56 protein-coding genes (1 of these 56 cut by a window edge) are annotated in these 55,654 nt (G+C 70.7%); 41 read left to right on the top strand and 15 right to left on the bottom strand.

Annotated features, from left to right (window positions below; all coding sequences use genetic code 11):
• Both ABFX55_RS08620 and ABFX55_RS08615 read left to right on the top strand, forming a co-directional pair.
• Positions 1-355 carry the 3' portion of a hypothetical protein gene (locus tag ABFX55_RS08620; protein WP_346119352.1) on the top strand. The gene continues 368 nt to the left of window position 1, outside the view, so 355 of the gene's 723 nt are visible here — the last part of the coding sequence; its start codon lies beyond the left edge, outside the window; its stop codon occupies positions 353-355.
• Between the two features lie 34 nt (positions 356-389).
• Positions 390-1,361 (top strand): helix-turn-helix transcriptional regulator, encoded by a 972-nt coding sequence (locus ABFX55_RS08615; RefSeq protein ID WP_346119350.1) that lies wholly within the window; start codon positions 390-392, stop codon positions 1,359-1,361.
• Here ABFX55_RS08615 and ABFX55_RS08610 read toward each other — a convergent pair.
• Complete coding sequence (locus ABFX55_RS08610) at positions 1,358-2,260, bottom strand: SDR family oxidoreductase (RefSeq protein WP_346119348.1); 903 nt, start codon at positions 2,258-2,260, stop codon at positions 1,358-1,360. The genes ABFX55_RS08615 and ABFX55_RS08610 overlap by 4 nt on opposite strands.
• A 77-nt stretch (positions 2,261-2,337) precedes the next feature.
• Between ABFX55_RS08610 and ABFX55_RS08605 the strand changes: the two genes are divergently transcribed.
• The 8 genes from ABFX55_RS08605 to ABFX55_RS08570 all read left to right on the top strand — a co-directional run bounded on the left by ABFX55_RS08605 (position 2,338) and on the right by ABFX55_RS08570 (position 9,117).
• A complete protein-coding gene (locus ABFX55_RS08605) occupies positions 2,338-2,886 on the top strand; it encodes a VOC family protein (RefSeq protein WP_346119346.1) in 549 nt (182 codons plus the stop codon).
• A complete protein-coding gene (locus tag ABFX55_RS08600) occupies positions 2,886-3,536 on the top strand; it encodes a carboxymuconolactone decarboxylase family protein (protein WP_346119344.1) in 651 nt (216 codons plus the stop codon). The genes ABFX55_RS08605 and ABFX55_RS08600 overlap by 1 nt, the downstream gene beginning before the upstream one ends.
• 51 nt (positions 3,537-3,587) lie before the next feature.
• Positions 3,588-3,782 carry a DUF3311 domain-containing protein gene (locus ABFX55_RS08595; RefSeq protein WP_346119342.1) on the top strand — a complete coding sequence of 65 codons (195 nt, stop codon included), beginning with the start codon at positions 3,588-3,590 and terminating at the stop codon, positions 3,780-3,782.
• Entirely contained in the window at positions 3,779-5,395 is a 1,617-nt protein-coding gene (gene mctP, locus ABFX55_RS08590) for a monocarboxylate uptake permease MctP (RefSeq protein WP_346119340.1), read from the top strand. Before ABFX55_RS08595 ends, mctP (ABFX55_RS08590) begins: the two co-directional genes overlap by 4 nt.
• A gap of 97 nt (positions 5,396-5,492) precedes the next feature.
• Complete coding sequence (locus tag ABFX55_RS08585; RefSeq protein WP_183661454.1) at positions 5,493-5,702, top strand: DUF3311 domain-containing protein; 210 nt, start codon at positions 5,493-5,495, stop codon at positions 5,700-5,702.
• On the top strand, positions 5,699-7,315 hold the full coding sequence (mctP, locus tag ABFX55_RS08580) for a monocarboxylate uptake permease MctP (RefSeq protein WP_346119338.1): 1,617 nt from the start codon (positions 5,699-5,701) through the stop codon (positions 7,313-7,315). Before ABFX55_RS08585 ends, mctP (ABFX55_RS08580) begins: the two co-directional genes overlap by 4 nt.
• A 76-nt stretch (positions 7,316-7,391) precedes the next feature.
• The gene (locus ABFX55_RS08575) at positions 7,392-7,682 is read left to right on the top strand and encodes a CATRA system-associated protein (RefSeq protein WP_346119336.1); all 291 of its coding nucleotides are present in this window, start codon (positions 7,392-7,394) and stop codon (positions 7,680-7,682) included.
• A complete protein-coding gene (locus ABFX55_RS08570) occupies positions 7,675-9,117 on the top strand; it encodes a CATRA conflict system CASPASE/TPR repeat-associated protein (RefSeq protein ID WP_346119334.1) in 1,443 nt (480 codons plus the stop codon). Before ABFX55_RS08575 ends, ABFX55_RS08570 begins: the two co-directional genes overlap by 8 nt.
• 24 nt (positions 9,118-9,141) lie before the next feature.
• Here the strand turns inward: ABFX55_RS08570 and ABFX55_RS08565 are convergent, their stop codons facing one another.
• Together ABFX55_RS08565 and ABFX55_RS08560 are read right to left on the bottom strand one after the other, a co-directional pair.
• Complete coding sequence (locus tag ABFX55_RS08565) at positions 9,142-12,690, bottom strand: CHAT domain-containing protein (protein ID WP_346119332.1); 3,549 nt, start codon at positions 12,688-12,690, stop codon at positions 9,142-9,144.
• A gap of 251 nt (positions 12,691-12,941) precedes the next feature.
• Positions 12,942-13,277 (bottom strand): DUF6285 domain-containing protein, encoded by a 336-nt coding sequence (locus ABFX55_RS08560; RefSeq protein WP_346119330.1) that lies wholly within the window; start codon positions 13,275-13,277, stop codon positions 12,942-12,944.
• Positions 13,278-13,326: 49 nt separating this feature from the next.
• On the opposite strand from ABFX55_RS08560, the gene ABFX55_RS08555 reads away from it, so the two are divergent.
• Positions 13,327-14,511, top strand: coding sequence for an acyl-CoA dehydrogenase family protein (locus tag ABFX55_RS08555; RefSeq protein ID WP_346119328.1), 1,185 nt, complete (start codon positions 13,327-13,329; stop codon positions 14,509-14,511).
• Complete coding sequence (locus tag ABFX55_RS08550) at positions 14,508-15,461, top strand: phosphotransferase family protein (protein ID WP_346119326.1); 954 nt, start codon at positions 14,508-14,510, stop codon at positions 15,459-15,461. Before ABFX55_RS08555 ends, ABFX55_RS08550 begins: the two co-directional genes overlap by 4 nt.
• Here ABFX55_RS08550 and ABFX55_RS08545 read toward each other — a convergent pair.
• Together ABFX55_RS08545 and ABFX55_RS08540 are read right to left on the bottom strand one after the other, a co-directional pair.
• Positions 15,444-16,028: a TetR/AcrR family transcriptional regulator gene (locus tag ABFX55_RS08545; RefSeq protein ID WP_346119324.1), complete on the bottom strand. Its 585-nt coding sequence runs from the start codon at positions 16,026-16,028 to the stop codon at positions 15,444-15,446. The two genes, ABFX55_RS08550 and ABFX55_RS08545, sit on opposite strands and share 18 nt — an antisense overlap.
• A 27-nt stretch (positions 16,029-16,055) precedes the next feature.
• Complete coding sequence (locus tag ABFX55_RS08540; RefSeq protein ID WP_346119323.1) at positions 16,056-16,523, bottom strand: hypothetical protein; 468 nt, start codon at positions 16,521-16,523, stop codon at positions 16,056-16,058.
• Between the two features lie 22 nt (positions 16,524-16,545).
• On the opposite strand from ABFX55_RS08540, the gene ABFX55_RS08535 reads away from it, so the two are divergent.
• The 7 genes from ABFX55_RS08535 (at position 16,546) to ABFX55_RS08505 (ending at position 23,657) form a co-directional block, all read left to right on the top strand.
• Positions 16,546-17,217: a class I SAM-dependent methyltransferase gene (locus ABFX55_RS08535; protein ID WP_346119321.1), complete on the top strand. Its 672-nt coding sequence runs from the start codon at positions 16,546-16,548 to the stop codon at positions 17,215-17,217.
• Positions 17,193-17,645 (top strand): PaaI family thioesterase, encoded by a 453-nt coding sequence (locus tag ABFX55_RS08530; RefSeq protein WP_346119320.1) that lies wholly within the window; start codon positions 17,193-17,195, stop codon positions 17,643-17,645. Before ABFX55_RS08535 ends, ABFX55_RS08530 begins: the two co-directional genes overlap by 25 nt.
• Positions 17,646-17,736: 91 nt before the next feature.
• Entirely contained in the window at positions 17,737-18,966 is a 1,230-nt protein-coding gene (locus ABFX55_RS08525) for a serine/threonine-protein kinase (RefSeq protein WP_346119318.1), read from the top strand.
• Between the two features lie 7 nt (positions 18,967-18,973).
• A complete protein-coding gene (locus ABFX55_RS08520; RefSeq protein ID WP_346119316.1) occupies positions 18,974-19,768 on the top strand; it encodes a hypothetical protein in 795 nt (264 codons plus the stop codon).
• 33 nt (positions 19,769-19,801) lie between these two features.
• Positions 19,802-20,917 carry a hypothetical protein gene (locus ABFX55_RS08515; RefSeq protein WP_346119315.1) on the top strand — a complete coding sequence of 372 codons (1,116 nt, stop codon included), beginning with the start codon at positions 19,802-19,804 and terminating at the stop codon, positions 20,915-20,917.
• A complete protein-coding gene (locus ABFX55_RS08510) occupies positions 20,914-22,362 on the top strand; it encodes a hypothetical protein (protein WP_346119313.1) in 1,449 nt (482 codons plus the stop codon). The genes ABFX55_RS08515 and ABFX55_RS08510 overlap by 4 nt, the downstream gene beginning before the upstream one ends.
• The gene (locus tag ABFX55_RS08505; protein WP_346119311.1) at positions 22,359-23,657 is read left to right on the top strand and encodes an AAA family ATPase; all 1,299 of its coding nucleotides are present in this window, start codon (positions 22,359-22,361) and stop codon (positions 23,655-23,657) included. Before ABFX55_RS08510 ends, ABFX55_RS08505 begins: the two co-directional genes overlap by 4 nt.
• 21 nt (positions 23,658-23,678) lie before the next feature.
• Here the strand turns inward: ABFX55_RS08505 and ABFX55_RS08500 are convergent, their stop codons facing one another.
• On the bottom strand, positions 23,679-24,611 hold the full coding sequence (locus ABFX55_RS08500; protein WP_346119309.1) for a GNAT family N-acetyltransferase: 933 nt from the start codon (positions 24,609-24,611) through the stop codon (positions 23,679-23,681).
• A gap of 204 nt (positions 24,612-24,815) precedes the next feature.
• Between ABFX55_RS08500 and ABFX55_RS08495 the strand changes: the two genes are divergently transcribed.
• The 15 genes from ABFX55_RS08495 to ABFX55_RS08425 are packed head-to-tail and all read left to right on the top strand — an operon-like array spanning position 24,816 to position 36,458.
• Complete coding sequence (locus ABFX55_RS08495; RefSeq protein ID WP_346119307.1) at positions 24,816-25,430, top strand: D-sedoheptulose-7-phosphate isomerase; 615 nt, start codon at positions 24,816-24,818, stop codon at positions 25,428-25,430.
• Positions 25,427-25,681, top strand: a complete 255-nt coding sequence (locus ABFX55_RS08490; RefSeq protein ID WP_346119305.1) for a HypC/HybG/HupF family hydrogenase formation chaperone — start codon at positions 25,427-25,429, stop codon at positions 25,679-25,681. Before ABFX55_RS08495 ends, ABFX55_RS08490 begins: the two co-directional genes overlap by 4 nt.
• Positions 25,678-26,364, top strand: a complete 687-nt coding sequence (locus ABFX55_RS08485) for a D-sedoheptulose-7-phosphate isomerase (RefSeq protein WP_346119303.1) — start codon at positions 25,678-25,680, stop codon at positions 26,362-26,364. Before ABFX55_RS08490 ends, ABFX55_RS08485 begins: the two co-directional genes overlap by 4 nt.
• 31 nt (positions 26,365-26,395) lie before the next feature.
• Positions 26,396-27,469: an NADH-quinone oxidoreductase subunit B family protein gene (locus ABFX55_RS08480; protein WP_346119301.1), complete on the top strand. Its 1,074-nt coding sequence runs from the start codon at positions 26,396-26,398 to the stop codon at positions 27,467-27,469.
• Positions 27,470-27,483: 14 nt separating this feature from the next.
• Positions 27,484-29,271 (top strand): nickel-dependent hydrogenase large subunit, encoded by a 1,788-nt coding sequence (locus ABFX55_RS08475; RefSeq protein ID WP_346119299.1) that lies wholly within the window; start codon positions 27,484-27,486, stop codon positions 29,269-29,271.
• Between the two features lie 13 nt (positions 29,272-29,284).
• A complete protein-coding gene (locus tag ABFX55_RS08470; RefSeq protein WP_346119297.1) occupies positions 29,285-29,851 on the top strand; it encodes a NifU family protein in 567 nt (188 codons plus the stop codon).
• Entirely contained in the window at positions 29,848-30,477 is a 630-nt protein-coding gene (locus tag ABFX55_RS08465) for a DUF5947 family protein (RefSeq protein ID WP_346119295.1), read from the top strand. Before ABFX55_RS08470 ends, ABFX55_RS08465 begins: the two co-directional genes overlap by 4 nt.
• Entirely contained in the window at positions 30,470-31,117 is a 648-nt protein-coding gene (locus tag ABFX55_RS08460) for a DUF6084 family protein (protein WP_346119293.1), read from the top strand. Before ABFX55_RS08465 ends, ABFX55_RS08460 begins: the two co-directional genes overlap by 8 nt.
• Positions 31,114-32,472 carry a hypothetical protein gene (locus ABFX55_RS08455; protein WP_346119291.1) on the top strand — a complete coding sequence of 453 codons (1,359 nt, stop codon included), beginning with the start codon at positions 31,114-31,116 and terminating at the stop codon, positions 32,470-32,472. The genes ABFX55_RS08460 and ABFX55_RS08455 overlap by 4 nt, the downstream gene beginning before the upstream one ends.
• Complete coding sequence (locus ABFX55_RS08450) at positions 32,469-33,086, top strand: hydrogenase maturation protease (protein ID WP_346119289.1); 618 nt, start codon at positions 32,469-32,471, stop codon at positions 33,084-33,086. The genes ABFX55_RS08455 and ABFX55_RS08450 overlap by 4 nt, the downstream gene beginning before the upstream one ends.
• Complete coding sequence (locus tag ABFX55_RS08445; RefSeq protein ID WP_346119287.1) at positions 33,079-33,471, top strand: hydrogenase maturation nickel metallochaperone HypA/HybF; 393 nt, start codon at positions 33,079-33,081, stop codon at positions 33,469-33,471. Before ABFX55_RS08450 ends, ABFX55_RS08445 begins: the two co-directional genes overlap by 8 nt.
• Complete coding sequence (locus tag ABFX55_RS08440) at positions 33,446-33,697, top strand: HypC/HybG/HupF family hydrogenase formation chaperone (RefSeq protein WP_312896062.1); 252 nt, start codon at positions 33,446-33,448, stop codon at positions 33,695-33,697. The genes ABFX55_RS08445 and ABFX55_RS08440 overlap by 26 nt, the downstream gene beginning before the upstream one ends.
• A gap of 6 nt (positions 33,698-33,703) precedes the next feature.
• Complete coding sequence (gene hypD, locus ABFX55_RS08435) at positions 33,704-34,828, top strand: hydrogenase formation protein HypD (protein WP_346119285.1); 1,125 nt, start codon at positions 33,704-33,706, stop codon at positions 34,826-34,828.
• Entirely contained in the window at positions 34,825-36,039 is a 1,215-nt protein-coding gene (gene hypE, locus ABFX55_RS08430; RefSeq protein WP_346119283.1) for a hydrogenase expression/formation protein HypE, read from the top strand. Before hypD ends, hypE begins: the two co-directional genes overlap by 4 nt.
• Before the next feature lie 23 nt (positions 36,040-36,062).
• Positions 36,063-36,458, top strand: coding sequence for a hypothetical protein (locus ABFX55_RS08425; RefSeq protein WP_346119281.1), 396 nt, complete (start codon positions 36,063-36,065; stop codon positions 36,456-36,458).
• Between the two features lie 108 nt (positions 36,459-36,566).
• Here the strand turns inward: ABFX55_RS08425 and hypF are convergent, their stop codons facing one another.
• The gene (hypF, locus tag ABFX55_RS08420; protein ID WP_346119279.1) at positions 36,567-38,840 is read right to left on the bottom strand and encodes a carbamoyltransferase HypF; all 2,274 of its coding nucleotides are present in this window, start codon (positions 38,838-38,840) and stop codon (positions 36,567-36,569) included.
• A 104-nt stretch (positions 38,841-38,944) separates the two neighbouring features.
• Between hypF and ABFX55_RS08415 the strand changes: the two genes are divergently transcribed.
• A complete protein-coding gene (locus tag ABFX55_RS08415) occupies positions 38,945-39,442 on the top strand; it encodes a GNAT family N-acetyltransferase (RefSeq protein ID WP_346119277.1) in 498 nt (165 codons plus the stop codon).
• Positions 39,443-39,451: 9 nt separating this feature from the next.
• On the opposite strand, the gene ABFX55_RS08410 is transcribed toward ABFX55_RS08415, so the two are convergent.
• Entirely contained in the window at positions 39,452-41,002 is a 1,551-nt protein-coding gene (locus ABFX55_RS08410) for an MDR family MFS transporter (protein WP_346119275.1), read from the bottom strand.
• Between the two features lie 100 nt (positions 41,003-41,102).
• Between ABFX55_RS08410 and ABFX55_RS08405 the strand changes: the two genes are divergently transcribed.
• The 4 genes from ABFX55_RS08405 to ABFX55_RS08390 are packed head-to-tail and all read left to right on the top strand — an operon-like array spanning position 41,103 to position 42,568.
• Complete coding sequence (locus ABFX55_RS08405; protein WP_346119273.1) at positions 41,103-41,660, top strand: TetR/AcrR family transcriptional regulator; 558 nt, start codon at positions 41,103-41,105, stop codon at positions 41,658-41,660.
• Positions 41,661-41,688: 28 nt separating this feature from the next.
• On the top strand, positions 41,689-41,937 hold the full coding sequence (locus tag ABFX55_RS08400; RefSeq protein ID WP_192775618.1) for a hypothetical protein: 249 nt from the start codon (positions 41,689-41,691) through the stop codon (positions 41,935-41,937).
• A gap of 17 nt (positions 41,938-41,954) precedes the next feature.
• Complete coding sequence (locus ABFX55_RS08395) at positions 41,955-42,380, top strand: ATP-binding protein (RefSeq protein ID WP_346119271.1); 426 nt, start codon at positions 41,955-41,957, stop codon at positions 42,378-42,380.
• Positions 42,377-42,568 (top strand): hypothetical protein, encoded by a 192-nt coding sequence (locus tag ABFX55_RS08390; protein WP_346119269.1) that lies wholly within the window; start codon positions 42,377-42,379, stop codon positions 42,566-42,568. Before ABFX55_RS08395 ends, ABFX55_RS08390 begins: the two co-directional genes overlap by 4 nt.
• Here the strand turns inward: ABFX55_RS08390 and ABFX55_RS08385 are convergent.
• Together ABFX55_RS08385 and ABFX55_RS08380 are read right to left on the bottom strand one after the other, a co-directional pair.
• Positions 42,559-43,497: a Ppx/GppA family phosphatase gene (locus ABFX55_RS08385; protein ID WP_346119267.1), complete on the bottom strand. Its 939-nt coding sequence runs from the start codon at positions 43,495-43,497 to the stop codon at positions 42,559-42,561. The two genes, ABFX55_RS08390 and ABFX55_RS08385, sit on opposite strands and share 10 nt — an antisense overlap.
• A gap of 9 nt (positions 43,498-43,506) precedes the next feature.
• Complete coding sequence (locus ABFX55_RS08380; protein WP_346119265.1) at positions 43,507-45,039, bottom strand: cytochrome P450 family protein; 1,533 nt, start codon at positions 45,037-45,039, stop codon at positions 43,507-43,509.
• 133 nt (positions 45,040-45,172) lie between these two features.
• Between ABFX55_RS08380 and murG the strand changes: the two genes are divergently transcribed.
• Complete coding sequence (gene murG, locus ABFX55_RS08375; protein ID WP_346119263.1) at positions 45,173-46,306, top strand: undecaprenyldiphospho-muramoylpentapeptide beta-N-acetylglucosaminyltransferase; 1,134 nt, start codon at positions 45,173-45,175, stop codon at positions 46,304-46,306.
• 10 nt (positions 46,307-46,316) lie between these two features.
• On the opposite strand, the gene ABFX55_RS08370 is transcribed toward murG, so the two are convergent.
• From ABFX55_RS08370 to ABFX55_RS08350, 5 genes are all read right to left on the bottom strand, one after another.
• Positions 46,317-47,210 carry a hypothetical protein gene (locus tag ABFX55_RS08370; protein ID WP_346119261.1) on the bottom strand — a complete coding sequence of 298 codons (894 nt, stop codon included), beginning with the start codon at positions 47,208-47,210 and terminating at the stop codon, positions 46,317-46,319.
• A gap of 259 nt (positions 47,211-47,469) precedes the next feature.
• Complete coding sequence (locus tag ABFX55_RS08365; RefSeq protein WP_346119260.1) at positions 47,470-48,126, bottom strand: response regulator; 657 nt, start codon at positions 48,124-48,126, stop codon at positions 47,470-47,472.
• Entirely contained in the window at positions 48,123-49,214 is a 1,092-nt protein-coding gene (locus tag ABFX55_RS08360; RefSeq protein ID WP_346119258.1) for a sensor histidine kinase, read from the bottom strand. Before ABFX55_RS08360 ends, ABFX55_RS08365 begins: the two co-directional genes overlap by 4 nt.
• Before the next feature lie 52 nt (positions 49,215-49,266).
• On the bottom strand, positions 49,267-50,205 hold the full coding sequence (locus ABFX55_RS08355) for an inositol-3-phosphate synthase (RefSeq protein ID WP_346119256.1): 939 nt from the start codon (positions 50,203-50,205) through the stop codon (positions 49,267-49,269).
• Entirely contained in the window at positions 50,202-51,158 is a 957-nt protein-coding gene (locus tag ABFX55_RS08350; RefSeq protein ID WP_346119254.1) for a helix-turn-helix transcriptional regulator, read from the bottom strand. Before ABFX55_RS08350 ends, ABFX55_RS08355 begins: the two co-directional genes overlap by 4 nt.
• Before the next feature lie 68 nt (positions 51,159-51,226).
• Between ABFX55_RS08350 and ABFX55_RS08345 the strand changes: the two genes are divergently transcribed.
• Positions 51,227-52,027, top strand: coding sequence for a DUF2268 domain-containing putative Zn-dependent protease (locus ABFX55_RS08345; protein WP_346119253.1), 801 nt, complete (start codon positions 51,227-51,229; stop codon positions 52,025-52,027).
• The last annotated feature ends 3,627 nt before the right edge of the window (positions 52,028-55,654 follow it).

Here is a 55,654-nt window from a genome sequence, read left to right as displayed (position 1 = left end):
GGCCAAGCTGTGGATCACCAGGTACACGATCGGGCCGAAGGACAACGGGGACGGCACCGCGACCACCACCTCGACCGACAGCATCGCCAGGCTGAAGCTGAACGGCAGCCACTACAACTTCGGCACGGTCAAGCTGGCGATCAGGTGGAGCCACAACGACGCCCTCTACTGGCACGCCAGCGTGACCGCCAAGCAGGCCTCGGGCTACCCGGGCGGGGCGTTCGGCTACCTGACCGGCAAGTTCGACTGCTCGGCCAAGGGCAAGCCGGCCAACGCCTACGCCTACGCGTACGACACGATGTCGGGCCGCTTCTCGGCGCGAGTTCCCGTCAGGATCGGCTGCGCCGTCCTCTGACGGCCGGATCACCCGAGATGGGTAGCATCGGATGGTGCGCGCCGCCCGCCTCATGTCGCTCGTCCTCCTCCTGCAGGGGCGCGGCGGGATGACGGCGGGCGAGCTGGCCCAGGAGCTCGAGGTCTCCGAGCGCACCATCCACCGCGACGTGCTGGCGCTGTCGGAGGCGGGCATCCCCGTCTACGCCGACAGGGGCAGGACGGGCGGATACCGCCTGGTCGACGGCTACCGCACCAGGCTCACCGGGCTCGACAGGGCCGAGGCGGAGGCGCTGTTCCTGTCGGGGGTGCCCGACGCCCTTCGCGACATGGGCCTGCGCGAGATCGCCGAGGCCGCCAGACTCAAGGCGGCCGCCGCGCTGGCGCCCGGACTGCGCGACGCGCCCGCCACCGCCGCCCAGCGCTTCCACCTCGACGCGCCTGGCTGGTTCGCCAGTGACACCCCGCCGCCCGAGTCGCTCGCGCCGCTGGCCAGGGCGGTGTGGGGCAACCATCCCGTGAGCGGGAGGTACAGGGAGGCGCCGCGCGCCGTCGAGCCGTACGGGCTGGTGCTGAAGGCGGGCGTCTGGTACCTGGCGGGCCGCGCGAAGGAGCGCCTGCTGGTCTACAGGGTCGACAGGTTCACCGAGGTGAGCGTCGACACCGCCAGGCGCTTCGACCGCGACCCCGCCTTCGACCTGGCGGCCTTCTGGGCCGAGCGGTCGGAGCAGTTCACCCGCTCGCTGCTCAGGACGCACGTCACGCTGCGGCTCAGCCCCGCGGGGCTGCGGATGCTGCGGCACGTGGCCGATCCTGCCGCGCTCGCGGGGGCGCTGGCCTCGGCGGGCGACGACGGCACCGTGGTGCTGGCGGTCGAGTCTCTGCAGGTGGCATACAGCCAGGTGCTCGCCTTCGGCCCCGAGGCGGAGGTGCTGGACCCGCCCGAGCTGCGCGCCCTGGTGGCCGAGGCGGCCGCCCGGATGTCCGGTCTGTACGCCGAGGACGCCCGGGGCGGCGGCCCCCGCTAGCGGTAGTCTGCGGGGTCGGCGTCCTTGCCGCCCTCCTCGACCTCCTCGATCCAGCGCCACACGTCGGGCCTGGAGCCGTCCACGTCGGTGAACCCGTACTCCTTGGCCAGTTCGCCGCTGGAGACCGACGAGCCCGACCAACGCATCCTGTCGGGGTCGGCGGCCAGCGCGGCCACCGCCCTGCCGACGTAGGCGGGCGTCTCCGAGATGGCGAAGGCGGGGCTGTGCGCGACGGCGTCGCGCCAGTTCTCCTCGGTGACGCCGAAGTTGTCCAGCATCATCTCCGAGCGCAGGAAGCCGGGCGTGATCGACACCGCCGCCGCGCCGTGCGGGCGCAGTTCGTGCGACTGGGCGAAGGCCAGCCTGCTCACGGCGGTCTTGGCCAGGTCGTAGAAGATCGAGTTGCGGTAGCGGGTGGCGTTGAAGCCCGCCGTGCCGTCGGTGACCTCCACGACCAGCCCTCCCGGCCTGCGGATGAGCAGCGGCAGCGCGTGGTGGCTGGTGATCAGATGGGTGTCGAGCGCCAGCCTCAGCAGGCGCAGCCCCTTGTCGAGGTCGTGCTCCCACACGGGGGTGTCCCACGACCACAGGTGGTCGGCGCCCCAGATGTCGTTGACGAGGACGTCCAGCCTGCCCTGCTCGCTGTCGATCCGCTCCACCAGCGCCTTGACCTGCTCGGGCACCAGGTGGTCGGTCCTGACGGCGATGCCGGTGCCGCCCGCCGCCGTGACCAGTTCGGCGCTCTCCTCGATCGTCTCGGCCCTGTCGATCTCCGAGCGTTGCTGCCGGGTGGTGCGTCCCGTGCAGTAAACCGTGGCCCCCGCCGCCCCCAGCTGGACGGCGATGCCCCTGCCCGTGCCCCTTGTGGCGCCTGTGACCAGCGCGACTGTTTCCGTCATGCCGTGATCCTCTCGCCGAAGCCCGACATCCTCTGTCATGTTTTAGCGATCCGCGCTGTGATAAGCAGTTGGTTACTATGAACACCGAATTCGAGCTTCGCGGCGTCAACCACATCGCGCTGGTCTGCTCGGACATGAAGCAGACCGTCGACTTCTACTCCGGCGTCCTCGGCATGCCGCTGATCAAGACGATCGAGCTGCCCATGGGCTGGGGCCAGCACTTCTTCTTCGACTGCGGCGGCGGCAACGCCCTCGCCTTCTTCTGGTTCCCCGACGCGCCGGACGGCGTGCCCGGCGTCTCCCAGCCCAGGAACCTGCCCGACAGGGGCGAGCTGCTCTCGGCGGTGGGCTCGATGAACCACCTGGCCTTCGACGTGCCGCCTGAGAAGATCGAGGAGTACAGGGAGCGGCTGGTCGCCAAGGGCATCGACGTCGGGGTGCTGCTCAACCACGACGACAGCGAGTTCGGCGTCGCGCCCTCCCTGCACGACGGCGTGTTCGTGCGCTCCATCTACTTCAAGGACCCCGACGGCGTGCTGATCGAGTTCGCCTGCTGGCTGCGCGAGCTCGACCGCCCCGAGGACGTCCGGCACGAGCCGAAGACCGCCGCCGACAGGACCCTCTGATGCCGCGCCTGCGCCAGGTGCCCCGTGAGGAGGTCGGCGACCCCGTGGTCGCGTTCTTCTACGACCGGCTGCTGACGCCCGAGGGCACCGCGACGGGCTCGCCCGGCGACTGGTGGACGGTCTTCGCCCAGGACCCGGCGATCTTCAGGCACTGCGTGAAGGGCTTCCAGCTCTACCGTGAGTCCGCGCTCGACCCGGTGCTGCGCGAGCTGGGCCAGACCCGCGCAGGATGGGCCGGGCAGTCGCAGTTCGTCTACTCCCAGCACTGCAAGCAGCTGAGGGCGCTCGGCGTGCCGGAGGAGAAGGTGCGCGCCGTCGCGCACTGGCAGGTCAGCGAGGAGTTCGGCGAGCTGGAGCGGGCGGTGCTCGCCTACACCGACGGCCTGGTCCTCGACGGCGGCAGGGTGCACGACGAGGTCTTCGCCGTGCTGAAGCGGCACCTGCCCGACGAGCAGATCCTCGAGCTGACCTACGTCACGTGCCTGTACGAGATGCACGCGACGATGGCGCGGGCGCTGCGCCTGGAGTTCGACGACAGGCCCGATCCGATCACCGAGGTGCCCGCCCCCGAGGGGTACGGCACGCGCGACATCGCCGACGAGCTGACCGTTCGGCGCGAGGACCCTACCGTTCAGCGATCTACGAGCTGACGGGCACAGCCAGAAAACTAATGTGCCGGGCAACGGAAAAGGGAGGACGCCTTGCCCGGTAACAATCGCGACCGCAGTCCCTGGTACTGGCTGCTGCTGGTGCCCATCGCCGTCCCGTTGATGACGTTCCTGTTCAACGCCGCCGAACCCACGCTGTTAGGCTTCCCGCTCTTCTACTGGCTCCAGCTCGCCTTCATCATCCTCGGCGTCGCCACGACGACCCTCGTCTACAGGATGACGCGATGAACCCGGGCGAGCACGTCACCGAGATCGTCATCTTCACCGTTCTGTTCCTGGTGGTCAGCGGCATGGGGTTCGTGGCCGCCCGCTGGCGCAGGCCCCAGGACCTGGCGTCGCTGAACGAGTGGGGTCTCGGCGGGCGCAACTTCGGCTCGTGGATCACCTGGTTCCTGGTGGGCGGCGACCTCTACACCGCCTACACCTTCGTGGCGGTCCCCGCGCTGCTGTTCGGCGCGGGCGCGATGGGGTTCTTCGCCGTGCCGTACACGGTGATCGTCTACCCGCTGGTCTTCCTGGTCCTGATCAGGCTCTGGTCGGTCTCGCACGTGCACAGCCTGGTCACGCCCGCCGACTTCGTGCGGGTGCGGTTCGGCTCGCCGACGCTGGCGCTGCTGGTGGCGATCACCGGCATCGTGGCGACGATGCCCTACATCGCGCTGCAGCTGATCGGCATCGAGGCGGTGCTGAAGACGATGGGCATCGGCGGCAGCGGGCTGCTGTCGGACCTGCCGCTCATCATCGCGTTCGTCATCCTGGCCGCCTACACCTACCAGTCCGGGCTGCGGGCGCCGGCGCTGATCGCCTTCGTCAAGGACATCCTGATCTACCTGGTCATCCTCGTCGCGATCATCTACATCCCCGCCAGGCTGGGCGGCTGGGAGGTGATCTTCGGCAGGGCCCAGGAGAAGTTCGCCGCCACGCCGGCGCCGGGCGACGGCATCCTGCTCAACGCCAACAACCAGCTGCAGTACTTCACGCTGGCGCTGGGCTCGGCGCTGGCGCTGTTCCTCTACCCGCACAGCATCACCGGCGTGCTGGCCTCCAGGAACCGCAACGTGATCAAGCGCAACATGTCCGCGCTTCCCGCCTACAGCCTGCTGCTCGGCCTGATCGCGCTGCTCGGCTACATGGCCATCGCGGCGGGCGTGAAACCGATCGGCACCGACAACAACACGGTCGTGCCCGTGCTGTTCGACCAGATGTTCCCGGACTGGTTCGCCGGGATCGCGTTCGCGGCGGTCGGCATCGGGGCGCTCGTCCCCGCGGCCATCATGTCGATCGCCGCGGCGAACCTCTTCACCCGCAACATCTACCGCGAGTACATCAACCCGCAGGCCACCGACGCCCAGGAGGCGGGCGTCAGCAAGCTCACCTCGCTGGTGGTGAAGGTGGGCGCGGTGCTGTTCATCCTGCTCATCGACCCGCAGTTCTCCATCGACCTGCAGCTCATCGGCGGCGTGATCATCCTGCAGACGCTGCCGTCGGTGGCCATCGGGCTGTTCACGCGGTGGTTCCACAAGGCGGGGCTGATCGCGGGCTGGGTCGCGGGCATGGGCGGCGGGCTCGTCCTGCTCTACAACATCTCCAACCCGGCGATCAAGCACGCGCACTTCGGCGGCTCGGCGTTCCCGCTGGAGAAGCTCGGCTTCGACACCAAGATGACGATCTACGCGGGCTTCCTCGCGCTGCTGCTCAACCTGATCGTGGCCGTCGTGGGCACGCTCGTCGCCAGGGCGGCCAAGGTGCCCGACGGCCCCGACGGCACCAGGCCCGACCACTTCACCGCCGACGAGGGCGATCCGCGAGTCAAGGATCTGGAACTCGAGTCATCGACGTAGCGAATTTAGGCCAAACCGTAACAAGCTTATGTGCTGTGGTTAAAACCTCCGGAACGTTAGTGTGCGTGCAACTTCTTTCGTTCCGGAGGGTGATCACTTGTCCAGCCCCGAAACCGGGCAGGAGCGCGGCGACCGCAGTCCGTGGAACTGGCTGCTGTTCGTGCCGATCGTGCTGCCGCTGCTGACCTTCCTGTTCAACTCCGACGAGCCCAGGGTGGCGGGCTTCCCGCTGTTCTACTGGCTCCAGCTGGCCTTCATCGTCGTCGGCGTCGTCTGCACGACGATCGTCTACAGGATGACCAAGTGAGCGGCCAGCACACGACCGAGCTGGTCGTCTTCGTCGCCCTCTTCCTGGTGGTCAGCGGCATGGGCTTCGTGGCCGCCAAGTGGCGCAGGCCCAAGGACATCGAGAGCCTGCACGAGTGGGGTCTGGGTGGCCGCAACTTCGGCACCTGGATCACCTGGTTCCTGGTGGGCGGCGACCTCTACACCGCCTACACCTTCGTGGCCGTCCCCGCCCTGGTCTTCGGCGCCGGCGCGCTCGGCTTCTACGCGCTGCCGTACACGGTGGTGGTCTACCCGCTGGTCTTCCTCGTGCTGGCGCGCATGTGGTCGGTCTCGCACGTGCACGGGTTCGTCACGCCCGCCGACTTCGTCAGGGCCAGGTTCGGCTCGCCGACGCTGGCGCTGCTGATCGCGATCACCGGCATCGTGGCGACGATGCCCTACATCGCGCTGCAGCTGATCGGCATCGAGGCGGTGCTGAAGGCGATGGGCATCACCGGGCACCTGCCGATCATCATCGCGTTCGCCATCCTGGCGGCCTACACCTACCAGTCGGGCCTGCGCGCCCCCGCGCTGATCGCCTTCGTCAAGGACACACTGATCTACATCGTGATCCTGGCCGCGGTGATCTACATCCCGGCCAAGCTGGGCGGGTGGGGCAGCATCTTCGACGCGGCGGCGGAAAAGTTCGCCAAGACCCCCGCGCCCGGCGACGGCATCCTGCTCAACGCCAACAACCAGCTGCAGTACATCACGCTGGCCTTCGGCTCGGCGCTGGCGCTGTTTTTGTACCCGCACAGCCTCACCGGCGTGCTGGCCTCCAAGAACCGCAACGTCATCAAGCGCAACATGTCCGCCCTCCCCGCCTACAGCTTCCTGCTCGGCCTGATCGCGCTGCTGGGCTTCATGGCGATCGCGGCGGGCGTCAAGCCCATCGTCAACCCCGAGACCGGCAAGGGCGACAACAACACGGTCGTGCCCGTGCTGTTCGACCAGATGTTCCCCGACTGGTTCACCGGTGTGGCCTACGCGGCGATCGGCATCGGCGCCCTGGTACCCGCGGCCATCATGTCCATCGCGGCGGCCAACCTGTTCACCCGCAACATCTACCGCGAGTACCTCAACAAGCAGGCCACCGACGCCCAGGAGGCCAAGGTCTCCAAGCTGGTCTCGCTCGTGGTCAAGGTCGGCGCGGTGCTGTGCATCCTGCTGCTCGACCCGCAGTTCTCCATCGACCTGCAGCTCATCGGCGGCGTGGTGATCCTGCAGACCCTCCCCTCGGTCGCGCTGGGCCTCTACACCCGCTGGTTCCACAAGGGCGGCCTCATCGCCGGCTGGGCGGCCGGTCTGGCGGCGGGCATGTGGATGCTCTACCTGATCCCGAACCCGGCCAACGGCAAGCTGCACTTCGGCGGCTCGGCCTTCCCGCTGGCCAACTTCGGCTTCGACACCAAGGCCACGCTGTACGCGGGCGTCATCGCGCTGACGGTCAACCTGGTGGTCGCCGCCGTGGCCACCCTGATCTTCCGCGCGGCCAAGGTCGCCGACGGCGAGGACGCCACCTCCCGCGGCGACTACTTCGCCGACGAGGGCGACCCCAAGGTCAAGGACCTCGATCTGTCGGGGGCGCACTGACCCTGCCGGTGTCCTGAAAGGGGGTGAGTATCCCGGTACTCATCCCCTTTCGTCGTCTCGCTCCTACGATGGCGCCATGGATCGGGAGAGAGCGGTCACCATCCTGCGGGCGATCTCCGGCTACCGGCTGTCCGAGGGCCGTTGGGCACGCGTCGACCGGGCGCTGCGCGCGCTGGACGAGGCGGCGAGCTCGGGCGACCAGCGGGCCGCGGCGCTGGCCGTCAGGGACCTGGATCTGATCGGCCCCGTGCGGCTGAGGAACCGGCACGGCGACCCACCGAGGAGGCCGATCCCCGAGGAGACCAGGGAGCGGCTGAACCGGCTGGTCGTCGAGTTCGAGGAGCGGGAGCCCGCCGAGGATGGATGAGCGGGCGCTGGTCGTCCACGTCTTCGCGCCCGCCTCCGGCTGCGGCGAGCAGCTGACCGCGCTGTGGGAGCGACTGGGCGAGGACCTGGGCATGACGTGGTCCATCCCCGAGCTCGGCCCCTACCGGCTGGGCCTGGACGAACCGGCGCGCAGGCCCGTGCTGGCCGCGCGCCGGTCGCGCTCCCGGGAGGAGATCGTCGAGGCCGTCGTACGGCGCAGGCACGACGTGCTGGCGCTGACGGTCGGCATGTCCCCGCCGGCACGGGACGAGGTGAGCTGGCGCGAGCTGGAGGAGCGCTGGACCCGGACGGCCGGTGACCTGCCGGCGTGGGCGCTGGGCGAGGCGCGCCTGTTCACCGGTGTCGCCCACGACCTCACGGCCCCTCCCGCCGAGGCTCCTCACGGCTTCCCTCTGTCGCAGCTGGGCACGGCGCTGCTGGTCGACGGGCACACGGCCGTGTGGGAGCAGCGGGGAGCCGACGACCGTCTCACGCGCAGGCTGCTGGTGATCAGCGCGGTACACCGGCAGGACGACTCGGAGGCGTGGATGTGGACGCCGGGAGGGGACTCCGTCCCGGCCCTCACCCTCCACCTGCTGCACGCCGCGAAGGTCAGGCACCAGCTGAGGCAGCGCGACCGCTTCGACGCCGACGAGGTGCTGCGGCGCGCCGACGAGGCGCTTCGCGAGCGGCACAGGGCCTCCTCCGACGACCCCGCCGAGCGGCTGCTGGAGGTCAGGCGGCGGCTGTCGGGCCTGCTGTCCGGCCCTGACGGGCTGACCAGGGCGACGACGCTGCTGCGGGAGATGGAGCGCACCGTGCGCATCGCCGAGGCCAACCTGCGCCCCTCGACGACGCTGGCGGCCACACCTGGCCCCGTCCGCGACGACCTGGAGCTGGCCGCCTGGCTGGGTCAGCGGCTCGATGACGACCTGCTCTACCTCGAAGCGGCCAGGGAGCGCGTGCGCGACGGGCTCACCGAGGCGGTCCAGGCGGCCGAGGAGGCGGTGCAGGACCGGCGCGAACGCCTGCAGCACCGCCAGGAGGAGGTCCAGCGCCACCGCGAGCGGCTCAACCTGTTGCAGGCCGCAGTGGTGGGCGCGGCGCTCATGGTGCTGGCCGCGATCCAGGCCTTCGGCTACCGGGTGCCGCTGCCGGGCTCCGTCACGCCGGCGGTGATCGCCACACTGGGCTCGCTCGCGCTGCTGCTTGCCACGGTCACACTCTGGACGGCGGGCGAACCAGGCGCGCCCGGACAGCGCTGGACGCGCCTGGCCATCAGGGGGTCGGCCGGGCTGGCGTGCGCGGCCCTGGCCTGGGTGGGCTGCGCGCTCGCCTTCCATCTCGCCACGGGCACGGCCGCGCCGCCCGGCTGGACGGCGGGGCTGGCCGCGCCCGCGTTCGTCCTCGGGGCGTGGGCGGTCAGGCTCCGCTGAGCCGGTCGCCGCTGGTGGTCAGCGTCAGGGCCCGATGTGGGTGAAGGGCGCCCACAGGATCGGCAGGCCGGGGTGCTCCTCCCGCAGGGCGCGCACGGCCAGGTGCAGGCCGAGGGCGGCGGCGCGCGGGTCGGGCGGCCTTGTCCCGCCGCCGGTCATCATCGCGTAGACCGCCTCCGCCACCACGGGCGCGTGGCGGTCGGCGATCGGCCACAGCGAGCCGATCACGCTGGGATAACCGGCCAGCTGGACCGTGGCGGCCAGGCTGACGCACTCGTCGGCCAGCACGTCGCCGCCGCGCGAGGTCTCGCACCCGCTGAGGAAGGCGAACTCGGCCCGCTCCAGCCTGGCCGTGGCCAGCTCCCTGACCGTGAGCGGCCCGTCGTGCAGCAGCAGCCGTCCCTGCGAAGGGTCGCCGGGATCCTGTTCGGCGTGGCAGGCGAAGTGCGCCCACGGGCTGGCGGCCAGGGCGTCGAGGACGGCCTGCCGTACCGCCGAGGGCCCTTCCAGGCAGATCGCGCCGGGCAGCAGCCGCCTGACGACCTCGCTCTCGCGGGCGACGCCCGGCAGGTCGTCGGCGCCCGGCGTGCTGGGCAGGGCGACCAGCAGCGAACGGCCTGGCGCGGTCGGCGCCGCCTGCTCACGGGCATGGATGAGCGCGCGCAGGGTCGGGGTGACCGACGAGGCGGCGACGTCGACGGTGATCGCGTGCAGAGGCAGCAGCGACAGCGCGCCCGTGGGGCACCACCACAGGCGCGGCCACGTCGCGCCTGGCAGGGGCGGCGCGCCGAGTAAGGCGAGCACCGGGCGGCCGATCACCTCGGTGAGCCATTCGAGGGCCGCGGGTACCCGCTCCAGCAGCTCGGGGTCGGGGTCGTCGTCGTGGGCGTAGGCCCCGACCGCCTCGACGAAGCCTGCCGCCCGCTCGGCGACCTCCTGCGCGCGCAGCCCGGGCAGCGGAACCAGCGTGACGCCTTCGGCGGTGACGACGAGCGCGTCGCAGCGGTACCTGCTGACGTTCACCACCACCACCGGACCCTCGGCCGCCGCGGCGCGCAGGTCGGCGAACGGCGGCGGCCGCAGGAAGTCCGCCAGCCCCGGCAGCGCGCGGATCGCGGCCAGCGTCTCCTCTCTCTCGCGGGCCAGCACGTGCCGCCTGTCGAGGTCCTCGACGGTGTCGAGGCCGTCCTGGATCTCCGCGAGGCGGTCGGCGAGGGCGGGAGCGGCCACACGCAGCGCGTCGTGTCGCGGGCGCGCGTCGATGATCTGGGCGAGCAGGACGCCTCTGCCCTGCTCCAGCAGCTCGATCGCGAGTTCCGGACGGCCGGCGGCGATCGCGCACGCGGCCGCGTCACTGGCCAGCCCCTGGAACCCCGACAGGGCCCGCTCCTGTTCCTGGCGGCGCATGCCGCGCCAGGCGGCGGCGTCGAGCAGGCCCACCGCGGTCGCGAAGGCCAGGACGGCGGCGGCGGGTCCCTCGTGCTCGGCGACGAACTCGCCCCAGTGCTTGGCCACCCCCGCCCGCCAGGCGGGGGCAGCGGTCTCGACGGAGGCGGCCGCGGCGAACTCCCGCGCCGCCTCCTCACGGTCGCGCTCGTCACCCGAGCGCCGCCACCGGTCGGCCAGCGCCTGCGCCAGGTGGTAGCGCGTGATCGACAGCACCGGCTCGTCCTCCGCCGCACCCGCCGCGGCGCCACGCAGCGTGCGGATCGCGCCGTCGAGGTGGCGTCCCCTGCCGGTCATGGCGGCGCGCACGTGCAGCGCAGTGCCCAGCTGACCTGCCGCGCGGGCTCTGTCGGGCTCGCCTCGCGCGGTCCTGTCCAGGACCTCGCGCAGGATGGCGATCGCCTCGTCCAGCAGTTCGCCCTGCCCGAGCCTGCGCCGCTCGGCCAGCTCGGCGACCGGCGGCTCCTCGCCCCTCAGCAGCGACAGCGCCAGCGCGGCGTACTCCTCCCCCGTGAGGTCGCCGTCCTGAGCCTGGAAGAAGCGCAGCACCAGCGCGGTGGCCAGGCCCGTGGGCGCCTGGGTGTTGGTGGGCGGCGCCGCGGCGACGGCCTCGCGCATGACCGCGACCGCCTCCTCGAGCAGCTCCTGCCGCAGCAGCGCCCTGCCGAGGTTGGTCAGGATCATGTGGCGTTGCAGATGCTCCTTGGGAGCCTCGTCGAGCGCCTGCCGGTAGAGAGACACCGCCTCCGTCAGGGCGTCCCGCTCGCCGACCCTGTCGAACCGCATGACCAGCACGGTCGCCAGCGACGCGATCCAGCCGCCCCTGTGCGGGTGCAGCGGCGGGGTGATCGAGACGCACTCGCGCAGCGCTGCGACCGCCGCGTCCAGGTCGGCGGTCGAACCGGTCACCTCGTGCCTGCGGCCGAGCGCGTTACCGAGGTTGGCCAGGTACAGCGGCCGGTAGTGATGGCCGGCTGGAGTGGCCTCGACGGCGGCCCTGTGCGAGGCGATCGAGTCGTCCAGGTCGGCGCGGCCGCCCCAGCGCTCGTAGCGGCCGAACAGCGCCGAGCCCAGCCCGGTCAGCGCGATGCCGCGCTCGGCGTGGTCGGGCGCCGTCTCCCGCACCGCCTGCCGGTAGCTGCCGATCAGCTCGCGCTGGAGCGCGTCGCCGCCCTCGACGCCGTGCTTGAGCGCCAGAGCGTTGGCGAGGTTGACCAGATAGAGGCCGTGGTCGGGATGGCCGGCGGGCAACGTCTCCACAGCCTGCCTGAGCACGTCGATCATCTCGTCCACGCCGCTCAGGTCGCTCATCCACTCCATTTTGTGGCCGAGCATCCTGCCGAGATTGGTCAGCACGGCCGCCCGCTCCTTTCCGCTGGGCGGGGCCTCCCTCAGCGCGTCGCGCAGCATCGAGATCGCGCCGTCGATCTCCTCGATCCGGCCCGAGCGCATGGCCTGCTCGACGACGGCGCCTCCCAGGTCGCTCAGGACGGCGGCGCGCAGGTCCGTCCCGATCGTGCCCCTCTCCCGCAGGTTCCTGGAGATCTCGCGCAGCTGGTCCAGCTGCTCGTGGTCCAGCGGAGGCAGCTCGCCGTACAGCAGGGCGCCCGCGATGAGGTGGATCTGCCTGCGCATCGGCTCGGGCACGCCGGGCAGCCCCGCGCGGACGACGTCGAGCGCCTTTTTGAGGTCGTCCTCGGCGCCAGGCTCGTCGCGCACCAGCACCAGCGCGGCGGCCAGCTTGGCGGATCTGAAGATCAGGGCGGGGTCGCCCTGCGGCGTGGCCGCCACCGCGGCGCGCAGCTTGGCGGCGTACTCCCGCGCGTCGGCACGCCTGCCGTCGCGCTCGTAACGGCGGTGGTAGGCCTCGGCGTGGTTGCTGAGCGCCAGCGTCGCCTCCTCGCTCCCCTGCGGCAGCAGCGACTCCGCCTCGGCGAGCACCTCGATCGCCTGGTCGAGATGGCCGGGCGGGCCGCCCGAGCGGTAGTCGTTGATCAGCGCGATCCCTCTGCTGACGCGCACCATGCCCGCGGCCGGATGTCCGGGGGGCGCGGCCCGCACCGCCCGCTCCTGCAGGGACAGCGCCTCGCGCAGCAGCTCCTTGTCCTCGCCGTGGTCGAAGGCCATCGAGAGCGCGTCACCGAGCGCTGAGAGGCGTTCGGGGTAGAGGGGGGTCGTCCTCGGAGGTGAGCGCGAGCGCCCTGCGACCGGCCGCGATAGCCCGATGCAGCTCCTGCGGATCACCGCTCTGGGCGTACCTGACCAAATGGCCCATGGCCAGCGCCGCCGCCATCCTCGCCCGCATCGCTCTGAACCCGCCTGCGTTCATGGCTCCAGAGTGCCGCCGAGATGCCCGACGCGCCTGAGTATCCGGCTACTCAGGCGAGATGACGCGGGTTGGCAACCATCAGCTTGTCCCTGACGGCGGCCGTCAGCACGCCGAGCAGCTCCTCCTCCTCGAACCTTCCCTCCCGGACCGCCGCGGCGAGCTCGGCGTCGTCGGCCACGCCGAGCCGGTCGAGCCGTTCGGCGTGCGCGAGGGCGTGGGAGGGCCCGAGTTCGAGCTCGCGCTCGACCATGCCGAGCACGTTGACCGCCACCCTGGTGTGGAAGCGCACGCGCCCCTCCACCTCGGGCAGCACGTCCCGCTCCAGGAACTCGCGCACGGCCGCGACCAGCTCCGCCGCCGTGGGCACGTCGTGTGGCGCCGCCATAAGGAACCCCTTATTGACTATGCAACGGGTTTCGGGTTGTGATCCTTTCATGACCTTCGCCGTCCCCGACAGTGTCAGGCCGGTGCGCGACGCCGTCCACGCGTTCATGACCGAGCGGGTCGAGCCCGCCGAGCCCGCCCTGCTGGAGGACGACGGCTCGCTGCTGCGTGAGCTGCAGCGGGAGGCGAAGAAGGAGGGGCTGTGGGCGCTCGGGCACCCGCGCGAGCTCGGCGGCGGCGGGCTGCCCTTCCTCGACTACGCCTACGTCAACGAGGTGCAGGGCCGCAGTGAGTTCGGGCAGCTGGTGCTGGGCACCTTCACCCTGCAGGACTCGCTGATGCTGCACGAGCACGCCTCGCCCGCCCAGCGTGAGCGTTACCTGAAGCCGCTGGTCGGCGGCGACATCTGGCCCAGCTTCGCGATGACCGAGCCGCTGGTCTCCAGCAGCGACCCGACCCAGCTGAGGACCGCCGCCGTGCTGGACGGCGACGAGTGGGTGATCAACGGGCACAAGTGGTTCACCACGGGCGCGTCGAGGGCGGCGTACACGACCGTCATGTGCAGGACCGAGCCGCAGGAGGCGCCCCCGCACCTGGCGTTCTCGATGATCCTGGTGCCGACGAGCACGCCCGGCTACACCATCGTGCGGGAGACCCCCGTGCTCGGGCTGTCGGGGGCGCACTGCGAGGTGCGCTACGACGACGTGCGGGTGCCCTCGGCCAACCTGCTCGGCCCGAGGGGGCAGGGGTTCGTGATCGCCCAGAGGCGGCTGGGCCCCGGCCGCATCTTCCACTGCATGCGCTGGCTCGGCCAGGCGCAGCGCGCCTTCGACCTGATGTGCGGCAGGCTGCACGCCCGCTCGGCCTTCGGCGAGCCGCTGGCGCGCAAGCAGCTCATGCGCCAGCACGTGTTCGACTCCTACGCCGAGATCCAGTCGGCCAGGCTGCTGACGTTGCACGCGGCGCACGCCATGGACGCCGGCCAGGACGCCCGCGTCGAGATCGGCGCGATCAAGGTGGTCGGCGCGCGGATGCTGCACAACGTGATCGACCGCGCCATCCAGGTGTACGGCGCCGCAGGCCTGACCCCCGACACGCCCCTGGACCGGATGTACCGGCACGCGAGGGCGGGCCGCATCTACGACGGCCCCGACGAGGTCCACGTCGACTCGGTCGGGCGGCGCATCCTCGGCGCCTACGCGGCGGGCGGCAACTGGGAGTTCGGGCTGCGATGATCTCCACCATCGTCGAGGAGGCGTTCGGGAACGGGTGCGAGGTCGTCTCACGGACCAGGCTGTCGGGCGGCGCGTCGAGGGAGACCTGGGCGGTGGACGTCGTCGACGGCGACGAGCGCCCGCACCGGCTCGTCGTCCGGCTGGCCGCCGCGCACGAGGACCAGGGGGCGGCGCCCGGTCTGGGCCGCGGGCTGCTGGAGGAGGCGCGGCTGCTCAGGGCGGCGGCCGCGGCGGGGGTGCCGGTTCCCGAGGTGGTGGCGGCGGCCGAGCCTTACCTGGTGATGAGCAGGGTGGAGGGCGAGACGATCCCGAGGAGGATCCTGCGCGACGAACGCTACGAACGTGCCAGGCCGCTGCTGGCGGCCCAGTGCGGGACGGCGCTGGCGGCGGTGCACAGGATGCCGCTCGACGCCGTCGAGCGGGCCGAGCCCGAGGATCCGCTCGCCAGGTGGCGGGAGGTGCTCGACCTGACGGGACAGCCACACCCGGTGTTCGAGCTGGCCCTGCGCAGGCTGGAGCGGACCAGGCCGGACAGCGCCCGCACCACCGTCGTGCACGGCGACTTCCGCAACGGCAACCTGGTCGTCGGGCCCGAGGGGGTGCGCGCCGTCCTCGACTGGGAGCTGGCCCACGCGGGCGACCCGGTCGAGGACCTCGGCTGGCTGTGCGTCAAGGCGTGGAGGTTCGGCGCGAAGGCTCCCGTCGGCGGGTTCGGCGAGTACGACGACCTGGTGGCGGCCTACGAGCGCGCCTCGGGCCACCGGGTGGACAGGCGGGCGCTGCGCTGGTGGGAGACGTTCGGGGTGCTCAAGTGGGGCGTCATCTGCGTCACCCAGGCCCTGCGGCACCTGACGGGCGCGACCAGGTCGGTGGAGCTGGCCGCGATCGGCAGGCGCGTCTGCGAGACCGAGTGGGACCTGCTGGAGGCGCTGTCAGCCGACCGTGTTTGAGATGAAGGCGGCCACGATCACCTCGACCAGCCCCTCCACCACCTGCTCGCGCCCGACCTCGGGGTGTTCGAGCCACCAGTCGCCGGTCGTCTGCACCATGCCGACGAAGGCGTGGCCGAGGATCTGCGCCCGCACGGGGTCGGGCACCACCTGCTCGGCGGCCAGTACCGCGCCCAGTTCCTCGCCCAGCCCGCGCACCAGCGCCGTCATGTGGCTGCGCACGCCGGTGTCCTCGGCGCTGGCCCGGTGGAACAGGAACCTGTAGAGGTTCTGGTTGGCCGAGATGAGGTCGAGGTAGACCTCGACCGCCGCGCGGGCCCGCCCTCGGGGGTCGGTCCTGGTCCTGACGAACTCGGGGCGCAGCTGCGCGATGACCCTGCGCACGTGCCGGTCGGCCAGCGCCTGGTACAGGCCGCTCTTGTCGCCGAAGTGACGGTAGAGGATCGGCTTGGTGATCCCGGCCTCGGCGGCGATGGCCGCCATCGACACGTGGGGCCCTTCGCGCAGGATGGCCCGGTCGGCGGCGTCGAGCAGCGCCTTGCGCCGATCGGGGTCCCTACCGTTCACGGGGCCAGGATAGTCCCGCTTCGTTCCTCACCCGCGAGGGGTCGTCACCTGCGGAGGAGCGGGCTTCGGAGGGCGCCATCGCGAAGGAGGGAGCGCCGTGAGCACCAGCAGGCCGCCGATCACCAGGTACAGCCCCGTCACGCCGGGCAACAGCCCTGGAGGCTCGGCGGTGCCGGATCCGTGGGCCGCGCCCGCGAGGAGGCCCATCGGCGGCAGCGCGCTCACCGCCCGCGCGGCGCTCTCGGGGGCGGCGGCGAACAGCAGCCCGAGCAGGGTCAGCGGCAGCCCGCACACCAGCGCGGCCAGCGGTGACAGCCGGGGGGCGCAGGCCAGCGCGCCGCTCACCGCGACGGCCGCCCCCAGCCATGCGGGTCCGAGCGGATCGGGCTGCTGCAGCGCGTATCCGGCGCGCAGGCCCGCCGCGCCCGCCTCCGTGAGGTAGTAGACGACGGGCAGCGCGGCCAGTCCGATCATCGCTCCAGTCACATGGCGCACCCTCCGAGGTTAGGGTCGGATCATGAACAGCGGAACGGGTCCTGGAACCATCACCCCCGACGGATCGCCCGTCGAGTTCTACACGCTGCTGCCTCCCGGCGAGGAGGCGCGCGTCATCGCCGCCGCGACGCCCCCGAACGGCACCGTCCTGGAGCTCGGCTCCGGGGTGGGCAGAGTCACCCATCCCCTGCTCGAAGCGGGGTTGGAGGTGGTCGCCGTGGACGAGTCCGCCGAGATGCTCGCGCACGTGCGCGGCGCCCGCACCGTGTGCGCCAGCGCGCAGGAGCTCGACCTCGGCGAGCGCTTCGACTCGGTCGTCCTCGCCTCCTATCTGGTCAATCTCCCCGACGCCGCGCTGCGCCACGAGCTGCTGGCCTCCTGCGCGCGGCACGTGGCCGAGGGCGGCTCGGTGCTGATCCAGTGGCAGCCGCCCGAGGCGCACGACCAGTGGGCGGCAGGCAGGGGCAGCGAGCGCGACGGCGTCGGCATCATGATGACGGAGCTCGAGGAGATCTCTCCCGGCACGTTCGCGGCCACCATGCGCTACACGGCGGGCGAGCGGGTCTGGACGCAGTCCTTCCAGTCGCGCCGCCTCACCGTGGACGACCTGGCCGCCGACCTGGCGCGCGCAGGGCTCGCCCTCGACGGCTTTCTCACCGAGGACCGCACGTGGGCGCGGGCCGTACCGGCATGACGGGGGCCGACTTCCTGCGCGCCATCGCCGACGGCAGCGTGGAGTCCTCCCCCCATCTGACGCACCTGGGCCTGCGGCTGGTGCTGGTGGAGCCCGGCAGGGTCGAGCTGGTCTGGCGCCCAGGGCCCGAGCTCACCAACAGGTCGGGCGTGGTGCACGGCGGCTACATCGCCACGGCGCTCGACGACGCGTGCGGCATGGCGAGCGGGAGCGCGGCCGAGCGGCCCACGCTCCACCTGACGATGAACCTCAACGTCGACTACCTGCGGCCGGTGCGGGCCGGGGAGATCTACACCGTGGCCGGCACGGTGACGCACAGGGGCAGGACGCGCATCCTGACGCTGGCGACCGTCACCGCCGCCGACGGCCGCCTGTGCGCGCAGGCCACCTCCAGCCTCACGCCGAACCGGCTGACCACACCCGGCTGACCACCGCTGACCTCAGCGGGCTCAGCGGGTGTCCGATCTGTCGGAGCCTGGCGATAGTCTGCCGCTCCAGAACGGTGATCGGAGGTGGGCGGTGGCGCCCGAGGTGCCAGGCTACGAGGTGCTCGGGCTGCTGGGCCAGGGCGGCTTCGGCGTCGTCTACCAGGCGCGGCAGCTGGCGGTCGGCCGCGAGGTGGCGCTCAAGGTCGACAGCAGGGTGCTCGTCTCCGAGCGTGACCAGCGGCGTTTCGTGCGCGAGGTCACCTCGGCCGGCGCGCTGTCGGGCCATCCCCACGTCGCGCACGTCTACGACGCGGGGGTGCTGCGCGACGGCCGGCCGTACATGGTGCTGGAGCTGTGCCCCGGCGGGTCGCTGGCCGACCGCCTGCGCGCGGGCACGCTGACCGTCGCCGAGGTGCGCGACATCGGCGTCAGGATCGCCGACGCGCTGGCCGCCGCGCACGCGGCGGGGGTGCTGCACCGTGACGTCAAGCCCGCCAACATCCTGGTCAACCGCTACGGCAACGTCGTGCTGTCCGACTTCGGGCTGGCGACGATGCCGGAGCCCGGCGCGGAGATGTCGGTGACGCGCGAGTCGCTCACCCCCGCCTACGCCCCGCCCGAGGCGTTCGAGCTGACCGAGCCGACGGCGGCGGGCGACGTCTACTCGCTGTCGGCCACTCTCTACGCGCTGCTGTCGGGGCGGCCTCCGCGCTTTCCCGAGAGCGGCGTGGCCAACCTCGCCGTGATCATGGCGCTGCACCGCAGGCCCGTGCCCGAGATCCCCGGCGTGCCCGCCGCCTTCACAGAGGTCCTGCGGCGCGCGCTGGCCACCGATCCCGCCCTGCGGACCCCGACGGCCGCCGCGTTCCGCGACGCCCTGGCCGCCACCGACCTGTCCGGTACGGCGGGCCCGCCCGCCCCGCCGGGCGACGCGGGATGGCAGGGCCCGCCTCCCGCGCCCATGGCCGCGCAATCGGGCGGCTGGAGCCCGATGCCCACGGGGCAGGCGGCCGCCCAGGGGGCGGGCTGGAGCACCGCGCCCACGGGCGCGGGGGCGGCTCACGCCGGCGGATGGGCCGCCGCGCCGACAGGGCCGCGACCGGAGCAGAGACCAGGACACGGGCCAGGACACGGGCCAGGACACGGGCCGGCGAGGGGACACGCCGCCGGATGGCCCGCCGGTCACGACGGCGACCTGCGTGCGGCGCCCACCGCGATGTCGCGCCGCGGAAGGGGTGGCGGGGTCTACGCCGCCGTCTCCGCGCTGTTCGCCGTGATGATCGCGATCGGGGTCGTGCTGATGCTCATGGAGGGCAGGTGACCTCCTGTTGAGCGACGACCTCGACGAGCTCGAGCGACGCATCGACCTGCTGCGCGCCCAGGTCCGCACCGCCGCCAGGGCCAGGGAGCCCGCCCTCGCGCGTGAGCTGCGCGGGCAGCTGCGCAAGGCCGAGCGGGCATGGGACACCCTGGTCAGCGCCCCTCCCCAGGTTTCCGCACGTCCCGGCGAGCCGGAGGGGCGGGTCGCGGTGCCGGTGCGCGAGCGCGTCCACAGGGCGCTGACGCTGCTCGGCGTGCCCGCGGCCGGGCGGCTGGTGGTGAGCGTCCACGACGCGTTCTTCGCCGAACCGCTGCGCAGCTCGCAGCTCACCACGCTGAGGCGCGACGAGGAGCGCACGTTCAGGCGCTCGCCGTACGCCAGGCCCCACTACGTGTGCGCCGCGCTCACCGACAGGCTCACCCCTGCCAGGGGGCTGCTGGCGGTGAGCACCTGGCCGCAGGAGCGCAGGGTGGTGGGTCCGCTGAGCCCGCGCGTCGACTTCCTGGTGGCGACCGTCCAGGTGGCCGCGTGCGCGGGACGGCTCGACGACCCCTCCCCCGCGGCGCAGCGGCTGCTCGCCAGAATGGCGCGCAACGTGCCCGACGCGGGGAGCGGTTTCGGCGAGCCCGACCCCGAGCGGGTGGCCGTCGCGGCCAGGGCCGAGCTGGCGGTCCACCTCGACGCCGACACGCGGCAGCGCGCGGAGCTGGCACAACGCGCCGCCGCACAGCTGGATGAGGTGGCGCGGCTGTTCGGCGCGGCTACGCTGAGCGATGTCGCGAGGAAGGGTGCGTGCGCGTGAGCCCGACAAGTCAGGCGAGGAGAGCGGAGGCCGATGGCGACCGTCGGTGAGAGGGTGAGCGGGCTCGACTCGCTGCGGGGCACGACGCCCGCCAAGCCCCACGACGCCAGGGCCATCGCCGCCCTGGCGGCCAACCCGGGATGCGCGCGTAGGGCGTTGATGGACGGCGCGGGCGTCGACAAGGACGCCGCCGCCAGGCACCTGGGCTTCCCCGCCCCGTTCGGCCAGTCGCCGTTCGCGATCACCAGGGGCAACGCCTTCGAGGCGCTGGTCAAGGCCGACGGCTGCGCGGAGCTGCTGAGGCTGCTGCGCGACGTGCTGCGCCTGCCGATCGACGAGGTGGCCTACCAGGACGTGCAGAACGTCGGCGCCCACCTGCGGCATGCCCACACCCGCACCCTGTTCGACAGGGCGGCGAGGGGCGAGCAGGGCACGCTCTACGACCATCCGCTGCTCAGCCTGAAGATCGCCGGGCACACCGCCTTCCTCGAGCCCGACGTGGTGGCCTTCCAGCACGGCGGGCGCTTCCACATCGTGGAGATCAAGTCGTTCGCGGTGATCGACGGGCAGGCCGATCCCGCCAGCGTGTCGGCGGCCGCCAGGCAGGCGGCGGTGTACGTGCTGGCGCTGCGCTCGCTCCTCGAGGAGCTCGGCCACGACCCGCTGCTGGTGGCGCACGACGTGGTGCTGGTCTGCCCGGAGAACTTCGCCAACCGCCCGATGGCCACCCTGGTCGACGTGCGCAGGCAGCTGGCCGTGCTGAAGCGGCAGCTGGCCAGGATGACCTCGATCGACAGGCTGCTGGCCGAGCTGCCCGAAGGGGTGAGCTTCGACCTGCTGCCCGGCGAGGACGGCGCGCCCACCAGGTCGGCCGAGGCCCTCGCCGAGGCGATCCAGCAGGTGAGCGCCCGCTACGCGCCCGACTGCCTGTCCACCTGCGACCTGTGCTTCTTCTGCCGCGACGAGGCGAGACGCGACGGGGCCTCCGACCTGCTCGGCAGGCAGGTGCGCGACGAGCTGGGCGGGGTGGCGACGGTGGAGGAGGCGCTGGCGCTGGCCGACGGGCTCAGGGAGCCCGCCCCCGGCCAGGAGGAGATCGCGCGCCTGCTCCGTGACGCCGAACGGCTGCGCAGGGAGTGCCTGGCGTGAGCATCCTGACCTCGCTGGCCAGGCTGAGGGCGATCAAGGAGGGCGTGGCGCAGCCCATCGCCACGGTCCGCCACTGCCATCTCGGCCGGCGTCCCATGGTCTTCGTGCCGCTCAGGCTCTCCGGCGAGGCCGCGGCGCCGCTGGCGGTCATGCTGGGCACCGATCGCGACGCGCCCGAGCTGCTCGTGGTGGCCCAGCCGCGCAACAGGGACCTGCGGTTCGCCTTCACGGCGGAGCTGGCGCGGGTGCTGCTGCCGTACGTGGAGAGCTTCCTCGGCCAGAGCGAGACGGTCGAGAAGAAGAACGCCGACCCCTACCAGCGGGCGCTGGACGCGCCGCAGCTGCTGCTGCCCAATCCCTCGGGCGTGGCCTTCACCAGGCTGCTCGGCAGGTCGACGAGGTTCCGCCGTCCCGACGGGCCCTATCCCGTGCCCGCCGAGGTGCCGCTGCTGGGCAGGTGGCTGACCTACTTCGCCGAGCGCGCCGCGCACCCCGGCTCGTCGCTGACGCTGGCGGCGACCGAGGAGCTCGGCCGCCACTGGGCCAGCGGGCAGAGCGGTCTGGAGGACGCCAACCTGGCCGCGCTGCTCGGCTGGATCTCTCCTCCCCCTGGGCGCACGGGGCCGCAGGCCGCTCAGGAGGCCGAGGACCCGCTGATCTGGCCGCCCGCGGGCCCCGCCACCGACCCGGGGTTCGACGCCGAGGTGCTCGCGCCCGCGATCGAGAGCGGCACGGTGGAGCGCGTCACCGAGGCGCTGCGCACGCAGCTGGCGCCGACGTGGCGGCTGATGTGGCAGGCCGTCGACCTGCTGCGCGCCCTGCCCGAGGGGGCCAGCGTCGCCACGCGGTGGGAGAGCGACCGCGGCTCGTTCAGCATGATGGCCGAGCAGGTCGCCGAGGGCGCGCCGCCGCAGGCCCGCCGTGACGGCGCCGTCGCGGCCGCCTCCAGGCTGTCCAGGATGGAGCGCGCGCAGGCGGCCTTCGAGGTGCAGCGTGCCTACGACGATCCGCTGGTCATGGCCGAGTACCGCCTGACGGGTGAGGCCTTCGCCGGCGAGGTCATCGAGACCGACCCCGAGCACACCGAGGGCGAGGGCCGCTCACGCAAGCTGCGCCCGGTCGTCCTGGTCAAGACCGACGACCCCGTACGCCTGCCACCGGGCGCCACGCTCGGCACGCCCGACCGCCGCGGCCAGGCGGCGCAGTTGGTCGACGTGAGCGACGGCCTGGTCACCCTGAAGATCACCAAGGGCATGGGCAGGGGCAGGACACCCGCTCCCGGGTCGGTGCCCGAGCCGGGCGAGCGCGTCTGCTACACCTCGCTGACCGACGACTTCCAGGGCTCTGCCGCCCTGCCCGACAGGGACGCCACGCCATGGACGCACGGCGGCCCGCCGCAGGAGTACGTCGCGAACGACGAGGACGCTCAGGAGGAATGGGCATGAGCAGCCCCGAAGAGGTCATCCAGGCCGTCCTCGCCGACCTGCCGAGGCACAGGGGCGTGGTCGTCGACTCGCCGCCGGGCGCGGGCAAGTCGACGCTGGTCGTGCGGGCCGCGGCGCACCTGGCGGCGACGGGCGAGCCGCTGATGATCGTGGCCCAGACCAACGAGCAGGTCGACGACCTCATCGAGCGCATCGCCGACAAGCATCCCGACCTGAGCGTGGGCCGCCTGTCGGCCTCGGGCTACGTGGCGCCGCTCAGGCTGCTCGAGCTGCCGAGCGTCACGATCGGCACCAAGGTGCAGGACCTCAACGATCCGGCCATCGTGATCGCCACCGCCGACAAGTGGGCTTGGATCAGCGGCCGCACCTGGCCGTGGGCGATCGTCGACGAGGCCTACCAGATGCGCTCGGACAAGCTGCTGCGCATCGCGGGGCTGTTCGAGCGGGCGCTGTTCGTGGGCGATCCAGGACAGCTCGACCCGTTCTCGATCGTGGAGGCCGACCGGTGGGCCGGGCTGTCGTGGGACCCGGTGCAGAGCGCGGTGTCGGTGCTGCTGCGCCACAACCCCGACCTGCCCGTCCACCGCCTTCCGGTGTCGTGGCGGCTGCCCGCCTCGGCGGCGCCCGTCGTGTCGCGGGCCTTCTACCCCTTCACCGGGTTCAGGGCGGGCACCGGGCCAGGCGAGCGCCGGATGGAGCTCACCACCGAGGGCATGGGCACCGTCTACGACCGCACCCTGGAGGAGGCCGCCCGCGCGGGCTGGGCGCTGCTTGAGCTGCCGGCCCGCCACACGGTCCGCACCGACGCCGAGGCCGTCCAGGCGGTGGCGCTGCTGGCCACCCGGCTGCTGCAGCGCGGGGGCGTCGCCTACTCCGAGCGGGGTGAGGCTCCCGTGACGGCCGACCGCATCGCGGTCGGCGCCGCCCATCGCGACCAGGTGGCGGCGATCAGGAACGCGGGCGTGCCGCCCGAGATCACCGTCGACACCGCCAACAGGCTCCAGGGACGCGAGTACGACGTGACCGTGGTGCTGCACCCGCTGTCGGGACGCAGGGACGCCACCGCTTTCCACCTCGAGTCAGGACGGCTGTGCGTGCTGGCCTCACGCCACAGGCACGCCTGCGTGGTGGTGGCCAGAGCGGGCATTCCCGAGCTGCTCGACGCCCATCCCTCGGCCGAGACCGTGCAGCTGGGGGTGCCCGTGAAGTTCCCCGACGGCTGGGAGGCCAACCAGTCGGTGCTCGAACATCTCGCCAGGCACCGGATCTCGGCCCGCGACGCGCGCGGGGAGTGAGGACCGCCGGCCGGTGAGGGTCTAGACCCTCCTGCGCCAGACGTCGATCACCAGGACGGGGCGCATGCCCGCCGAGGTGTAAAGGCCGAGGGCGGGCGTGGTGTTGTTGGCATCGACCTGCAGCAGGGTGCCGCGCCTGCCCCTGGCGGCGTCGGCGGCGAAGGCCGAGCGCAGCAGCAGGCGGCCGAGGCCGCGCCCTCGGTAGGCGGGCAGGGTGGCGAGACTCAGCACGTAGCCGCGGTTCTCGTCGGAGACGAAGTGGTTGGTGCCCAACAGCATCGCGGCGGGCTCGCCGTCGACCCTGGCGAGCGTGAGCTGCGACCAGTCGGTGGCCGCCGAGGCCTGCCTGCGGGCCAGCCACTCCTCGTACGGCAGCGGCACGAACCCGAAGTGGTCGGCGAACCCCTCCTGCTGGACGCGGTACGCCTCGCGCCTGACCTCGTCGGTGTCGGCGGTGTGCAGGGTGACGCCCTCGGGCGGCCGCGGCGCCTCGACGGGCCCTTCGAAGTCGATGCCGAGCCGGTGGAAGCTGGTGGCGGGCTCGAATCCGAGCGCCTTGACCACGGCCTGCCCGGCCTCGTCTGCGCGGTAGACGCCGATGTCGAGCGTGGCGCCGTCGTGGCCGCGCTCGGCGGCGAGCTCGCGTGAGCGTTCGAGCACCGCCGTCCAGAGCCACTGGCTGACGCCGTCGTCGACGCCGGGCCTGACGACCACCTCCACGTCGACGTGGTCGCTGTCGCCCTTGGCCATGGCGCACGCCCAGCCGTCGAGCCTTCCCTCGGCGTCCTCGACCAGCCAGGCGTCCTTGTCGGTGTCGAGCTCGGCGAGTTCGTCGGCGATGTCGTCGGGCGTCACGTCGGGCGCGCCGATGGCGAAGGTGTCGTAGGCGGCGACGAGGTCGTAGACGTGGGCGGCGTCCGCCTGGCCCGGACGGCGGACGGTGTGGCGATCCATGGGGACGATTGTGGCCATGGGCACCCAGCCCGGACAACCGGATATTCGGGGCCCGCTCGCGGAGCCACAGCCTCCGGTCCTGTCTTTACGAAATTCCCAGCACCTGTTTTCTTCCGGGCGTCCCACCCCGGCGTACCGTCGGTAAGCAGGGGACCTTTCAGCACGAGAACCACCAAGCGCTCAACGTGGGGGAAGTGGTCCGCTATGCACCAGACGGTCCCGGCCTCCGTTCCTGAGGTCTTCGCGCGCCGGGTGGAACCCGCTCGCGGCCTCGCGGAAGAGGCGGAAACGGTGGCGCGCGCCTGCCACGCCATGGCGACGCGCTTCCACGGCGGCGGCAGGCTCATCGTCTTCGGCAACGGCGAGGCCGCCACGGACGCCCAGCACATCGCTGTCGAGTTCGTCCATCCGGTGATCGTGGGAAAACGCGCGCTTCCCTCGTTCTCGCTGACCGGTGACGTGGCCACGATCACCGGGATCGCCGCGGCCTCGGGATTCGACGACGTCTTCGCGCACCAGCTGCGGCATCTGGCGGTCTCCGACGACATGGCGCTGGGCGTCTCGCCGTACGGGGAGTGCGTGAACGTGCTCAGGGCGCTGGAGACGGCGAAGGAGCTCGGCCTGCTGACGCTGGCGCTGGTCGGCGGCGACGGCGGACAGATCGCGCGCAGTCCCTCGGTCGACCACATCATGATCGCCAGGTCGGCCGATCCCCGTGTCGTCAAGGAAGTGCACGTCACGACCTACCACATCCTGTGGGAGCTGGTGCACGTCTTCTTCGAGCAGCCGGGCGTGCTGGATCCCAGGGTGGTCGCATGAGCGGCCCCGGGCCGGCCTGCCACGAGGAGGTGTGCGTCACCTGCTCCGACGAGGCGGTGGCGGTGACGGTGCTGCGGCTGCTGGAGGACGGCATGGCCGAGGTGGACACCGGCCAGGGCCGCGAGGAGGTGAGCGTCGCCCTGGTGGAGGCCGAGGTCGGTGACACGGTGCTGGTCCACGCCAGGGAGGCCATCGCGGTGGTGGCCGACGCGGTCGACGAGGACGCGGTCGACGAGGAGGTGGCGACATGAGCGCGCCCGAAGAGCCCATGGAGTCGCTGTATCCGTTCCTCTACTCGGGCGGCACCGACCTGGACGCCGTGCTGACCGCGGTACGGCAGTCCACAGTCGACAAGGCCAACGAGATCGTCGCCCTGCGCCAGAGCGTGCTGGAACGGGACGGCGATCGGATGGCCGCGTGCGCGCAGGCCATGGCCGCAGCCTTCGACGGGGGCGCGCGGTTGTTCACCTTCGGCAACGGGGGCAGCTCCACCGACGCCCAGGACGTGGCCGCCCTGTTCCTGAACCCCGGCGGGGCCGCCAGGCCGCTGCCCGCCTTCGCCCTGACCGCGGACGTCGCGGTGGTGACGGCGCTCTCGAACGACATCGGGTTCGAGGTGGTGTTCTCCCGGCAGCTCGCCGCCTCGGGCCGCTCGGGGGACATCGCGTTCGGGCTGTCGACGAGCGGCAACTCCCGCAACCTCATCGCCGGCTTCCAGGAGGCCGACCGGCGCGGCATGATCACCGTCGGGCTGGCCGGCTACGACGGCGGCCAGATGGCCGAGCTGGGCACGATCGACCACCTGTTCGTGGTGCCGTCGTCCTCGGTGCACCGCATCCAGGAGGCCCAGACCACCGTTTACCACGCGCTCTGGGAGCTCACCCAGGGCGCGCTCAGGCGGCGGGGCGCAGTGCCTCCGCCGCGTTCCAGCTGAAGAGACCAGACCCGCGAGGGTGGTGAGGCGCATGAGCGCGCCGACGGAGTCGCAACAGACCACATCACAGACGCAGGACGAACCGGTTGTCCATATTCTGTGGATCAACGCGGGGCTGAGCTGCGACGGTGACTCCGTCGCGCTCACCGCCGCCACCCAGCCGAGCATCGAGGAGATCGTGCTCGGAGGGCTTCCCGGCCTGCCCAAGGTCGCCGTGCACTGGCCGCTGATCGACTTCGAGTGCGGTCCGATGCAGGGCGCCGACGTCTTCATCGAGTGGTTCTACAAGGCCGACCGCGGCGAGCTGGATCCGTTCGTGCTGGTCGTCGAGGGGTCGATTCCCAACGAGTCGATCAAGCAGGAGGGCTACTGGTGCGGCTTCGGCAACAACCCCGACACCGGGCAGCCCATGACCACCAGCGAGTGGCTTGACCGCCTCGCGCCCAAGGCGACGGCGATCCTGGCCGCGGGCACCTGCGCCACCTACGGCGGCATCCACGCGATGGCGGGCAACCCGACCGGCGCCATGGGCGTCGCCGACTACCTGGGCTGGGACTGGAAGTCGAAGGCGGGCCTGCCGATCGTCAACGTGCCCGGCTGCCCGATCCAGCCGGACAACCTGTCCGAGACCATCCTCTACCTGCTCTACCAGGTCGCAGGGCAGGCGCCGATGATCCCGCTGGACGAGGCGCTGCGCCCCACGTGGCTGTTCGGTCAGACCGTCCACGAGGGCTGCGACAGGGCCGGTTACTACGAGCAGGGCCAGTTCGCCACCGAGTACGGCTCGCCGAAGTGCCTGGTCAAGATCGGCTGCTGGGGACCGGTCGTGAAGTGCAACGTCCCCAAGCGGGGCTGGATCAACGGCATCGGCGGTTGCCCCAACGTGGGCGGCATCTGCATCGCCTGCACGATGCCCGGCTTCCCCGACAAGTTCATGCCCTTCATGGACGAGCCACCGGGCGCCAGGATCTCCGCGACGGCCAGCAGCGCGTACGGCGTGCTGGTCCGCTCGCTGCGCGAGTTCACCCTGCGGACGCTCGACAAGGAACCCAAGTGGCGCAAGAAGGGCCGCGAGCTGCTCACGGGCTACAAGGCCCCTTGGTAACCAGCGAGGCTGACATGACGACCACACCACAGCAGACCGGCGACGAACTCGTCGAGATGGCATGGGATCCGATCACCAGGATCGTCGGAAGCCTGGGCATCTACGCCAAGGTGGACTTCAAGAACAGGACGGTCGCCGAGTGCTACAGCACCTCGTCGATCTTCCGCGGCTACAGCATCTTCATGAAGGGCAAGGACCCCAGGGACGCGCACTTCATCACCAGCAGGATCTGCGGCATCTGCGGCGACAACCACGCGACGTGCTCGGTCTACAACCAGAACATGGCCTACGGCGTCCGGCCGCCGCACCTCGGTGAGTGGATCATCAACCTCGGCGAGTCCGCCGAGTACATGTTCGACCACAACATCTTCCAGGAGAACCTGGTCGGGGTGGACTACTGCGAGAAGATGGTCCGCGAGACCAACCCGGGGGTGCTCCAGCAGGCCGAGCGCACGGAGGCGCCGCACGCGGGAGAGCACGGCTACAGGACCATCGCCGACATCATGCGCTCGCTGAACCCGCTCGAGGGCGAGTTCTACCGCGAGGCGCTGCAGGTCAGCCGTACCACGCGGGAGATGTTCTGCCTGATGGAGGGCAGGCACGTGCACCCCTCCACGCTCTACCCCGGCGGGGTCGGCACCGTCGCCACCGTGCAGCTGTTCACCGACTACCTGACCAGGCTCATGCGCTACGTGGAGTTCCTGAAGCGCGTGGTGCCCATGCACGACGACCTCTTCGACTTCTTCTACGACGCCATCCCCGGCTACGAGCAGGTCGGCAGGCGGCGGGTGCTGCTCGCCTGCTGGGGCAGCCTCAACGACCCCGAGTACTGCGACTTCACTTACCAGAACATGAGCAGCTGGGGCCGGCGGATGTACGTGACCCCCGGCGTGATCGTGGACGGGAAGGTCGTCACCAACGACCTGGTCGACATCAACCTCGGGATCAGGATCCTGCTGGGCAGCTCCTACTACGACGACTGGGAGGACCAGGAGCCGTTCGTCACGCAGGACCCGCTCGGCAACCCGGTCGACATCCGCCACCCGTGGAACCAGCACACGATCCCGCACCCGCGCAAACGCGACTTCACCGACCAGTACAGCTGGGTCATGTCGCCCCGCTGGTTCGACGGCACGAACCTGCTCGCGCTCGACACCGGCGGCGGGCCCATCGCCCGGCTGTGGTCGACCGCGCTGTCCGGCCTCGTCGACATCGGCTACGTCAAGGCCACGGGACACAGCGTGGTCATCAACCTGCCGCGCTCGGCCACCAGGCCGGAGCGTACGTTCGAGTGGAAGATCCCCGAACGTGGCGGCGAGCTGTACTCCAACACCCTCGAACGCAACAGGGCCAGGACCTACTTCCAGGCGTACGCCGCCGCCTGCGCGCTCTACTTCGTCGAGCAGGCACTGGCCGAGGTGCGCGCGGGCAACACGCAGACGTGGGCGCCGTTCACGGTGCCCGAGGAGGCCATCAGCTGCGGCTTCACCGAGGCGGTGCGCGGCGTCCTGTCCCACCACATGGTGATCAGGAACGGGAAGATCGCCAACTACCACCCGTACCCGCCGACGCCGTGGAACGCCAGCGTCCGCGACTCGTACGGCACGCCAGGCCCCTACGAGGACGCCGTGCAGAACACGCCGATCTTCGAGGAGAACGCCAGGGAGGACTTCAAGGGCATCGACATCATGCGCACGGTCCGCAGCTTCGACCCGTGCCTGCCGTGCGGGGTCCACATGTACCTCGGCGGCGGCAAGCAGCTGCGCAAGCTGCACACCCCGCACGCCTTCGGCGGATCCTGACGGGGAGGGGGCGATGCCTGAGACCCTCGGCGCCCGTACGGCCGGCGAGCGCGTGGAGAGCCTGCTCGCCGAGCTGACCGCGCTCAGCGACCAGGTCACGCGTGACAAGGCCGAGGAGCTCGTGCGCGTGCTGGTCGAGCTGTACGGCGCGGCGCTCGAGCGCGTCATGGAGATCGTCACGGACGGCGAACAGGCCGAGACGCTCCGCAGGCTCGCCGAGGACGAGCTCGTCGGCGGCCTGCTCGTGGTGCACGACCTGCACCCGCTGAGCACGGAGGAGCGGGTGCTCGCGGCGCTCGACAGCGTCAGACCCTATCTCGGCAGCCACGCGGGGGACGTGGAGCTGGTGGGCGTCGAAGAGACAGGCGTCGTACGGCTGCGCCTGGCCGGCACCTGTCACGGCTGCCCCTCCTCCCAGGTCACGGTGACGACGGCGATCGAGCAGGCGATCGCGCGGGCGGCGCCGGAGGTGGCAGGGGTCGAGGTGGACGGCGTGGCCGAACCCGACACGCAGCTGTACCAGATCGAGACACGCCGGCCGCCAGGCCCGTGTCCGGTGCCGGAGAGCGCGGCGCCATGAGCACCGGACTGCGCCGTTTCCGCGAGCCCCGCCCCGCCGACGCTCCCGCCGCGCGCGAGTGCTGCGAGATGTGCGCCGAGCCGATCGACGCCGGGCACGGGCACGTGGTGAACGTCGAGAGCCGCGCCCTGCTCTGCGCGTGCAAGAGCTGCTACCTGCTGTTCACCGTGCAGGGCGCCGCGCAGGGCAGGTACCTGGCGGTGCCCGATCGCTACCTGTACGCGCCGCGCTTCGCCCTGTCGGCGGCCGACTGGGACGAGCTGCAGATACCGGTGCGGATGGCGTTCTTCTTCCGCAACTCCGCCCTGGGCCGTACGGTCGCCTTCTACCCGAGCCCCGGCGGGGCCACCGAGTCGGAGCTGCCGCTGCCCACGTGGGAGAGGGTCATGGCGGCCAACCCCGGGCTCGCCGGCGTCGCCGCCGACGTCGAGGCGCTGCTCGTCGACCGGCGGGCGGACGGCTTCGTGTGCCATCTCGTGCCGATCGACGCCTGTTACGAGCTGGTCGGGCTGGTCAGGACCCGGTGGAAGGGCTTCGACGGCGGCCAGGAGGTCTGGCAGGCCATCGACGCCTACTTCGAGAGGTTGCGGGCGCGCAGCGACGAGGTGCGAGCCGATCATGAGTGACCTCGGCTTCGCCTGCCTCGACGCCCGCGCCGACCGGTTCGCGGCGGCGCCGACGCTGTGCTTCCCGCTGCGGATCACTCAGGCGGGCGGAGGCGCCGTGCACGCTGTCGCGCTGCGCTGCCAGATCCGCATCGAGCCGCAGCGCCGCCGCTACTCCGGCGCGGAGTCCGAGCTGCTCGCCGACCTGTTCGGCGAGCCCTCCCGCTGGGGCGAGACGCTCAGGCCCCTGCAGTTCGCGCTCGTCTCCACCATGGTCCCCGGGTTCACCGGGGTGACGGAGATCGACCTGCCGGTGCCGGTCACCTACGACCTGGAAGTGGCGGCGGGCAAGTACTTCGCCGCCCTCGACGAGGGCGAGATCCCGCTCCTCCTGCTCTTCAGCGGCACGGTGTTCGTCAGGACGCCCACCGGCTTCTCCGTCGAGCAGGTGCCGTGGGACCGCGAGACCCGCCACCGGCTGCCCGTGCCGGTCTGGCGGGAGCTGATGGACCGCTACTTCCCTGGAGAGGGTTGGCTGCGGCTGCGCACGGACACGCTGCGCGACCTGCACCGGTTCAAGTCCGCCCACGCGCTCGCCACATGGGACGACACCATGGAGACGCTCCTGGCCAGGGCCAGGGCGTCGGAGGCGGCGCCATGAGCGCGTCGATGGAGATCGCCCGCAGGGTCGCCGACGCGGTGCTCTACGAGGGCTACCTGCTCTATCCCTACCGGGCCTCGGCCACCAAGAACCAGGCGCGCTGGCAGTTCGGGGTCCTGGTGCCGCCCGCCTACACCGCGACGGCCGAGCATGCGGCCTGCAGGACCGAGTGCCTGCTCGAGGCCGCCGAGGACGCCGTCCTGCGGATCGGGCTGCGCTTCCTGCAGGTCCGCTCGAGGACCGTCGAACGCGCCGAGGGCGCGGGCCACCGTCCCGTCCCCGCGCTCGAGGTCGCCGGTGAGACGTACCTGACCTTCGACGAGAGCGTCGAGCGGGAGCACGACATGGTGGTGCCGCTGGCCGAGGTGCTGGCCTCGGAGCGGATCCACGGGGTGAGACACGATGCGGCGCGCACGGTGGAGCGGCTGCCCGCCCCAGCCGGCGCGCCGGCAGGCCGGATCGTGCGCGAGGACCGGCGCCTCGACGCGGTGCTGGCCGTACGGGCCGAGCGGATCGACGGGCCGTACGGGCTGGTGAAGCTGCGCGTGCGGGTGGAGAACACCACGGAGTGGGCCGATCCCGACGCGCCGCGCGAGGAGGCTCTGCGCTGCTCGCTGATCGCCGCGCACACGCTGCTCGCCGTCGAGGGGGGAGCGTTTCTTTCCCTGCTCGACCCGCCCGCTTGGGCGGCGGCGTCGGCGCGGTCGTGCGAGAACGTGCGCACCTGGCCGGTGCTCGCCGGCGAGGAGGGACGGCGGGACGTCATGCTGTCGGCGCCGATCATCCTGTACGACTACCCGTCCATCGCGCAGGAGAGCCCGGGCGAGCTGTTCGACTCGACCGAGATCGACGAGCTGCTCAGCCTACGCACGCTCACTCTCACCGAGGAGGAGAAACGCGAGGCCAGGGCGACCGACCCGCGAGCCGCCGAGATCATCGACAGGGTCGGCGACCTGCCTCCCGAGGTGCTCGAACGGCTCCACGGCGGCGTCCACCGCCTGCGCCCCGCCGAGCGGCAGAGCCTCCCCTGGTGGGATCCGGGCGCCGACACGGCGGTTTCCCCCGGGACCGACAGCGTGGTGGTCGACGGAGTGACCCTGTCCAGAGGCAGCGGGGTGCGCCTGCTGCCCGGTCGCGGCACCTCGCGCACGCGGCGGGCCGACGCCCACGACATGTTCCTCGCAGGGCGGAGCGCGACGGTCGAGGCGGTCTTCCTCGACGTGGACGGCGTCCACCACCTGGCCGTGACGCTGAACGACGATCCCGGGGCCGATCTGCAACGCGAGCAGGGCCGCTTCCTCTACTTCTCCCCCGACGAGGTCGAGCCCCTCGCGGGCGGGAAGGAGGACGGATGAGCCGCAAGATCCTGGTGGCGGGGGTCGGCAACGTCTTCCTCGGCGACGACGGCTTCGGCGTCGAGGTCGCCAGGCGGCTGCTGTCGCAGGCCGGCCTGCCGGACGGCGTGGTCGTGGCCGACTTCGGGATCCGCGGCATCCACCTGGCCTACGAACTGCTGGCCGGCTACGACGAGGTGATCCTGGTCGACGCGGTCCCCATGGACGAGCCACCGGGAACGCTGGCGGTCCTCGAACCGTCGCTCGACGAAGCCGGCCCCGTGGACGACGTGTTCGCGCGGGGGGCGCTCACCGACGCCCACGGCATGACACCTGACGCGATCTTCGGCCTGCTCCGCGCGTTCGGCGTCACGACCGGCCGGATCCTGCTCGTCGGATGCCAGCCGGCCGACAACTCGCCGGGCATGGAGCTCAGCGAGGCGGTGGCGCGGGCCGTGCCGTACGCCGCCGGCCTCGTTCGCGACCTGCTCGCGCCGGACCAACAAGGAGGGGTCAACGATGCTCAAACGCGTGCTGATCGTACTGGTGGTGGCCGGGATAGCCGTCCTGGTGTGGCAGTCCCTGCCCGACATCAAGCGCTACCTCAAGATCCGGGAGATGTGAGCGGTGCATGAGTTCGGCATCGCCACCTCGGTGCTCGACGCGGTCGAACGCCGTGCCGCGGGACGCCAGGTGGCCCACGTCAGGGTCCGCGCCGGGGCGCTGCTCCGCATCACAGGGCCCGCCCTCGACCAGGCCTTCTCTCTGGTCGCGCAGGGAACGGTCGCCGACGGGGCCACGATCGACCTGGTCGTGGTGCCCGTCCAGCTCACCTGCAGGACCTGCGGCCGCGAGGAGGACACGGCCGACGCGCTCGCCGTGTGCGGCGCCTGCGGCGGCGCCGACGTCGACCTGCGGGGAGGCGACGAGCTGATCCTCGAATCCATCCAGATGGCGGAGGGACATCATGTGCCTGGGAATCCCCGGCGAGATCGTGGAGATCCTGCCAGACCACGCTGACCTGGCGAAGGTCGACGTCAGCGGGGTACGGCGGGCGATCAACATCGGCCTGCTGGAGAACGAACGGCTCCAGCCCGGCGACTGGATCCTCATCCATGTCGGCTTCGCGTTGTCGAAGATCGACGAGGAGGAGGCCAGGGCCGCGCTGGACTTCCTGGAGGGCATCGGCCAGGCCTACGACGACGAGCTGGCGGCGCTCCGCGAATCATCGATCGACCGGAGGTGAGGCGTGATGCGCTTCGTCGACGAGTACCGCGACGCCGAGAAGGCCCGTGCCCTCTCCGCGAAGATCGCGAGCCTGTGCGAGCCCGGCAGGGCGTACAAGTTCATGGAGGTGTGCGGCGGCCACACCCACACCATCTACAAGCACGGTCTCGAGGACTACCTGCCCGAGTCCATCACACTGGTGCACGGCCCCGGCTGCCCGGTCTGCGTCATCCCGATGGGGCGCGTGGACGACGCCATCCACATCGCCGAGCAACCCGAGGTCATCATGACCTCCTTCGGCGACATGATGCGGGTCCCCGGAGGGCGCGGCTCGTTCTTCGACTCCATGGCCCAGGGCGCCGCCATCCGCATGGTCTACTCCCCGCTGGACGCGCTCAAGGTGGCCAGGCAGAACCCGGACAAGCACGTGGTCTTCATGGCCATCGGCTTCGAGACCACGGCGCCCTCCACCGCGATGACCGTGCTGAGAGCGGCGGCCGAGGGCATCGGCAACTTCTCGATCTTCTGCAACCACGTGACCGTCATCCCCGCCATCAAGGCGATCCTGGACTCCCCCGACCTGCGGCTGGACGGGTTCATCGGGCCCGGGCACGTGTCGACGATCATCGGCTGCCGGCCGTACGAGTTCATCGCCCGCGACTACGGCAAGCCGCTGGTCGTGGCGGGCTTCGAGCCGCTGGACATCCTCCAGTCGATCTACATGCTGCTGGTGCAGCTCGCCGAGGGCCGTTCGGAGGTGGAGAACCAGTACGCGCGCGTCGTGCCGTGGGCGGGCAACCTCAAGGCGCTCAGGGTCATCAGCGAGGTGATGGAGCTGCGGCCGTACTTCGAGTGGCGCGGCCTCGGCTTCATCTCGCACTCCGCGCTGAAGGTCAGGGAGAAGTACGCCGCCTTCGACGCCGAGCAGATCTTCGAGATCCCCGGCAGCCGGGTGGCCGACCCGAAGGCCTGCCAGTGCGGCGAGGTGCTCAAGGGCGTGCTCAAGCCGTGGGAGTGCAAGGTGTTCGGTACCGCCTGCACGCCGGAGACGCCGATCGGCACCTGCATGGTCTCCTCCGAGGGCGCCTGCGCCGCCTACTACAACTTCGGCCGCTTCTCCCGTGAGCGGGTCAGGGAGGCGACCAGGTGACCGGCATCGAGGGAACGGGCACCGACAGAACCGGCCTCGGGGGGACGGACCTCGGAGGGACCAGCATCGGAGGGACCGCCGACTGGGCCGAGGCGGCCGTGCGCGAGCACGCGGCCGAGGCCGAGGGGCCCAGCCGCGAGGAGCAGGTGCTCGAACGGATCGACAGGGCTCGCCGCCGCAAGGCCAGGGTGAAGGAGGAGCACATCACCATGGCCCACGGCTCGGGAGGCAAGGCGACGCAGACCCTGGTGGAGGCCGTCTTCCTGGAAGCCTTCCGCAACCCGCTGCTCGAACCGCTCGAGGACGGGGCGGTGCTGGAGGTCGGCGGCACCCGGCTCGCTTTCACCACCGACTCCTACGTGGTGTCCCCGCTGTTCTTCCCCGGAGGCGACATCGGCGACCTGGCCGTCAACGGCACGGTCAACGACCTGTCGGTCTGCGGGGCCCGACCGCTGTACCTGTCGGCCGGCTTCGTGCTGGAGGAGGGCTTCCCCGTCGAGGACCTCAGGCGCATCACCGCCTCCATGGCCTCGGCGGCGTCCGCGGCGGGCGTGCTGATCGTCACGGGCGACACCAAGGTGGTGCAGAAGGGCAAGGCGGACGGCTGCTACGTCAACACCGCGGGCGTCGGCCTGCTGGACCGGCCGATCAGGCTCGGGGTGGCGAGCGCGCGTCCCGGTGACGCGGTCCTGGTGTCGGGGCCGATCGGCGAGCACGGCGTCACCATCATGCTCGCCAGGGGCGAGCTGGACATCGAGGCCGACCTGACGTCCGACACCGCCGCGCTGAACGGCCTGATCGCCGCGCTGCTCGACGCCTGCTCCTCGGGCGCCGGCGGGGTGCGCTGCCTGCGGGACGCCACCAGGGGCGGGGTCGCGACGATCCTCAACGAGATCGCGCGCGCCTCCGGCGTGGCCGTGGTCGTCGACGAGGAGGCCATTCCGGTACGGCCCGGCGTGCGCGGCGCCTGCGAGCTGCTCGGCATCGACCCGCTCTACGTCGCCTGCGAGGGCCGGATGGTCGTCGTCGTGGACGGCGCGGCGGCCGACACCGCCCTCACCGCCCTGCGCGCGCACCCGCTGGGCGAGGGAGCCGCACTCATCGGCCACGTCAAGGACGACCCACCCGGGCTCGTGCTGCTGAAGACCGCCTTCGGCGGCACCCGCATCGTCGACCTGCTGGTCGGCGACCCACTCCCCCGCATCTGCTGAACCCTATGACGGAGGTGCTGACCATGACCGAATCCCGCGAACCGGAGGACCAGCACGGCTACGCTCCCGACGTCGGGCATGGGAGCGAGGAGGCCGCCCAGGCCGGCGACCGCGCCTTCCAACCCGAGGCGGCCGGCGCGCCCGGCCCAGGACGGGAACCGTCCGAGGAGGAGGAGGCAGGCGTCTCCTCCACCGATACCGAGGCGCGCTCGCCGCAGGGCGTCGGCGAGAGTCCGAGCAGGCAGGGCGAGGAGATCGCCCAGGAGGAGCAGGAGGCCGGAAGGGAGACCGTCGGCGTCAAGGGCGAGTCGCAGCGCCCCTACGGCACGTCCACCGCCGAGGACGCCACGGGCGTCGGTGCGCAGGAACCGGAGGACGAGGAGAGCCCCACCCTGCCTCCTGGCGATCAGGGCGGCTGACCGGCCCGTCACGGCCCCACGGGCGTCCCGCCGTGTCGGCCTGGCTTCGACGCGCCGCCGCGGGACGCCACGGGCGCCTGCACGACTCCGGCACGACCCGGCGTCGCTTCAGCGGAGCCGGTCGCGGGCGGCGGCGACGGCCGCCTGGCCGAGGCTGATCCCGCCGTCGTTCGGCGGCACCCTGTGATGGGTCAGGACGCGGAACCCGCGCGCCTCCAGCAGGGCCGTGGCCCGGCCGAGCAGCAGGAGGTTCTGGAACACCCCGCCGGACAGCGCCACCGTGTCCGGCCCGCCGGACTCCCTGAGGCGGGCGCACCCGTCGGCGACGACGTGCGCGATCGCGTTGTGGAAGCGGGCGGCGATCACCGCCGGGGCCGTGCCCGCCCTCAGGTCCTCGACGACCGCGCGGACCAGCTCGGCGCAGGGCACGACGAACGGCTCCCGCCCCACCAGGCGGCAGCCGTAGGCGCCGTCCTCCGCCTGGTCGGCCCACTGCTCCAGCTCGATGGCCGCCTGGCCCTCGTAGGTGATCGCGTCGCGACCTCCGACGATCGTCGCGACCGCGTCGAACAGCCTGCCCATGCTGGAGGTGAGTGGCGCGCTGACACCCCGGCGGGCGAGGGCGACGACGGCCTCCCACCGATCGGCGTTGCGCCGTACGACAGCGAGGTCGGCGGGCACGTCGCCCTCGTAGGCGGCGTCGAGGTGGGCGGCGGCCATGCGCCACGGCTGCCTGATCGCCGCCGCGCCGCCCGGCATCGGCACCGTCGCCAGCCGGCCGGCCCTCGTGAAGCCGGCCAGGTCCGCCACCAGGAACTCGCCGCCCCACAGCGTCGCGTCCTCGCCGTAGCCGAGACCGTCGAAGGCCACGCCGATCACCGGTCCCGCCACGCCGTTGTCGGCCAGGCACGAGGCGATGTGGGCGTGGTGGTGCTGCACCCCGACCAGGTCGACCCCCTCCCTGGCGAGCGCGTACTTGGTGGACAGGTACTCCGGGTGCAGGTCGTGGGCGACCACCTCGGGAGCGAGGTCGAACACCCGCGCGAAGTGGTCGACCCCCTCGGTGAAGGAGCGCAGCGTCTCGTAGTTCTCCAGGTCGCCGATGTGATGGGAGACGAAGGCGTGGCCGCCCCTCGCCAGGCAGAAGGTGTGCTTCAGCTCGGCGCCGCAGCCGAGGACGGTCCGGGGGACGGGCCAGGCCAGGGTGAGCGGGTGGGGGACGTACCCCCTGGAGCGCCGGATCGGCAGGTCCTCGCCGCGGAAGGCGCGGACCACGGAGTCGTCGGTGCGCATGTGGATGGGGCGGTCGTGGGTGAGGAAGGCGTCGGCGATGCCGCCGAGGCGGGGTATGGCGTCCTCGTCGACGTACACGATCGGCTCGTCGGAGACGTTGCCGCTGGTCAGCACGATCGGCGTGCCGAGCCTGCCGAGCAGGAGGTGGTGCAGCGGGGTGTAGGGCAGCATCAGGCCGAGCCACCGGTTACCGGGCGCCACCAGCGGCGCCACCTCCGCGTCGGCGCGCCGGCGCAGCAGGACGATCGGGCGGGCCCGCGAGGTGAGCAGGGCCTCCTCGGCCGCGTCCACGTCGCACAGCCTGCGGGCCGCCTCCAGGTCGGGCACCATGACGGCGAACGGCTTGTCCTCCCTGTGCTTGCGTTCGCGCAGCGCCGTGACAGCGTCCGCGCAGGCGGCGACCGCGGCCAGATGGTAGCCGCCGAGCCCCTTGACGGCCAGGACGCCGCCACGGCCCAGCAGGCGCGCCGTTCCCTCCACGGGATCGCCCGCGATCTCCTCGCCGCCGCTGTCGAGCAGGCGCAGCCGGGGCCCGCAGGCGGGGCAGCACACCGGCTGGGCGTGGAAGCGCCGGTCGGCCGGATCGTGGTACTCCCGCGCGCAGTCGGCGCACATCGCGAAGGCGGCCATCGTGGTGTTCGGCCTGTCGTACGGCACGCCGTGGACGATCGTGAAGCGGGGGCCGCAGTTGGTGCAGTTGGTGAAGGCGTAGCCGTACCTGCGATCGGCAGGGTCGCCCATCTCACGCAGGCAGTCGGCGCAGGTGGCCACGTCAGGGGAGACGAGCGCGCGCCGCGGCCCGCCCGTGGCGCTGCCGGAGATGACGAATCCGGCCTCGCCCGTGGCGGGAACCAGCCCCGAGCTGATCCGCTCGACCAGCGCCAGCGGGGGCGGGCTCTTCCTGAGTGTCGACAGGAACTCCTCGACGGTGGCGGGGGCGCCTTCGACCTCGATGAAGACGCCGCGCTCGTCGTTGCCCACCAGCCCGTCGAGGCCGAGCCCGGTGGCCAGGCCGTACACGAAGGGCCGGAATCCGACCCCCTGCACGATGCCTTCGACCAGGACCACGGCGCGGACACGCCTGCTCATCTCCTCATTGTCCGCCGGGACCCGTTACGGACAGAAGGGGGCCTGTCACGAGCTGGCAGGCCGAGCCCTGGTGACGGTTTCGGCGCTGGTTCTAGGCTGGGCGGATGACGATCCGTCCCGCCACCGCCGCAGACCTGGCCGAGGTCGCCGCCATCTACGCGCACTACGTCGCCACCAGCGTCATCACCTTCGACGAGGTCGCGCCGGAGGCGACCTTCTGGGAGGGGCGCCTGAGGGAGCTGGACGAGCGCGGCCTGCCGTTCCTGGTGGCCGACGTCGAGGGCGAGGTGGCCGGCTACGCCTACGCGAGCCAGTGGCGGCCCAAGCCCGCCTACCGCCACTCGGTGGAGGACTCGATCTACCTGGCGCCCGGCCGTACGGGGAGGGGGCTTGGCAGGGCGCTGCTGGGCGAGCTGCTGCCGCGCTGCGCCAAGGCCGGGGTCCGCCAGGTGGTGGCGGTGATCGCCGACACGGGCGAGCAGGGCTCGGCCGCGCTGCACCGCTCGTTCGGATTCGAGCCCGCGGGCCGCCTGAAGGGGGTCGGCTTCAAGCTGGGCCGCTGGGTCGACACCGAGCTGATGCAGCTCGACCTCACCGGGTGACGGCTCGCCTCAGTCGGTGACCGCGGCCTTGAGCTCCGCCTCCTCGCCGGGGCCGCCGCGCAGCGGGATCTCCTTGACGAAGGCTGCCAGCAGCGGCACCACGATCGCGAAGAGGATCGCCCACCAGAAGATGCCCGAGATCGCGTCGGCCAGCGCCGTCAGGAAGCCGGTGCGCACCTGCGGCGTCAGCTGGCCGAGCGAGGCGGCGTCCATCCTGCCGCCCGAGTCGACGACCTCGTCGGCCGCCCGCGCGCCGAACCTGTCGGTCAGGCCCGACAGCAGCTGGTTGTTGAAGATCGCGCCGAACAGCGAGACGCCGAACGAGCCGCCGATGGAGCGGAAGAAGGTGGAGGAGCTGCTGGCGACGCCGAGGTCTTTCTGCTCGACGCTGTTCTGCGCGATCAGCATCGTGGTCTGCATCAGGAAGCCCATGCCGAGGCCGAGGACGGCGATGAACACGCCGGTCTGCCACGAGGGGGTCTCCACGCCCATGAGCGACAGCAGGAACATCCCGACCGCCATGATCACGCCGCCGAGCACGGGATAGAGCTTGTACCTGCCGGTCTTGGTGATCGCCCTGCCGACGAACAGCGACACGACCATCGCCGCGCCCATCATCGGCAGCAGCAGCAGGCCCGAGTTGGTCGCCGTGGCGCCCTGCACGGTCTGCTGGTAGAGCGGCAGGAAGTTGATGGCGCCGAACATGGCGAAGCCGAGCAGGAAGCCGACGGCCGAGATCAGCGTGAAGTTGCGGTTGCGGAACAGCTGCAGCGGCATGATCGGCTCGGCGGCCCGGCGCTCGACGGGGATGAAGACGGCGATGCTGACCACGGCCAGCGCGGCCAGGCCGAGGATCTGCGGCGAGGTCCAGTCGTAGTCGTTGCCGCCCCAGGTGGTGATGAGGACCAGCGCGGTGATGCCGATCGACAGCAGGGCCGCGCCGAGCCAGTCGATGCGCGCCTGGCTGCGCAGCTTGGGCAGCTTGAGCTTCACCGCCAGCAGCGCCAGGGCGACGGCGCCGACGGGCAGGTTCACGTAGAAGGCCCAGCGCCAGTCGAGGTGGTCGGTGATGAATCCGCCGACCAGCGGCCCGGCGATCATCGCCAGCGACATGACGCCCGCCATCACGCCCTGGTACTGGCCGCGCTCACGCGGCGGGACCAGGTCGCCGATGATGGCCATCGCGTTGACCATGAGACCGCCCGCGCCCAGGCCCTGCAGCGCGCGGAAGGCGATGAGCTGGGTCATGCCGTCCTCGGGGCCGCCCAGCATGGACGAGCCCGCCATGCCGCACAGCACGGAGCCGAGCATGAAGAGCACGATCGAGCCCATGAAGATGTTCTTGCGTCCGTACAGGTCACCGATCTTGCCCCAGATGGGGGTCGAGACCGTCGTCCCCAGGACGTACGCGGTGACGACCCAGGACAGATGGGTCAGGCCGCCCAGCTCCTCGACGATGCGCGGCATGGCGGTGCCCACGATCATGTTGTCGAGCATCGCCAGCACCATGGCGGCCATCAGGCCCGGCAGGACCGCCATGACCTCGCGCCGTCGCTCCACCGATTCACTCCCCGATCTTGTAGATCCCCTTACTTGCCGACCGGCAAGCAACGGCTAAGCTAAGGTCTTACTTGCCGGCCGTCAAGCGATTAGGACCGTTATGCGAGACGACACCCGGGCGAAGATCCAGGAGATCGCGCTCAGGCTCTTCATCGAGCAGGGCTACGAGGCCACGTCCCTGCGCGAGATCGCCGAGGAGCTCGGCGTCACGAAGGCGGCCCTCTACTATCACTTCAAGACCAAGGACGACATCGTCGCCAGCCTGGCCGAGATGAGGGTGGCCGAGACCGAGGAGCTCGCGAGGTGGGCGCGCTCACAGCCCAGGAGCGCCGAGACCCGCAGAGAGCTCGTCGTCCGCTACGCCGCGCAGCTCGCGCAGTCGCGTCACCAGGAGATCACCCGTTTTCTCGAGCGCAACCAGACCGCGCTGCGCGACCATCCGACCATTCACCGGATGCGCGAGCGGATGATCGAGCTCAGCGCCGAGCTCAGCTCCCCCGACGACCCCCTCCACGTGAGGCTGCGCGGCTCCATGGCGCTGTTCACCCTCCACGCGGCCATGTGGCTGACCCACCACTACGACGTCACCGACGACGAGCGCCGAGCGGCCGCAAAGAAGGTGGCCCTGGAGATCCTCGAAGGCCCCTGCGACGATTGAGGCGCTCTGTCTTGGGCACGGGCATGCCATGACCGAGAAGAAGGAGACAGAACACGTCAAGGAGCTCATCGACGCCCTCTACACGGGCCAGGAACGGCTGAGCCGCCTGGAGATCAACGAGCGCATGACGGCAGCGGACCTGCCCGCCGACCTCATGGCGTACTTCGACCGTCTGCCGGACGGCGACTACGAACAGGAAGAGCTCGTCGAGACCCTGAACCAGATGATCCTGGACAGGGGCGAGGAGCGCGCGGTCGGACAGATCCCCGAGATCTAGGAGAGGGGTCCCCCCCAGTGGAGGCGACCATCGCACTGCGACTGCCCAGGGACGCGGCGAGCGTCCCGGTGATCAGGCAGACGCTCGACGGCACCCTGCGCTCGCTCGGCGTCATGCCGACGATCAGGGACGACATCGAGCTCATGCTCTCCGAGGCCTGCGCCAACGTGATCAAACACGCGACGCCTAGTGACGACTACACCGTGAGCGCCGGCGTCTACAACGACCGGTGCGTGATCAGGGTGATCGACACCGGCGCGGGGTTCGATCCGCACCAGGTGCGCGAGCCCACGCCCGGCTCGGAGCACGGGCGTGGGCTGCAGATCATGCGGGCCCTGGCCGACGACGTCCGCTTCACCCACCGCAGGGAGCGCGGCACGATCGTCAGCCTGGAGAAGAGGCTGCGCTTCGTCGAGGCTCCCTCGCCGACAGAGCGGCCATGACGGCCAGCGCCGCCAGGACGATCAGGGAGATGATGATCAGGGCGAGCGCGACGAGCCCGAAGACGATCGTCAGCGAGATGGCCAGGCTGAGCAGCGTCCAGATCATGGATCGTGCGCTGCCCGGTTCCTGGTACCTCATGCGCCTTTCAAGTGAGATGTCTCTTCCCAGCGAGCACTCTCAGCCCTGAAGGCCAGGCATCAGGTCGAGGCGGCGCAGGATGACGCCCTCCCGCAGCGCCCACGGGCACAGGTCGAGCTCGCGGATCTCGAACAGGTCCATGACCGCGTCGGCCACGATCGCGCCCGCGGCCAGCTGGGCCGCGCGCCCCTCGGACACGCCCGGCAGCGTGGCCCGCTCCTCGGCGGTCATCCTGGTCAGCTTGACGGCCCACTCGGCCATCGCGCCCCTGGTGAGCGAGCGCGAGACGTAGAGGCCCTCGTTGGAGGGCCTGGCCCCCGTGATCCTGGCCAGCTGCTTGAAGGTCTTGGAGGTGGCGACCGCGCAGTGCGGCTCGCCGTACCTGACCACGTCGCCGACCATGCGGCCGATCTCGGCGCGCACGTGCTTGCGCAGCTTGCGCACCTCGTCGGCGGTGGGCGGGTCGGCGGTCAGCCAGTCACGGGTGAGCCTGCCCGCGCCCAGCGGGAGGGAGACGGCCACATCGGGCTCCTCGTCCATGCCCGCGGCGATCTCCAGCGAGCCGCCTCCTATGTCGAGGGTCAGCATCCGCCCCGACGACCAGCCGAACCAGCGGCGCGCGGCGAGGAAGGTCAGCCTGGCCTCGTCCCTGCCCGACAGCACCTGGATGTCCACCCCGCAGCGGGCGTTGATCTCGGCGAGCACCTGCACGCCGTTGGCCGCGTCGCGCACCGCGGAGGTGGCGAAGGCCATGAAGTCCTCCACGCCCTTGTCCTCGGCGATCTCCAGCGCCTCGGTGACGAACTCCCCCAGCCGTGCGATGCCCCGCGCCGACAGGCGGTTGTCGTCCTCCAGATGCTCCGACAGGCGCAGCTCCTCCTTGTGGGAGGAGGCGGGGATCGGCCTGGCCCCTCTATGCGCGTCCACCACCAGGAGATGGACGGTATTGGACCCTATGTCCAGAACGCCTAGTCGCATGGGCGAACGCTATCGCTCGCGAGGCCGTACGGCGAAGCGGACCCCGAAGTGGTCGAGGGGCGAGCGCCGCGACAGCGCGGCGACCTCCCTGTCGCGCAGGATCGCGGCGAGCACCTCCGTGGCCGTGAGCAGCACCAGGTCCTTACCGGGGCAGGCGGCGGGCCCGTCGCTGAAGGGCACCTCGTCGGTGAAGGAGGTGATGACCGCCGCGATGCTGCCCTCGGGCAGGGTGACCCCTCGCCAGCGGGTCGGCGCGGTGGTGTCGCGCAGGATGGCCGGCGTGGTGGGCCACCGGTGCAGCGCTTCGAGCACCGCGGCGCGCAGGTGCTCGGGATCGTGCGGGCCCGCGTGGACGGCCGGCAGCGTGAGCGCCCGCCAGGCCGTGATGCCTGCCGCGTCGTAGGCGAACAGCCAGTGCGGCACCTGCCCCTCGGGGTGCACCGCGGGGTCGGTACGGGTCTGGGCCAGCACGCGTGCCAGGCTGCCCCGCTCGGCCCTGCGCAGATGCCCCTCGATCCGCCGCTGGAAGGCCACCCGCACGTCGGTCTTGCGGGCGCGCAGGTAGAACCAGTTGGCGTCGGCGCGCAGCCGGTCGAGCAGCCGGGTGACCGCCTCGTCGTCTCGGGCCGAGTCGCCCAGCACGATGCGGCGCGCCAGCCTCTGGTGCGCGGCGTGGAAGCGGCTCCAGGTCAGCACACCCTCGGTAGGGAGCGTCGCCATCTCCTGCGCGACCTTCTGCCTGACCTCCTGCGCGATCGGCTCGGGGCGCAGCACCTCCTCGTTGAAGGCCCTGCGCTGGGCGCGCAGTTCGGGGTCCCTGGTGATGAGCACCGCGTCGGGCTGGAAGTGGCTGAGCGCGCCCCTCTTCTCCCTGTTGGCGGGGGTGAACTCGGCGCCGTGCAGCACCCGCCGCACGTCGGCCTCCTTCAGCGGGATCACCGCCCAGCCGCGCAGCGGGATCCTGATCATCAGCGGTCCGCCGTCGTGCCTGTCGCGCAGCCGCGCCAGCAGCCGGTTGGCGCGGCTGTCGGCCCTGATGAGCGCGGCCAGCCGCACGCCCAGCCGCCACCGCAGGATCGCCCCCTGGACCAGGAGCGGCAGGGCGACCTCCGCGCCGAGCCGCAGCGTCTCCCACGGCGACACCCTTCCCTGCACCCTGGCACGCCGCCACCGCATCGGCCTGGTCGGGCGCAGCGCGGGATGGTGGTTGCCCGAGGGGTCGAAGGCCGGCATGCCCAGCGCGGGGTCGCGCAGGCGCAGCAGCGCGATCCTGTGCTCGCCCGCCTTGATCGCGAACACGCCCTCGGCCAGGCGGTGGGCGGTCAGCCGCACCTTCCCGTGGCGGTGCCGGTAGCCCCCCGGCAGCACCAGGTCGAGGTCGCGGCCGTCGCCCCCGTCGAGGATCCGCACCAGCGACCGTTCGCCCGCCAGCCGTACGACGGCTTCGCGCGGACCGCCGTCGAGGGCGGGCACGCCGAGCGGCGGGTGCTCCACGACCTCCAGCGTCGCGGTGTACAGGTCGCCCTGGGTGATTGTCGGCATGCAAGGGCGCTTACCCTTCCTGGTGGTCATGACACTCGGAGGGGGCACGCGCGGGCGCGCCGCGCACCGCCGACACGTCCCGCCCCCCATACCGGCCACACCGGCCTCCGCCGCGCGGCAATACTCTGAGCCAGTGACACGAACTCTTCGTCTGCTGGTGACCGGTGGCGGCACCGGCGGCCATACCTATCCCGCCCTCACCACCCTCGCCGCACTGCAGCGGCGTCGCGTGCCCCACGATGTCCTGTGGGTCGGCACGGCCAGCGGCCTCGAGGCCAGGATCACCGCCGAGCACGGCATCCCGTTCGAGGCGATCACCACGGGCAAGCTGCGCCGCCGTCCCAACCTGCGGGAGCTCGGCACCAACCTGGCGGACCTGTTCCGCATCCCGCTCGGGGTGGCGCAGGCGATCGCGCACGCGGCCCGCTACAAGCCCGACGTGGTCCTGTCGACGGGCGGCTACGTGGCGGTGCCGATCGGCGTGGCGGCCAGGCTGCTGCGCCGTCCGCTGGTCATGCACGAGCAGACCACGGTCGTGGGCCTGGCCAACCGCATCCTGGCCAGGATGGCCACCCGCATCGCGCTCTCGCACGAGTCGTCGCTGGAGTACCTGCCCGCCTCGGTGCGCGACAGGGCGGTCGTGACGGGCAATCCCGTGCGGCCCGAACTGCTGCACGGCGACAGGGCCGCCGCCTACGACCAGTTCGGGCTGACCTTCGAGGTGCCGCTCATCTATGTGACCGGTGGCGCCCAGGGCAGCAAGCAGATCAACACCCTCGTCACGGAGATCCTGCCGCGGCTGCTGCCGTACGCGCAGATCATCCACCAGTGCGGGCCCGCGTGGATCGACCAGATGCGCGCCATCGCGCTGCCGCCCCACCTGGCCGAGCGCTACCACCCTGTGCCCTACGTCGGTCCTGAACTGCCCGACCTGTTCGCCGCGGCCGACGTGGTCATCTCGCGCAGCGGCGCGGGCACCGTCTCGGAGCTGACCGCGATCGGCAAGCCCTCGCTGCTGATCCCGCTGATCCCGAGCGGCGGCGACGAGCAGCGCAAGAACGCCGGCTACCTGGCCTCGGCCGGCGCCGCCAGGGCGCTGCTGGAGCCAGGCCCCTCGGCCGAGCTGCTGCTGGCCGAGCTGATGCCGCTGCTGGCCGACCCCGCGCTGCGCGCGTCGATGGCCGAGGCCGCGCACAAGCTGGGCAGGGTGGACGCGGCCGAGATGCTGGCCGACGTGCTGCTGCAGTCGGCCAGGCCGCCCCAGTGACGCGGCGCTCTCAGCCGTCGAGGTAGCGGAAGGCCTCGTGGGCGGAGCTCACGCTCCGCCTCAGCGCCCTCTCCAGCCGGTCGGCGTCCTCCGACAGCCTGGAGATCTCCGGTACGGCGAAGCCGTCGGCTCCCGACTCGGCCACCAGCTCCTCGTAGCGCGGCAGCCTTGCGCGCAGCTCCTCGATCTGGCCGTGCGCGTGGTAGGCCCGCTCGGCCTCGGCCACGTGCCCCGCGTAGCGCTCCAGCGCCTCGACTCTGGCCGCCACGGCCGCCTCGCTGTTGAGCAGCGCCCGTTCGAGCGGCTGCACGGCCTTGGCCACCTCAGGGGCGATGCCGTCGGCGATGAGCTCGTTGTGCTCGGCGCGCAGGGCCGACAGCTTGGCCAGCAGGCGGGCGATCTCCCACTCCTGCTGGGGCAGCATGACGGAGTTGCGCACGTCGTCGAGGAGCCCCTCGGCGTTGACGTGCGAACCGAGGACGGAGTTGATCGCCCGCTGCGTGCGCGCCAGCAGCGGGAGCGCCTCGGCGTCGAAGTCCTCGCGCAGGTAGTAGCGCCCGTCGTACCAGCGGGCCCGCTGGATGAGGTCGCCCTGCCCCTCGGGCTCCTCGTCGACGGGCTTCATGGCCGACAGGCTCCTGCTGAGCAGGAGGAGCAGGATCGTGCCGGTGGTGAGGATGACCAGGGGGATCAGGCCGGCTAAGAAGAAGACGAGGTCGAGCAGCACCAGGCCGACGGCGCCCACCAGGACCAGCCCCCGCGGCAGGGAGTCGTCGTCGAGTTCGTGCTCGGGCGTGAGGCCTCGCCTGATCCTGGCCAGCAGCTGGGCGTTCGACCTCAGGCTCCAGGCCACCTCTTCGGGCACGCTCGGGTCGACGACGACTGTCACGTCCTGTCCAGACATTGCTTGGATCATACGGTCGCCCGTCCAGATGGCGGAAGGCTTCGCTGCCCTCGCCGACGCCGCGCCGCGGGGCCTCCGCCACCTGCCAGGTGCCCGCTGCCGGACCTTCGATCCCGGGCACGGCCTGCGGGCCTGTCGGGCATCCGCCCCTCGCGGAAGCTCGACAGCGGCGCGGCGCGGGCGCGTAACCTCCCGGCGCCCTCCTCCGGCACGCCAGAATCCATGATCGTAAATGGTTGATCCCCCGTCATGCGGGGGATCATACGCCGCCACCGGGGCGCACCAGCCCGCTCTCGTAGGCCAGCACCACGAGCTGCGCCCTGTCGTGCAGCCCCAGCTTCGACATGATCCGGTTGACGTGCGTCTTCACCGTCGCAGGGCTCATGAACAGCGTCTCGGCGATCTGCCCGTTGCTCTGTCCCTGCGCGATCCTGCCCAGCACCTCCCGTTCGCGCGCCGTCAGCGCCGTCAGCCTGCTCTCGTCACGGCGCGCGCCCGGCCTGGCCGCGAACTCCTCGATGAGCCTGCGCGTCACCCCCGGCGACAGCAGCGCGTCGCCCCTGGCCGCCACCCTGACGGCCCGCCGCAGCTCGGCCGGCTCGGCGTCCTTCACCAGGAAGCCGCTGGCCCCCGCTCGCAGCGCCTCGTAGACGTACTCGTCGAGGTCGAAGGTGGTCACCACGACCACGCGCGAGGTGCGGGCCGCGACGATCCTGCGGGTGGCCTCCAGGCCGTCCAGCTCGGGCATCCTGATGTCCATCAGCACCACGTCGGGCCTGAGCGCGGCGGCCTGCCGTACGGCCTCGCGCCCGTCGGAGGCCTCCCCCAGCACCGACAGGTCCCGCTCGGTGTCGAGCAGCGCGCGCAGCCCCGCCCTGACCATGGGCTGGTCGTCGGCGAGCAGGACGGTGATCATGCCGGCAGCCACGCGGCCACGCCGAAACCGCCCTCCGGCCTGTCGCCGGTGCTGAGCGAGCCGCCGACGGCGGCCACCCGCTCGGCCATGCCCGCGAGGCCGTGTCCCGCGCTCCCGCCGCTGCGCGCTCCCCTGCCGTCGTCGACGACCTCCACGACCACCCCTCCGCTCTCGTAGCGCAGCGTCACCTGCGCCGCGGCTGCTCTGGCGTGCCGCACGGTGTTGGTCAGCGCCTCCTGCACGATCCGGTAGGCGGTCAGCTCGACGACCGGCGGCAGCGGCCGTCTGTCGCCCTCGAAGGCGAGCCGCACCGGCAGCGCGGAGGAGGCGACGAGCTCGCCGAGCCTGGCGAGCCCCGGCATCGGCGACCTGCCCGCCTGGTCGCCGTCCGCGTGACGCAACACCCCGAGCAGCCCCTTCATCTCGGACACCGCCTCGCGGCTGGCCGTGCGGATGACGCCCAGGGCCGCGCGCGCCTCGGGCGGCCCGCCGGCGCGCTCGACGGCCTCGGCCGCGACGGCGGCCTGCAGCGCGATGAGCGAGATCGTGTGCGAGGTGACGTCGTGCAGCTCCCTCGCGATCTTGAGGCGTTCGTCGCGGGCGCGCCTGCGCGCCTCCTCCTCGCGGGTGCGCTCCAGCTCGGCGATGTAGCCGCGCCTGGCCCTCGACACCTCGGCCAGCTGCCCGGTCAGCGCCACGACCAGCGCCCAGACCAGCAGCGCGCCAAGGTTGCCCGCGTCGTAGGCGAGCAGGGCCCCCGCCGCGGGGAAGGCGACGAGGAAGGCGGCGCCCGCCCAGCCCTCGCGCCTGCGGCCCTCCGCGATGGCGGTGAACATCGCGATCAGAGCGGGGACGGCCCACAGCGCGTAGGCGTAGCCGAGGGCGAGCACCACGGCCGCGGTCAGGCAGCAGACCGCCACGCTCACCTCCGGCCTGCCACGTAGCCAGGCCAGGCCGAGCGCGGTGGCGCCCAGCAGCGCGTAGCCGAGCGCGTCGAGAGGGCGGGCGCCGTGCTGGTTGCCCTGAGCCATGATCGTGGAGATGACGACGACGACGGCCGCGCAGGGGACGAGGACGTATCTGGTCACATCGCCAACGTAGGCCGCCTCCGCCGTCGGGGGCATCCACCCCACGCGGTATTCACGCCTTCATGACGCCTGCGTCGAGCACGCCTGAGCGGCCGTCCAGCATGGCGCGCCGGGCCTGCCGTACCGCCTCGAGGACGTTGCCCGCGGCGCTCGGGGAGTCCTCGACGCTCATGCGCAGCTCGATCTCCATCGCGGTGCCGCCGAACGCCTCGCCCTCCAGCCTGATGTAGGCGATCTTCCTGTCGGCCAGGAAGGGGATGTACTCGGCGCCGACGTGGACGTTGCCCTCGGCCGACATGCCCTTGGCCTTGGTCGCCTTCTTGCCCGCCATCCTGGCGGGGTCGCGCATGGCCCTGAAGTCCATGTTGCCACCGGCGTTGAGCTGGTAGGTGTCGCGCAGCCGTACCCCTGCCCTGGTCAGGGTGTCGACGAGCGCGCGGTGCACGAGCGTGGAGCCGAACTGGCTCTTGAGGTCGTCGCCCACCAGCGGCAGTCCCGCCGCCTCGAACCTGCCCGCCCACTCGGCCGAGCGGGCCAGGACCGCGGGCATGCAGTTGACGAACGCGCAGCCGGCCAGCAGCGCGGCCTCGGCGTACAGCTCGGTGGTCCGCTGGTGCCCGACAGGCAGGAAGCTGACCAGGACGTGCGTGCCGGTGGCGCGCAGCCGCTCGGCGACCGCCTGGGGGGTGGCCGAGCCTCTGGCGTCCTCCAGGTCGCCGAAGTCCTCGCCGAGAACGCCCTCCTCGACGCGCACTCCCAGGTGCGGCACCTCGGCGAAGACGGCGGCGTTGTTGGGCGCGGCCCAGATCGCCTCGGACAGGTCCTTGCCGATCTTGGAGGGCGTGACGTCGAAGGCGGCGGTGAAGACCACGTCGCCCACGGCGAAGCCCGCGCTGTCGGGGTAGTCGCTGCCCCTGTAGAACTCCACACCCTGCACCAGCGAGGAGGCGCAGTTGCCCACGCCGACGAGACCCACATGTACTTTGCTCATGATTGGTATATCTTGCCGAGGTCCGCGACCGACTGCCGCATCAGGTCGCGCAGTTCGGCGGGGGCCAGGACCTCGACGCTCGCGCCCATCCGCAGCAGCAGCCAGCGGGCGTGCCTGACCGACTCGATGGGCACGGTCACCGTCCGCCACCCGTCGGGGTCGGGCTCCGGCATCGGCACGGGCATGCTGAGGGTGTACTCCAGCAGGCTCTCCGCGCCGGGCTCGAACCTGATGACGGCCTCGGCGGTGTACATCTTCTCCCTGAAGTCCTTGGCGTAGGCCTGCCAGAACTCCGCCAGCTCGAAGCCGGGCGGCCGCTCGAAGCGGCCCTGCAGGGTCTCCATCGCCAGGATGCGCGAGACGCGGTAGGTGCGCGGGTCGCCGCCGGGCGGGGCGGCGACCATGTACCACGAGCCGCCCTTGAGGACCAGCCCGTACGGATGGATCACCCTGTCCACCTCCTGGCGCCCCCACCGCCGGTACCTCATGCGCAGCGGACGGTGGTCCCACACCGCCTCGGCCACCTCGGCCAGGTGCGGCACGTCGTCGGCGCCCCGGTACCAGCCCGGCACGTCGAGGTGGAAGCGCTCGCGCATCATGGTCGCCCGGGAGCGCGGCTCGGGCGGCAGGGCGGCCAGCAGCTTCAGCTCGGCGTTGGCCGCCACCTCCCCGAGGCCCAGCTCGGCCGCGGGGCCGGGCATCCCGGCCAGGAACAGCGAGGAGGCCTCGGCCGCGGTGAGCCCGTTGAGCCTGGTGCGGTAGCCGTCGAGCAACTGGTAGCCGCCCGCGGGACCGCGGTCGGCGTAGACCGGCACACCGGAGGAGGACAGGGCCTCGACGTCGCGGTAGACGGTCCTGACCGACACCTCGAGCTCCTCGGCCAGCTCGGTGGCGGTCATGCGGCCGCGCGTCTGGAGCAGCAACAGGAGGGAGAGCAGACGGCTGGCGCGCATGTCCCCATTGTGTCCTCAGGAGAAAAGGGGTTGAGCCTCACGTAACGGGAGCCTTTAGCGTCCTCGGCATGAAGTTCACCGTTCACGACACCTTCTCCGCGATGGCCGACCTGCTGGAGCGCCCTCTCGAGGAGCGCCCCGCCCTGCTGACGGCGATGCTGGCGCCCATGCGGGCCTCCATCCCCATGCCGGGCGACAGCGTCGACCTCCACCACATGGGCTCGGGCTTCCGCGTCGACCGCGAGGACGAGCGCTACCTGCCCGCCGTGCGAAACCTCATCGACAGGGACGTCAGGGGCCGGATCGAGCGGGCGCTGGCCGACGCCGCCGACCGTCTGAGGAGCTTCGACGGCCCCGACCACCTGAACGTGATGTTCGTTCTCGGCGACCCCGACGACGACTATCTCATGGACGTCGCGGGCGGCTACTACGGCATGGGCTCCTACGGCGACTGGCTCTACGTCATCGCCTGGCCCCGCGAGGACGTCATCGACAGGATCGCGCACTGCGCGGTGCACGAGTTCCACCACAACGTCCGCTTCCGCAACGTCGAGTGGAACCCCGAGACCGTCACCGTCGGCGAGCACGTCGTCGCCGAGGGCCTGGCCGAGGCGTTCGTCCGCGAGATGTCAGGCCCGGGGGCGATGGACTGTCCACCCGCCACTCAATTTTTCCCCCCCTCTACCCATCCCACTCGTAGGACGCAAGCCCCGCCCACCGCTTTCCCCGCAGCCTCGCCCCGCGCACAACGCATCCGGTCTACCTCGCCAGGATCGAAAAAGACCACCGATATCTACAAGACCATCATGCTCCGAGAACCCCCGCGCATGCCAGAACCCCAAGAATACACCGGACAAGGTGACACATGAGATTGTCAACCCTCAAACACAGCACCATACTACGGAATGCTCAATATACAGTGAGTAGCGTTGAGACATGTAACATATTACAGGGAACGGGTAAGACGCACAAAGTAATAGGACTAGCAGTGTGTGAATCAGTAATTTATTATCGTACGAATTCTGTTATTTATTGTGTAAAAGAGCGTGTACAACTGGCGTACGCGAAACAAAAACAAGCAAAACAGGAGGGAACACAATAATACACTGTTGGGTGGGCGTCGAGAGGAACAAAGGTATATGGGGACGGGCAAGCCCTACAGGAGCGTTGGGGGGCATAATGGGAGGTGGGACGTGGAAAGGTTGTGTGGAAATACTCACACTAAAAGATAGCTAGTGAAAGACAATCTAGAATACCCAAGCAAAGACGAAAGCCGGTTCTAGGATAAGCATTCTGAAAAAACCGAGGGGGTCATTGGCTAAAGTACAGTACCTGCAGACAGGTATTCGCGGTTTCTTAAACTTTTGTTCATTAATATGTTTCCGGAGATTGTCAAAAGCATATCAACATCTGACCAGGACAAGCGTACAGCGGCGCGACGTAGTCATCCCGAGGCGGTCCAACTTGGGTGTAATGAGACATGAAGCAGGTCCACGCGCCGCGGCGGTGCAGCACGGCGTGCCGACAGGGGACTATAGCACGGTCGGTGTAAAAACGAGCCGCCGAAGTTAGCACATGTCACAGTGGGGAGGCGGCTGAGTTGCATCCCCACTAGTTTCTCAATGTACCACAACTCTTCTCTTCTGCGGGGCCAAAAGCAGCACGTGTTCCGGTCGACTAGAGAGGCGGACGAAAGGTATGGCGCTGAAGGGTGCGGCTGAGAGGGGTGAGCACAGGCCCCGACGGGCCCTGTTTAGCGGGGGTGACGGGGCGGTCTGTGTCGGGGGGGTTCTGGGTGAACTTCCTATTGTGAGCTGCCGGGCGTACACCCCACCCAGAAGTTGGCAGACCATCCCCCCCACAAACACATCCTCCACATCTAAGGCCACAGGCTACCAACAACCGAACACGCCAGAAGGACAGCCCCGCTCAGAAACAAACCAGCTGCCCGCCACAAACAAGCGACCACGGTCATCCCGAGCACCCACCGCCATGCAAGCGGGGGGGCATTGATTTGTTTAAATGCACTGCGACAGGGACAAGCGTGCTGCAGCTACGACAAAGGCGGAGCTGATGACCGTCCAAAAGGCCCAAGGGTGCTGGACCCCATCATACCTGCCGCGGGAGACGGCAATTTGCTCGGCTCCCTTGGTGCAGGACATAGTGCAGCCGCGACAAACGCACCTGCAGCGGGCATAGACCATCCGCGATGTTTTCAAGCTGTATTAGATGTCTTACGGCGTATTATAAATAGAAAAAAAGTGAGTGCCCGTATGTTTTGCGGTCTTTTCGTTCGCGGTAACGTTCTTTTTTCATTAGCCGCACCGCTGTGCGACCGGCCGGGGCAAGTGGCTGTGAGTGGTTCAAGTGGGGTTTATTCTAGGTGCAAGATAGAGCACTCGCCATGAAGTATCTATGCTTCGTTTTCTCGCCAAGAAATAAAAATTGGCGCGGTCAGGTCCCGCGATGAGTCCGCACGCCCCAAAAGTCCATGGACACAACACACAAGACCAGCGATGGACATCACGGTAGTAAAGCCAATCCTTGAACAATATCAGAAAAAGGCAATCGTCTAAACATAACTCACAAACACGAAGAGGAGGATGATATACTGAACAGAGGGAGGTGATACAGCCGCTCATCTTCTCTTAGGTTTCAGATTTCCCAAGTCCAATATCAGCCGGCCCCATGACGAACCTTACCTCCCACAAACGAGGCAGGCCACGGCAAAGCGCCCCCTCACCCCCTATCGTACCGCCAAACGAACCCCGTCACAAGGGCCCAGATCCCGAATCCGACCCGACCATCTCCATCCCACACTCAACTCCCCGCCCCGTCAGAGTCTATTCCCCCCCCTTTCCTCGGCGCCCCACCCCCTCCCACCGCACCAGGACCGGGGTCGGCAAGAGAACAAGAAGGCAGAGATCGTTCGCCCCTAACCCCCCATCAGGCTGCGCAGGGGCCGGATGAAGCGGCGAGCCGGGCGTCGTTACCCGACATCACCCACAACCCTCCGGCTCGGCATCACGCCGATGGTTGGAGAGATTTTAAGAGTCCACCATTGCGCCCTCACTCACAATCCGACCAGCCCCGTTCTCGTCAGAGAGGACTCCCCCCCTACTGCCCCCCCCTCCGCACCCCCCCAAACTTTCCCCCGCCTCACCTGCACTGGACAGTCCGTCTACTGTCATGACCGCACCCCGTGATACGATTGTCACAGTCCCCCTCGTTGCCCCCTGCCCCCGGTGAAGCCCATCGCCGTTTATACCCCCCCCGGCCGACGCGGCAATCCACGCCACCCCCGCTTCCATCTCACGCACCCATGCCCAGGAACCTGGCAGCTGGACCGCTACGGCAAAACGGTTACCCTCCCCTCCCTCCGACTCCCGGCACGAGGTACGGCTCTTTTGATTTGTCCGACGGTGAACGGGGCAGTGCTACAAGCAGCCCCCGGCCGTCACACCTACCCACCAGGTCCCCACGCCCGCTCCGCGCGCCCCCTCCCCTCATATCCTGTGGGCTTTTCCCGCTTGTAGGAGTCTTCTTGCCGCTCGGGTGGTGGTCGTCCGAACAGGCTAGGCGCTGTGGTTGCGGTTGGGGTCGCGCAGATGTGCGTGCTTGCCGAGCCATTCCGTTCTTCGGCCTACGCCCGTGGCGAGAACGCCACACGTGTCGGCCTCACCATGTGGGGGCTGGTTGCTTGCGGACGCCGTGCAGGCCACGGGGGGGGAGCTGGGGGGTTCGTATTCTTTTTTCTTTTACATTGCGTGGTTCGTCTCAATTACCAGAGCGATGAGGATAGCCGCGTTCTTTTTTATTTCCGTATCTAGAAGGGCAGACGTGATGGTGGGGCTAGAGAGGTATACAGTACCGCGGTGGGTGGACGGCGTGTTCTTCTTTTACCGAACGTCTGGCCATCTCGAGCCCCGGCGCCGCGTGTGACGTCAAGGACGGCGGTAATGTGTCTTCCTCGCCCGAGGGGTGCCGGGGCCCGGCGCCCGCCTGTAACAGGCTCCTGGCACGGGATCCCCGGCGTGATGGGGGGCCCGCCGGGTTTTTCGTTTCCGCTCTTTCCCCTTTTTTCGCTAAGTCGGTCCTTGCGTCTGTAGATACGGTTTCGTATTTTCGCCGGTCTTCCTTGTCCTCTTACCCTTTCTCTGCTCGCGCTCGCGGTCTGCTAGTCACTCTTCGGGCTCGGCACGGTCCGTCCCCCTTTTTTCTTTTTTTTTCTGTTTTTTTTGTTTTTCTTTTTTTTTTTTTTCTGATTTTTCTTTCTTTCTTGCGGTGCAGACCAGCGTCGACGATAACAGTCCTCGTACGCCCCATTCCTCGTCCCGTACCTCCTCCTGAGCCGTCGGGCCCGTCCCCTCCCCACACGTACCCACAGCTCCCGTCTCGCTAGAGACTTTCCTCCCGTTCCGTCGTCCGTCCGTCTCGCGCCCCGGTTTCCTCCCTCCCTCCCCCATCGTCTCGCGGGCACCCGTTCATCTGCCCCC

Origin of the sequence: Nonomuraea roseola, from assembly GCF_039535395.1 — a bacterium.
GTDB classification, from domain to species: Bacteria; Actinomycetota; Actinomycetes; order Streptosporangiales; family Streptosporangiaceae; genus Nonomuraea; species Nonomuraea roseola.
This window is presented reverse-complemented; position numbering and strand designations above follow the sequence as displayed.

Excerpts from the sequence above, each read along its gene's own strand:
- ABFX55_RS08380 (WP_346119265.1), bottom strand. The coding sequence starts at position 45,039 with ATGCCGACAATCACCCAGGGCGACCTGTACACCGCGACGCTGGAGGTC.
- ABFX55_RS08485 (WP_346119303.1), top strand. The coding sequence starts at position 25,678 with ATGAGCGCGCCCGAAGAGCCCATGGAGTCGCTGTATCCGTTCCTCTAC.
- ABFX55_RS08560 (WP_346119330.1), bottom strand. The coding sequence starts at position 13,277 with ATGGCGGCGCCACACGACGTGCCCACGGCGGCGGAGCTGGTCGCGGCC.
- ABFX55_RS08370 (WP_346119261.1), bottom strand. The coding sequence starts at position 47,210 with ATGTCTGGACAGGACGTGACAGTCGTCGTCGACCCGAGCGTGCCCGAA.
- mctP (WP_346119340.1), top strand. The coding sequence starts at position 3,779 with ATGAACCCGGGCGAGCACGTCACCGAGATCGTCATCTTCACCGTTCTG.
- ABFX55_RS08455 (WP_346119291.1), top strand. The coding sequence starts at position 31,114 with ATGAGCGCGTCGATGGAGATCGCCCGCAGGGTCGCCGACGCGGTGCTC.
- ABFX55_RS08570 (WP_346119334.1), top strand. The coding sequence starts at position 7,675 with ATGGATGAGCGGGCGCTGGTCGTCCACGTCTTCGCGCCCGCCTCCGGC.
- ABFX55_RS08385 (WP_346119267.1), bottom strand. The coding sequence starts at position 43,497 with ATGCGACTAGGCGTTCTGGACATAGGGTCCAATACCGTCCATCTCCTG.
- ABFX55_RS08555 (WP_346119328.1), top strand. The coding sequence starts at position 13,327 with ATGACCTTCGCCGTCCCCGACAGTGTCAGGCCGGTGCGCGACGCCGTC.
- ABFX55_RS08365 (WP_346119260.1), bottom strand. The coding sequence starts at position 48,126 with ATGATCACCGTCCTGCTCGCCGACGACCAGCCCATGGTCAGGGCGGGG.
- ABFX55_RS08465 (WP_346119295.1), top strand. The coding sequence starts at position 29,848 with ATGAGCACCGGACTGCGCCGTTTCCGCGAGCCCCGCCCCGCCGACGCT.
- ABFX55_RS08575 (WP_346119336.1), top strand. The coding sequence starts at position 7,392 with ATGGATCGGGAGAGAGCGGTCACCATCCTGCGGGCGATCTCCGGCTAC.
- ABFX55_RS08490 (WP_346119305.1), top strand. The coding sequence starts at position 25,427 with ATGAGCGGCCCCGGGCCGGCCTGCCACGAGGAGGTGTGCGTCACCTGC.
- ABFX55_RS08500 (WP_346119309.1), bottom strand. The coding sequence starts at position 24,611 with ATGGATCGCCACACCGTCCGCCGTCCGGGCCAGGCGGACGCCGCCCAC.
- ABFX55_RS08425 (WP_346119281.1), top strand. The coding sequence starts at position 36,063 with ATGACCGAATCCCGCGAACCGGAGGACCAGCACGGCTACGCTCCCGAC.
- ABFX55_RS08355 (WP_346119256.1), bottom strand. The coding sequence starts at position 50,205 with ATGAGCAAAGTACATGTGGGTCTCGTCGGCGTGGGCAACTGCGCCTCC.
- ABFX55_RS08405 (WP_346119273.1), top strand. The coding sequence starts at position 41,103 with ATGCGAGACGACACCCGGGCGAAGATCCAGGAGATCGCGCTCAGGCTC.
- ABFX55_RS08535 (WP_346119321.1), top strand. The coding sequence starts at position 16,546 with ATGAACAGCGGAACGGGTCCTGGAACCATCACCCCCGACGGATCGCCC.
- ABFX55_RS08600 (WP_346119344.1), top strand. The coding sequence starts at position 2,886 with ATGCCGCGCCTGCGCCAGGTGCCCCGTGAGGAGGTCGGCGACCCCGTG.
- ABFX55_RS08400 (WP_192775618.1), top strand. The coding sequence starts at position 41,689 with ATGACCGAGAAGAAGGAGACAGAACACGTCAAGGAGCTCATCGACGCC.
- ABFX55_RS08475 (WP_346119299.1), top strand. The coding sequence starts at position 27,484 with ATGACGACCACACCACAGCAGACCGGCGACGAACTCGTCGAGATGGCA.
- ABFX55_RS08415 (WP_346119277.1), top strand. The coding sequence starts at position 38,945 with ATGACGATCCGTCCCGCCACCGCCGCAGACCTGGCCGAGGTCGCCGCC.
- ABFX55_RS08450 (WP_346119289.1), top strand. The coding sequence starts at position 32,469 with ATGAGCCGCAAGATCCTGGTGGCGGGGGTCGGCAACGTCTTCCTCGGC.
- ABFX55_RS08390 (WP_346119269.1), top strand. The coding sequence starts at position 42,377 with ATGACGGCCAGCGCCGCCAGGACGATCAGGGAGATGATGATCAGGGCG.
- ABFX55_RS08470 (WP_346119297.1), top strand. The coding sequence starts at position 29,285 with ATGCCTGAGACCCTCGGCGCCCGTACGGCCGGCGAGCGCGTGGAGAGC.
- hypD (WP_346119285.1), top strand. The coding sequence starts at position 33,704 with ATGCGCTTCGTCGACGAGTACCGCGACGCCGAGAAGGCCCGTGCCCTC.
- ABFX55_RS08460 (WP_346119293.1), top strand. The coding sequence starts at position 30,470 with ATGAGTGACCTCGGCTTCGCCTGCCTCGACGCCCGCGCCGACCGGTTC.
- ABFX55_RS08565 (WP_346119332.1), bottom strand. The coding sequence starts at position 12,690 with ATGGCCTTCGACCACGGCGAGGACAAGGAGCTGCTGCGCGAGGCGCTG.
- ABFX55_RS08505 (WP_346119311.1), top strand. The coding sequence starts at position 22,359 with ATGAGCAGCCCCGAAGAGGTCATCCAGGCCGTCCTCGCCGACCTGCCG.
- ABFX55_RS08350 (WP_346119254.1), bottom strand. The coding sequence starts at position 51,158 with ATGCGCGCCAGCCGTCTGCTCTCCCTCCTGTTGCTGCTCCAGACGCGC.
- ABFX55_RS08495 (WP_346119307.1), top strand. The coding sequence starts at position 24,816 with ATGCACCAGACGGTCCCGGCCTCCGTTCCTGAGGTCTTCGCGCGCCGG.
- ABFX55_RS08605 (WP_346119346.1), top strand. The coding sequence starts at position 2,338 with ATGAACACCGAATTCGAGCTTCGCGGCGTCAACCACATCGCGCTGGTC.
- ABFX55_RS08480 (WP_346119301.1), top strand. The coding sequence starts at position 26,396 with ATGAGCGCGCCGACGGAGTCGCAACAGACCACATCACAGACGCAGGAC.
- ABFX55_RS08550 (WP_346119326.1), top strand. The coding sequence starts at position 14,508 with ATGATCTCCACCATCGTCGAGGAGGCGTTCGGGAACGGGTGCGAGGTC.
- ABFX55_RS08610 (WP_346119348.1), bottom strand. The coding sequence starts at position 2,260 with ATGACGGAAACAGTCGCGCTGGTCACAGGCGCCACAAGGGGCACGGGC.
- ABFX55_RS08345 (WP_346119253.1), top strand. The coding sequence starts at position 51,227 with ATGAAGTTCACCGTTCACGACACCTTCTCCGCGATGGCCGACCTGCTG.
- ABFX55_RS08515 (WP_346119315.1), top strand. The coding sequence starts at position 19,802 with ATGGCGACCGTCGGTGAGAGGGTGAGCGGGCTCGACTCGCTGCGGGGC.
- hypF (WP_346119279.1), bottom strand. The coding sequence starts at position 38,840 with ATGAGCAGGCGTGTCCGCGCCGTGGTCCTGGTCGAAGGCATCGTGCAG.